We start from the raw sequence: 57,671 nt of genomic DNA, 5'->3' as shown, positions 1-57,671 counted from the left end.
CCGGTAGGCAAGGATATCCGAGGGCGCTTCGGCAATCCGGGCGTCACTGACGCGCAGCGTACCCTCCTGCCCGGACTCCAGAAGCGGCATTAACAGGGGCGCCCAGGTTTCCGGAGAGATGATGGTCCGGGAATCGGAATGGATAGCGAAGGCGTGGTGAAAAACTTCCTGGAAATAATCACCGGTCTGGAGAACGTCCAGTTGCCCATTGGAATCGCGAATCTGGTGTTCAAGGAAAGCGACTTCGTCTTCAAGCCGGGTTTCCACGAATTGCCGGGACATGCGGTCAAGGAGAAGTCCATGCACCAGCCATGCGAGGGCCATTAGAAGGATGCCGGCAGGCAGTAGCAGCGCCAGCAGGGTGCCCTTTACCGAGACCGGTTTCCTAAACGAGGTCATTAAACAGATACCCCTGGCCACGTCGTGTCGATATGGTGTCCGTGCCTACCAGCTTTCGGAGCCTGCGAATGTAGGCCTCAATGACGTTCTCGCTGGGGTTGTCGTTCAGGTTGTAGAGCTGCTCCATGAGTTGCTCTTTCGAGAACACGTGGCCTGGTCGACTCATCAGGCACCGCAATAAACGGAACTCGGTTCCCGTGAGACTGTGTTCAGTGCCATCGGCAAGTTTCAGGCTTTGGCGATTCTCATCCAGCTCGAGATTGCCGGCTTTCACCAGAGCGTGCACCCGCCCTTCGCTTCTTCGAATGATGGCGTTCAGCCGTGCAATCAGCTCTTCGGTCTGGAAGGGTTTGGCCAGGTAGTCATCGGCCCCGGCCTTCAGGCCGTTTACTTTGTCCTGCCAGTCACCACGGGCGGTCAGAATCAGGACAGGGAAGCTGGCCCTGTTCATTCGCCACTTGCGCAGAACGTCCAGCCCGTTGCCGTCAGGCAGGCCCAGATCCAGGACAACAGCCCGATAATCCTCCTGTTCTGCCAGCATCAAGGCTTCTTTGGCAGTAAACGTTGAATCCACACTGAAACCCGCCTTTTCAAGCTGACGGGCCAGACCGTCGGCCAGTAGTCGGTCATCTTCGACGAGCAGTAAACGCATAAGTCTGTCCTTCAGAAGTGAATCTCAGCGGCTCAGTATCCCTGTGTTAACTGAATCCAGCCTGAACGCTAAATAATTCGTCATTTTCAGAAAGGATTCAGGTTGGTGCGCGATGGTATTCATCGTTTCTGGATATTGCTCAAGTTTCGAAGCAACCCATGGGTCATTTGAGTCTCACTTTTGCACAGGAGTATACAAGATGAACGCATCTGCATTTCTGGTTGCCGCCACAGCCATGACCATATCAGCCACGGTCTCTGCCGCCGGCGCCCACAGTGGCGGCCACGGGGGAGGAAGCGGAGAGCCTGGTAAAGCCTCCGAGGTCAGCAGAACGATCAACGTTGAGATGCACGACAATTATTACGAGCCTGAGTCTATCGAGGTCAATCCCGGTGAAACGGTTCGTTTTGTTATCGAAAACAAGGGCAAGCTTGTTCACGAGTTCAACATTGGCACGCCCGACATGCATGAGGCCCATCAGGAAGAAATGATGATGATGGTTGAGCATGGCGTGATTCAGGGCGGAACGCTCAATCACGACATGATGGAAATGGAAATGGATATGGGCAATGGCCACTCCATGAAGCATGACGACCCCAACAGTGTTCTTCTCGAGCCCGGCAAGAGTAAAGAGATCGTCTGGAAATTCTCCGAGCAGGGCAATATCGAGTTTGCCTGCAACGTGCCCGGGCACTACCAGGCCGGTATGTACGGGGATGTGAATTTCAACTGATTTTCCAGCTTCAGGAGGCGGTCGGGCGCGGGGCAACCCCCGCGCCATCTGCCCGAACCATTCAGTAATCAAAGAGTAGGCAACCATGAGGACAACCTTTCTGGCAGGCCTTGCGGCCCTGTTGATACCGGCGCTCGGTCTGGCTGGTGAATACAACCTGACGGTGGATCGGGTCCAGATCGATACCGGCGACTTTGTCAAAGAGGGCATTGGCTATAACGGCGAATCACCGGGGCCAGTGCTGCGTTTCAAGCAGGGCGAAGAGGTGACCATCAATGTCACCAACAATCTGGATGAAATGACGTCCATCCATTGGCACGGGCTTATCCTGCCCTATCAACAGGATGGCGTGCCCGGTATCAGTTTCCCGGGTATCAAGCCGGGTGAAACCTTCACCTACCGTTTCCCCATCCAGCAGGCCGGCACCTACTGGTTTCACAGCCATTCCGGCTTCCAGGAACCGGACGGTGCCTACGGTGCCATTGTCATCGAACCGGAAGGCCGTGAACCGTTCCGTTATGACCGTGAGTACGTGGTTCAACTGACCGACAAGCACCCGCACTCCGGGGATCGCATCATGCGCAACCTGAAGATGATGCCTGACTACTACAATCGCCAGCAGCAGACCGTCGGTGAGTTCTTCTCCGATGCCGCCGAGCATGGCTTCATGAATACCTTGAAGGACCGCATGGCCTGGGGCGATATGCGGATGATGAAGGCGGATGTCGAGGATTTGCAGGGGTTTACCGCATTGATCAACGGCAAGGGCCCAGAGCAGAACTGGACGGGCATTTTTGAGCCAGGAGAGAGAATCCGGCTGCGCTTTATCAACTCGTCGGCGATGACCTACTTTGATATTCGCATTCCGGGCCTGAACATGACGGTGGTCCAGGCTGACGGGAACAATGTCCAACCCGTGAACGTGGATGAGTTCCGGATTGGCGTTGCCGAAACCTATGACGTTATTGTCCGTCCCCGGGATGAACAGGCGTACACCATTTTTGCCGAATCCATGGGGCGTTCAGGGTTTGCCAGGGCAACGCTGGCTCCGAAAGAGGGCATGGAGGGCGTGGTTCCCGAATTGCGCGAGCCGGCTCGGCTGACCATGGCCGATATGGCCGGCATGCACGGCATGGATCACGGAAGCATGGATATGAGCGGTTCCAGTGATATGGCAGGCATGGACCACTCCGGCACGGGAAGTATGGAACAGTCCGATATGGCCGGGATGGATCATTCGAATATGGTGGGCATGGATCACAGCGGCATGATGATGTCCAACACGGGGGCCAGCGATCCTTTCTACGCTAAGGGCAGTGGTATTGTTCCCGTCGCCGCCAACGGCGGAAAATTTCTCTCCTATGCCGACCTCAGGGCACAGGATCCCCTTTATGAGGATCGTGAACCGACCCGTGAGATCGAGCTGAAGCTTACTGGCAACATGGAACGTTATACCTGGAGCATCAACGGCGTGAAATACGAGGACGCCGATCCGATCCGCCTTCAATATGGCGAACGTGTCCGCTTCAAATTCGTGAACGAAACCATGATGACTCATCCCATGCACCTGCATGGCATGTGGTCCATTCTGGATGTGGGTGCCGACCAGTGGAACCCCATCAAACACACCGTCAGTGTTCAGCCGGGCACCACCGTTTATATGGAAACGGAGGTGGACGAGCCGGGGCAGTGGGCCTTCCATTGCCATCTGTCCTATCATGCCGCCGCGGGTATGTTCCGCAAGGTGATTGTTGAGGGTGGTCCCGACACGACTCAGGCCCAAACCGACGCTGTTGTCGACAATGGAGGTGACGCATGAGCCGTGTTCAATTCCTGACGCTGGGGCTGTTGGGCTCGCTGTTGGTGACAACGTCGGCGACGGCCCAGACCATGATCCAGGACACCACTGCCCGGAAGCAGCCCCTGGCCACCTGGGGCGTTCAGTTCGAGGAACTGGAGTATCGCTACAGCGATTCCGATGAAGAACTGGGAGTCTGGAAGTCTGACGCCTTTTACGGAACCGACGAGCTCAAGTTCCGCTGGCTCAGCAAGGGTGAGTATGCCATTGAGGAACAGGCCTATGAGGGCCTGGAAAATCAGTTGGTCTTGCAAACGCCCATCTCCAAGTTTTTCGATGCCAAGGCGGGCGTCCGGTTCGACACCCCCGAGGGGCCTGACCGAACCTACGCAGTGCTGGGTGTTACCGGTCTTGCGCCCCAGTGGTTCGAGGTGGACGCAAACCTTTACGTGAGCGATGAGGGCGACACGCTGGCGGAGTTTGATGCCGAGTATGAGTTATTGCTCACCAACCACTGGATCCTGTCCGCGGCCCTGGATGCCACCGTGGCATTCAGTGAGGACCGGGAGATTGGCCAGGGTAAGGGCCTCAACTCCACCGAGACTGGTCTTCGGCTGAGCTATGACCTGGTCGACCGGGCCGTGTCCCCGTACATTGGTGTGGTGCACGAACGCAAATACGGCGACACCGCCGACCTTGCCGAGGCCGAGGGCGGCAGTACCGAAGACTGGTTTGCCGTTGTTGGAGCACGAATCGCATTCTGAACGCCACTTCAAAAGGCCCGGGTCCTCGCCCCCGGGCTTTTTCTTTCAATTTTGATGCACCTCAAATCAATCTAAATCGGATGCCCGTTTTCAGCGGCAATTCAGGTAACGATGCTGTAATGGTCTTGAAGTCACCGACACTCGAGGTGAAATTCCATGGCCAAAGCACACAAAATGAGCAACCAGGAGGCCTTCCTTCAGCGCCGCACACTCCCCATAAGGGGCCTCGCGGAAAACCAGTGGGACGACCTGCTTGGGGACCTCAATCACCATCCCTGCGTTGATCTTGCCGAACGCAAACCGACCAACGCCCTGCGGATTGCCTACGATGCAAGCCACTGGTCTGTCGACGATCTGCTGGAAATGGTCACTGCCCGGGGCGGCCAGCTGAAAGGCGGTTGGTGGACTCAGCGAAAGCTGGCCTGGTACCGATTCACCGATGATAACGTTCGGGCTAACGCGCAACATCAGCCCCACTGCTGCTCCAAAATGCCACCAATGAAACGAAAATGATCGGAGGTTGAATGGCCGAAACGCAAGACAGGACGACCCGCTATCAGGAAGGCAGCCTGACGCTTCCAGGAACAGTCATGCTGGGTACCGGCGTCATGATTGGCGCCGGTATTTTTGCGCTTACCGGTCAGATGGCACAGATGACCGGTGTGCTATTCCCATTGGCGTTTCTGGCGGCGGCGGTCATTGTGGCCTTCAGCGCGTATTCCTACATCAAGATTTCCAATGCCTACCCCTCCGCCGGCGGTATTGGAATGTACTTGCACAAGGCCTACGGAAATCGGCTGCCAACAGCCTTCAACGCCCTCCTGATGTATTTCTCGATGGTGATTGCCCAGAGCTTCCTGGCCCGCACCTTTGGCTCCTACACAATGCAGCTTTTTGGTGGCGATGATAGCGGCAGGATGGTGTCTGTTCTTGGCGTGGCACTCATTCTGACTGCCTTTGTCATTAACCTCCTGGGGAATCGCCTGATTCAGGGGGTGGCCTCGTTCATTGGCATACTTAAAATCGGCGGCATCCTGATCTTCGGTCTGGTTGGGGTCTGGATTGCAGACTCGATATCGGTCGATTTTTCAGAGTCCGGAGAAGCCGGAACTCTGGGCAACTTCCTCGGCGCCACTGCATTGGGGATCCTGGCATTCAAGGGGTTCACTACCATAACCAACAGCGGATCGGAAGTGATCGATCCGAAGCGGAATGTGGGGCGTGCCATCGTTATTTCCATTGCTGCCTGCGTGGTGATTTACACGCTGGTCGGGTTTGCCGTTGCAAGCAATCTGTCTCTTGCAGAGATCATCGAAACGCAGGATTACTCGCTCGCTGCCGCCGCCCGCCCGGCATTGGGCGAGTATGGTGTCTGGTTTACCGTGGCGATCGCCATGATGGCCACCGCCGGCGGTATTCTGGCCAGCGTCTTTGCGGTGTCCCGTATGCTCGCCATGCTTACCGAGATGAAACTGGTACCGCACAGTCACTTCGGTATGCCGGGAAGCATCCAGAAGCACACGTTGGTCTATACCGTTGTTCTGGGTTTGATCCTCACTGCCTTCTTTGACCTGTCCCGTATTGCCGCGTTGGGTATCATTTTTTATCTGATTATGGACATAGCCATTCATTGGGGCGTGCTGCGTTATCTTCGGGAAGATATCAAGGCGAAAGCCTGGGTGCCGTCTCTTGCTATTATCCTGGACCTGCTTGCGCTTGGCGGCTTCCTCTGGGTCAAACTGAATACCGACCCCTTCGTTATTGGCGTCGCCCTCATAACCATGATTGTGATTGCGGTATCGGAACAGATCTTCCTCAAAAGGTCTCCTGAATCAGCGCAAGCGAATCAGGAAGACCATCACGCGCATCACCATTAACTGTAATTCGGCGGGAGGCCATTACCATGATGGACAACAACATGTTTGGGAATACGATGTGGGCGGGCCACTGGCTCTGGATGCTGGTGATTGCCATTGTGGTTGTTATACCGGCCTGGCGCATATGCCAACGCACGGGCTATCCGGGATGGATGGGCATTCTGATCCTCATTCCTGTCGCCAATCTGTTTTTGCTGTATTTCATTGCGTTTGCGGAGTGGCCGACAGAAACCAAGGGAGACCAAAATGGCTGAGCACCAACACGCCCACCACCATGACACCGCCGGTCACGATCACGCTGATGCAGGTGAGCATCAGGTCAAGGATCCGGTTTGCGGCATGAACGTGGATCCGCATACGGCGGAACATCGAAGTCAGCATGGTGGAAAAACCTGGTATTTCTGCTCGTCCCGCTGTCAATCAAAGTTCGAGGCGGACCCTGAGCAATATCTCGGCCAGGGGGATAAGCCGCAAGAGCCGGTAGCACCGGGCACCATGTATACCTGCCCCATGCACCCGGAGATTCGTCAGCAAGGGCCGGGGGACTGCCCCATCTGTGGAATGGCCCTGGAGCCCGAGCAAGTGAGTCTGGACGACGGGCCGTCGGAAGAACTCAAGGACATGACTCGCCGGTTCTGGATTGGCCTGGTACTGGCATTGCCGGTCCTGGTGCTGGAAATGGGCGGGCACTTGACCGGGCTTGATCACATTATTGCTCCTCAGATGTCCAACTGGATTCAGTTGGTGCTGGCGACACCGGTGGTGCTCTGGTGCGGTTGGCCTTTCTTCGTCCGGGGCTGGAAATCCGTGGTTAGCCGTAACCTGAACATGTTTACTCTTATCGCCATTGGTACGGGCGTGGCACTGATCTACAGCCTGGTAGCGACACTTGTGCCCCAGGTATTTCCGGGTGCATTCCGGCAGGAAGATGGTTCTGTAGCGGTATATTTCGAGGCGGCGGCGGTTATCGTGGTACTGGTGCTGCTGGGCCAGGTGCTGGAATTGCGGGCCCGGGAGAAAACCTCCGGCGCCATCAAAGCGTTGTTGGATCTGGCCCCCGCCACAGCCAGGAAGTTGGATGACGATGGCAGCGAATCCGATGTGTCGCTGGATCAGGTCAAGGTTGGTGACCGTCTGCGGGTGCGCCCCGGCGACAAGGTGCCGTTGGACGGCGAAGTGCTCGAAGGCAGTTCCAACGTGGATGAGTCCATGGTGACCGGGGAGCCTTTGGCCGTCAGCAAGAAATCCGGCGACCAGGTGATCGGCGGCAGTATTAACCAGCAGGGCAGTTTCATCATGCGCGCCGACAAGGTTGGACGCGATACGATGCTCTCGCAAATCGTTCAGATGGTGGCCAGCGCGCAACGCAGCCGGGCGCCGATTCAGGGTCTCGCAGACAAGGTTGCCGCTTACTTCGTGCCTGCAGTCATCGTGATTGCGATCATCGCTTTTATCACATGGTCTGTTTTGGGGCCCACGCCGCCCATGGCCTTCGGCCTGATTGCTGCCGTTAGCGTTCTGATCATTGCCTGCCCCTGTGCACTGGGCCTGGCAACACCCATGTCAATCATGGTTGGCGTTGGGCGCGGTGCCCAGAGTGGAGTGCTGATCCGGGATGCCGAAGCGCTGGAGCGCATGGAAAAGGTAGACACCGTGGTGGTGGATAAAACCGGCACATTGACAGAGGGCAAGCCGCAAGTCACCCGACTTGTCGCGGCAAACGGATTCAGTGACAACGATCTGATGCGCTATGCCGGCGGTCTGGAAAAGGGCAGCGAGCATCCATTGGCCCACGCCATTCTCGATAAAGCCAAGGGCATGGATCTGGAGCTGCCGGATGCAGAGGACTTTGATTCGCCTAACGGAAAAGGGGTCACCGGTCGAATCGATGGCAAGCGGGTGCTGCTCGGCAATCGCCTCCTGATGGAGTCCGAGAATGTCGACACCGCAAAATATGACGGCGAAGCCGACCAGCTCCGGAAAGACGGCGCTACCGTGATTTTTGCGGCCGTCGACGGTAACGTCGCAGGCTTGCTCGCGATAGCCGATCCGGTGAAGGAAACCACCGAAGCCGCCATCACCGCCCTGCAGAAGGACGGCATTCGGGTAGTCATGCTGACCGGCGATAACCGTACCTCGGCCGAGGCTGTTGCCCGTAAACTGCATATTGATGAAGTGGAGGCCGAAGTTCTGCCAGAAGATAAGGGCAAGATCGTACAGCGTCTGAAAGACGAGGGCCGTATTGTGGTTATGGCTGGCGATGGCGTGAACGATGCCCCTGCTTTGGCAACGGCGGATGTTGGTGTGGCCATGGGCACGGGCACGGATGTGGCCATCGAAAGCGCGGGTATTACCCTGCTGCGGGGCGATCTTCTGGGTATTGTGGAGGCGCGCCGGTTGTCCCTTGCAACCATGCGCAATATCCGGCAGAACCTGTTTTTTGCCTTCGTCTACAACTCTGCTGGCGTTCCGATCGCCGCCGGAGTTCTGTATCCGTTTTTCGGCATACTGTTGTCCCCGATCTTTGCTGCCGCAGCAATGTCGCTTTCTTCGGTCAGTGTGATAGTGAACGCTCTGCGTTTGCGAGTGATTAAACTTGAACCGAAGCAATAAACGTCTGAATGGTTGGAGGTAGCCATGTCATACACGATCAATCGAATCATCACGAATCAGGATTTTGAGAACGTGGACAAAAGGACGCGTCAGGCGCTGGCTGATCACGGCTTTGGAGTGCTGACAGAAATAGACGTCAAGGCCACTATGAAGAAAAAGCTGGATAAGGACATGTCGGCCTATCGGATTCTCGGAGCCTGTAATCCTGAAATGGCTTGGGAGGCCATTGGCCTGGAACCCCGGGTCGGTGCCATGCTGCCGTGCAACGTGATTCTCCGGGAAGTGTCGGACGGCGTGGAGGTCAGCGCAATTGATCCGGTGGCGTCCATGACAGCTGTTAACAATGACGAACTCAAGCAGGTTGCGGGCAAGGTCCGAGACATGATGTCTGAGGTTGTCCAGGCGATCTGAGTGATCGCCAGAACAAGTAATCTGTTAGCAAGTTGAAGCTTTCGAATCCTTCGGCCAATCCGGCTCGGAGGATCTCTCCCAGCTAGCCGTGCTCAACTCAGCCTGAAGCCTTTTGTCTTCAAAGTGTCCAACTTTGGCTTTTTTCCTCGGCAAAGAACCGTTTCATCGCTACTGGCAGAAGGTAGCCTTATGAAACACCGGTTGAGAAAATTGCCGTTGTCGAATATGACCGAGATTGATCGGGTTGGCAAAATTCTATTGATATATATCAAAACATATATTTATTTTATTTAATTCAGTTTGGTTTCAGTAAGGCGCATTAAGATTTCGGGCAAGCATGACTCAATGGAGATATAGCGTTGTCCGTTCTTCCTCGCCTTGTGAAACCAATTATTGTCTGTGCTCTGGTTGCTACCAGCCTGTCTGGCTGGGCCGAAACCAGGCTCGAACTGTCTGAGGCCATTGTCGCCGCCACCGGGAACGACCCCTGGATTCGCCAGAGTGCGCAGATTCAGGAGGCCCTTCTGGAAGAGTCGGTTGCCGATGGCGCCCTTCCGGATCCGAGAATGACCATCGGTGCCGCGAATCTCCCCACGGATACTTTCGACACCGGCCAGGAGGCTATGACTCAGGCCACCATCGGCCTTACCCAGCGAATTCCACGTGGCAACAGCCGTCAGCTGGCAAGCGCGAAGAAGGAGGAAATGGCCGGAGTTCAGCCGTTCCGGCGCGCGAATCGTCGGGCACAGGTTGAACAGACGGTTACGCAACTCTGGCTGGAGGTCTGGCGAACCGAGCGCAGTATCCGGTTGATCGAAAGCAACCGGGGGTTGTTTGAACAACTGGAAGATGTCGCTGCCGCCGGGTATACCTCCGCAACCATGGGCGCCCGGCAACAGGATGTGATCCGGGCATCCCTTGAGCTGACTCGGCTTGAGGACCGGCTCACAGCACTCAATCTGCAACAGGCGTCCGGTCGTGAAGCTCTGGCCGAGTGGATCGGCGAGGATCAGGCCGGGCTGCCAGTGACCGAGAATATTCCCCACGAACTGCTGCGGGCACTGCCGACTGCCTGGGCAGAAGTCTCCGCAGATTCTCTGTTGCGTCACCCCGCCGTGCGTGCCACCGATCAATTGATTGAGGTGCAGAGTGTGGAGGTTGATCTCGCAAGGCAGTCCTATAAGCCGGAGTGGTCGGTATCGGCCCAGTACGGCTATCGGGACCGGGCCCCGAACGGTCAGGACAGAGCCGATCTTTTTTCAGTGGGGATCGGGTTTGATCTGCCGATTTTCACCGGCAACCGGCAGGACCGGAAACTCAACGCGTCTGTTGCGCGACTGGAGGCCGCAAAAACCGGGCGCCTTCTGCAGATCCGGGAACTTCGTGCCAAAGCCAGGGCCGCCATCGCCAGGATTCAACGACTCGATGACCGCATAGCGCTCTACGAGCAGACTCTGCTGCCGCAAATGGAAGCGCAGGCAAGTGCGGCGTTGACTGCCTACAACCATGATGACGGCGACTTTGCCGAGGCAGTGCGAGGGCGCATTGACGAGCTCAATGCGCGGGTGGAACTGATACAGATGAAAGCCGAGCGGGCGAAAAATCTGGCGAGCTTCCGCTATCTGACGGCTGACACTTCCGAACCCTCTCTTTTTCAATAACCGTTACCAGGACTGACCCCCATGGCCAATTTTATTCGCCCCCTGGGCTTTGTAGTGCTCGGCGGTTTCGCCGGTGCAGCAGCCACCTACTGGCTGGGTGCTGATCCCCATACAGCTTCTTCTGCTGAAGTGGCCGGTTCCGACACGCAGGAGCCGCTGTATTGGGTGGCTCCCATGGACCCCAATTTCAAAAGTGACAAACCGGGAAAATCCCCCATGGGTATGGACCTGATTCCGGTGTATGACGAGGGAGGATCGGCCGAGGATCCGGCGGGCACGGTCCGGATTTCACCCACCGTTGTGAATAACCTGGGCGTGCGCACCGAACCCGTGATTCAGGGTCGCCTGCCGAACAACATCACGACGGTGGGCTATGTCCAGTACAACGAGGACCAGATGGCCCACGTGCATCCCCGGATTGAGGGCTGGATCGAAGCGCTGTTTGTCAAAGCCGAGGGCGAGCCCGTTGAGCAAGGCAAACCGCTATACACGCTTTATTCACCCACTCTGGTGAATGCCCAGGAGGAACTGCTGCTGGCAATGAACCGGGGCAACCAGAAACTGGTTGAGGCTGCGACCGAACGCCTGGCGGCGCTGAATGTCCCGGCGAGCCTGATCAAGCGGTTACGCCAGAGCGGTGACATCCAGAGAACCATGACAGTGTACGCCCCGAGCTCTGGCGTGATCGAGAACCTGAATGTGCGTCAGGGCATGTTCATCAAACCGGGTGACCGGGTTCTGTCGATCGCTGCGCTCGATGAAGTCTGGGTGATCGGTGAAGTCTTCGAAAGCCAGCTTTCCGCTGTTGAGGCGGGCAACCGTGTGCAGATGACCCTGGATTACATGCCAGGCCGCGAGTGGCGGGGCAAGGTCGATTACGTCTACCCGGAAGTGAACCCTCAAACCCGGACGGCGCAGGTGCGCATGCGCTTTGATAACGAGGAGGGTGTCTTGATGCCCGGCATGTTTGCCCGTCTGGACGTTCAGGGCGAGCGTGGAGAACGGCAGTTTCTGGTACCCCGGGAGTCGGTTATCCGCACCGGCAGCAGCGACCGCCTTGTTCTGGCGCTCGAAGAGGGGGCCTTCAAATCAGTGGAGGTGACCGTCGGGCGTGTTGGTGAGAGGTATGCGGAAATACTCGATGGCCTCACCCCTGGCGATACCGTGGTTACCTCTGCCCAGTTCCTGATCGATTCGGAATCCAGCAAAACCTCGGACTTTCAGCGAATGTCCGCGCCTCCGGCGATGGACAATAACACCATGGACCACAGCGGGATGAACCACGGCGGCATGAGCCACAACAGCATGGAGCACAGTGGCATGGATCAGAGCGGTATGGATCACAGCACCATGAACCATGGCGGAGGCGAGTGATGATTGCAGCCATTATTCGCTGGTCGGTTGGTAACCGCTTCCTGGTGTTGCTGGCCACGTTGCTGATCACGGGGCTAGGCCTGTATTCCCTGAAACAGACTCCGGTAGATGCCTTACCGGATCTGTCGGATGTCCAGGTTATTATCAAAACCAGCTTTCCGGGGCAGGCCCCGCAGGTGGTGGAAGATCAGGTGACGTATCCGATGACCACGGCCATGCTCTCGGTACCGGGTGCGAAAACGGTCAGGGGATACTCATTCTTCGGGGATTCCTACGTTTACGTGATCTTCGATGAAGACACCGACATGTATTGGGCCCGCTCGCGGGTGCTGGAGTATCTCTCCCAGGTGGCACCCAGCCTGCCGGACTCGGCCCGTCCCCAGCTCGGGCCCGATGCCACCGGCGTGGGCTGGGTGTACCTGTATGCCCTGGTGGATCGCACCGGAAATTACGATCTGAGCGAATTGCGCAGCCTGCAGGACTGGTTTCTGAAATACGAGCTGCAAACGGTGCCCGGCGTCTCGGAAGTGGCCGCCCTGGGCGGCATGGTGAAGCAGTATCAGGTCAAGGTCAGCCCGGAAAAACTCCGGGCGCTGGGAATTCCGCTGGCCCATATCCAGAACGCCATCAAACGGGGCAACCAGGAAGTGGGTGCGTCGGTGATCGAGATGGCCGAAGCGGAATACATGGTGCGCACCTCGGGTTATATCCAGTCCCGTAACGATCTGCTCTCGATTCCTCTCGGCCTGGATAACAATGGCACGCCCCTTCTGCTTAAAGACGTGGCCACCGTTGAGGTCGGCCCGCAGATGCGCCGCGGTGTTGCCGAGCTGAACGGCGAGGGCGAGACCGTTGGCGGTGTGGTGGTCATGCGCTTCGGTGAGAATGCCCAGGCGACCATCAATGGTGTTAAAGACAAACTGGAGGATCTGAAAGCCAGCCTGCCCGAGGGGGTCGAGGTGGTAACGGTCTATGATCGCTCCGGTCTGATCGAGCGGGCCGTCAACAACCTGGGCTTCAAGTTGCTGGAAGAGTTCCTGGTCGTAGGCCTGGTGTGCATTGTCTTCCTGTTCCACGTGCGGTCATCGCTGGTCGCGATTCTCAGCCTGCCGGTGGGCATTCTGGCGGCCTTTATTGTTATGCACTGGCAGGGCATCAACGCCAACATCATGTCGCTCGGCGGTATCGCCATTGCGATCGGGGCGATGATCGACGGCGCCATTGTCATGATCGAGAACATGCACAAACACATGGAGCGGACGCCGCTAACGCCCGAGAACCGGTGGGAAGTGGTGACCCGCTCCGCTTCCGAGGTGGGGCCAGCCCTGTTCTTCTCCCTGTTGATCATTACGGTCAGTTTCGTGCCTGTTTTTGCACTGGAAGCACAGGAAGGTCGGATGTTTGCGCCCCTGGCCTTCACCAAGACCTACGCCATGGCCGCCAGTGCCGCTCTGGCGGTGACCCTGGTGCCGGTGCTCATGGGCTACTTCATCCGGGGCAAAGTGCTGCCGGAGCACAAGAATCCGGTGAATCGCTTGCTGGTCGGTGCCTATATGCCGGTTCTGAAGCTGGTACTTCGCTTCCCGAAAACAACCGTTCTGGCGGCAGTTCTGACTTTGGTTGTTGGTGTCTGGCCTGCCACCAGAATCGGCAGTGAATTCATTCCGCCGCTGGATGAAGGCGATCTGATGTACATGCCCACCACCTATCCGGGCATCTCCATCGGTAAGGCGCGGGAGCTGCTGCAGCAGACGGACAAGCTGATTGCCACGGTTCCGGAAGTGGAAACTGTGTTCGGCAAGGTCGGCCGTGCGGATACCGCAACCGATCCGGCCCCATTAACGATGATCGAGACGTTTATCCAGCTCAAGCCACGGGACGAATGGCGGGAAGGCATGACTACGGAAAAACTGAAGCAGGAGCTTAACAACCTGATTCGGTTCCCCGGCGTGACCAATGCCTGGGTGATGCCGATCATCACCCGCATCGATATGCTGGCAACGGGAATCAAGACGCCGGTCGGCATCAAGGTGGCGGGGCCGGACCTGGCCACGATTCAGGGTATTGGCAAACGCCTTGAGGAAATCATGGTGGATATACCCGGAACAGCCTCGGTGTACTCTGAGCGGGTCGCCGGCGGTCGCTACATCAAGGTTGATATCGACCGCGAGCGCGCCGCGCGCTATGGACTGAATATTGCCGACGTTCAGCAGGTGGTGGCATCGGCAATTGGCGGTATCAATGTTTCCCGAACCATCGAAGGATTGGAGCGCTACCCGGTGAATCTCCGTTACCCCGAGGATTACCGGGATTCCCCGGAAAAGCTGGAGCAATTACCCATTGTGACTGCCTCGGGACAGCGGATTGCGCTGGCGGACGTGGCTGATATCCGCGTGGAGGACGGCCCGCCGGCGATCAAGAGTGAGAACGCCCGACTGAACGGCTGGACCTTTGTGGATATCGAGGGCGTTGATGTCGGTAGCTATGTGGAACAGGCCATGGCCACGGTGAATGCGGAACTTGATCTGCCTGCTGGCTATTCGGTGACCTGGTCCGGGCAGTACGAGTACATGTTGCGTGCCAAGGAAAAACTCACCTATGTGGTGCCGCTAACCCTGGCGATCATCGTGATACTGCTGTTCCTGAACTTCCGGCGCTTCGCGGAAGTCGGAATCATCATGGGCACGCTGCCCTTCGCCATGATCGGTGCCATCTGGCTGATGTATCTGCTGGGTTATAACTTCTCGGTGGCTGTGGGTGTCGGGTTCATTGCACTGGCGGGTGTCGCCGTGGAAATCGGCGTGATCATGCTGGTGTACCTGAACCAGTCCTATGCCGCCATGCTGGAAACCTGCGAGGAGAAGGGCCTGACCCCGAGGCGTGAAACCCTTCGCCATGCGGTGCTCCACGGTGCCGGTTTGCGGGTACGGCCGATCATGATGACAGCGGCAGCCATTATCGGGGGGCTGGTGCCCATCATGGTGGGTACCGGCACCGGCTCGGAAGTGATGGGGCGCATTGCGGCACCGATGGTGGGCGGCATGATCAGTGCGGTGATTCTGGCCCTGCTGGTCATCCCGGTACTGTTTTATCTCTGGAAACTGAGGAGTGTGAGGGACCATTAAAAATCCCGAAGCACGCCCGGGCTGTTCGTTGGGTGTCCGGATGACACAGATCAAGATGCGAGAACTTAAACGGATGTCAGCGTCTTTTTTCAGCCTCAATTCAGTTTCATGGTCTTTACTGGTAATGATGCATATTGTTGCAGCCCAGAAGGAGGATCTTATGAACAGATTAGGTCGTTTCGTTACGTGTTCCGTGTTGGTGGCTTTGCCTGCCTTTGCCTTTGCCCAGGGGAATTCCGGGCAAATGCCCCGTGGCGGCATGATGAATCAGGAACAGGTGCAACAGATGAATGAAAACATGGCCCGCATGCAGGAAATGATGCAGGAAATGCGGAATGCCAACTCCAGTGCTGAACGCCAGAGACTGAGGGAGCAGCACATGGAGTCCATGCAGGAGCACATGCAGATGATGCGTGGCGGCATGATGGGGCCCGGCATGATGGGCAATGGCCAGGGCATGATGAACAACCAGGGCATGATGAATAATCAGGGTCAGGGTAAGAAGCAGTCCGGGAATGCCCAGGGCAATCGCTCTGGTGGCCCGGGGATGGACAACGAGCAGCGTCTGCAGATGATGGAAAACCGGATGAACCAGATGCAGATGATGATGGAGCAAATGTTGGAGCATCAGCGGCAAATGAACCGCAACTGATGTATTTATGCAGTCTAGTCGAACAATGACAGTTGATCGGATTGTTGCTTCGAGGGCAGACTGGGGCGCTTCTGTACAGGGCCCTTTCGACTGCCGTGTTGGAGCAACACCCGGTCTGTTTCTGCCTGGCTGACGTGCTGCTTGCGAAAGTCACCAATGGCCTTCCGGGCAACCCGGGCGGCCTGCTCGTGATCGCAGATTGGCGGGATGTAGGTGTTGCCGCCATATCGTTCTCTCTGGGTTGGCGTCATAAGCCAGGGTGTGTGGATCATTTCGCCAGGCACCCCGGCTAGCTCGGGAATCCAGCGACGGATGAACTCACCATCCGGGTCCAGCTTTTGGCTTTGTAGCACCGGGTTGTAGATTCGGAGGGCGTTGATACCGGTCAGGCCAGACTGCATCTGGGCCTGGGAGTAGTGAATGCCGGGCTCGAAATCGGTAAACAACCGGGCCAGGTGCAGGGCCGGGTCACGCCAATGCAGCCACAGTTGATAGCTGGCAATGGCCATCAACATGGCGCGCATCCGGAAGTTGATCCACCCTGTGTGATTCAGAGCGCGCATACTGGCGTCCACCAGGGGCCAGCCGGTCTGGCCTTCCTGCCAACGTTGCAGCCGTTCGGAATCGTTTGGCCCGGTTTTCAGTACCTCCATTTCCCGGTGCATGGCCCTGAATTCCAGCTCTGGTTCATCCTCGAGTTTCTGGATGAAGTGACAGTGCCAGTGCAATCTGGAACGGAAGCTGGTCAGGCTTTTCTTTTTTCGGGGCAGGGTATTGCGGTGATTGCCGGTGGCCTTGGCCTCCTGGTAGATCTCCCGCAGGCTGACGGTACCGTAGGCAATATGCGGACTCAGGCGCGAGCAGGCCCTGACTGCGGTATTCGGGCTGGAAATGTTGTACTGGTAGCCCACGCAGCGGCGGTCCAGAAAAGAGGCGAGCAGCTTTTCACCCCTCGCGCTGCCGCCAATCTGGCGATCCGGGCACGGGTCCGGTAAGACAGGATCGCGGCTGCCGCCCCCGGTAAAGAGGGCCTGACCGGAATCCGATTTCGGCAGTGCTACGGGCTTATCCAGCACTGGTTGCCGCATCAGCTCGGTCCAGGCCCTGTCCCAGATATCCCGGTCGCGCAGGCGGCGAACCACGCCGAACTGGTTCCATTCCCGGAATTCCACCTGGTTCTCCGAGCACCAGCCAATCACCGCCTTGTCGCGCTCGAAGGTCCAGTGCCCGCCGGTCTCCTGATGGCAAAAGATCCGGTTGATGCCCTGGTGGGCCTGAATCTGCTTTAGCGTATCCACCACCGAACCTCGCACAACCAGAAGCTGGTTGCCTGCCTGTCGTAGCTGTCGGTCCAGATCGTTCAGAGAGTCCCTGATAAACGCCCATTGCCGACCGCTGGTGTCCGGCAACTGCCAGTATTCGTCTTCGATGACATACAGGGGGATAACCGGCTCGCCCAGGCTCGCCGCTGTCGCCAGGGGCGCATGATCGCGGGTGCGCAGGTCTCGCTTGAACCAGACCACCGAAGTCACGGCTGGGCACTCCTCTCGCGCCGGCAGCGCTCGCTGCAGTAGCGCACATTGTCCCAGTCTTTCGCCCACTTTTTCCGCCAGGCGAAGGGCCGCTGGCACACGGGGCAGACTTTTTCGGGTAGATGAGGTTTTTTGTGCATTGGCATTATATGGTTTTTACTGACAATGACCCGTATACGTTGCTCAAATTCCGAAGGATTGTTCATGGCCCGATTCTGTGACTCCATCTCCGCGCCCTCAGTTCTGATCTTCGACTGGCACGGCACCCTGGTAGACACCCACGATGCCATGTTCAGTGCCATGGAAGACATGCTGCCGCAGCTTGAGGATCTGGGGCTGGTGGAGCGGCTCCTGCCCGAGGACAAATGCCGAACATCGGACGATGCGCGCCTGGTACGCTACATCCGGATTTTCCGGCGCCTGCATCCGCGTATCCTGGCCGAGCGCCGGGTCTCAAGAACGGACATTTTCAACGCCATTTTTGGTGATGACAAAGAAGCCAAACTGATTGCCCATAAGGCCTATAACGAAGCTTACCGTCGATATTTCGGGCAGGTGAAACCTTTTCAACCCGGCGCGTATGAGTATCTCTGTGCCTTGAAATCCATGGGGATCCGGCTGGCGGTATCCACCAACCGCAACCGCGAGTTCCTGGACCGTGAGCTACAAACGGTGGATGAAGGCCGATGGCGGAACCTTTTCGATACCACGGTGTGTGCCGACGACGTAACCGAGTACAAGCCCGATCCCGAGGTGATTCTCAAAACTCTTGAAAAGCTTGATCTGCCAGCGGATGAAAAAGCCTGGTACGTGGGTGACAGCTACGTGGACATGCTCACCGCCAACAAGGCTGGCGTGTCAGGCGTTTTCTATAACGGGGCCTGCTGGGAATCCGGTCGGATCGACAGTTGGTTCTCGCACCGGGATGCCCCCGCGGCCATTCTGGACAGTTTTGAAGACCTGATGGACCTGCTGGCCCTGCTTGAGCGGAGCCAGCCGGAAGCCTTTGAACAGACACCTGCCGAGGTTCGCCCACGGCCTTTCCCGCCGCCTCAGCGGCCAGAGCCAAGAATCGAGCCGGACTGGCACCCGGCGGTGGTCAAGCTCATTCGCCCGGCGGTCATCCTTTTCGACTGGCACGCCACCCTGGTGGATACCCTTGATGCCATGTACCACGCAGTGGATGACATGCTCCCGGATTTCCACAAGCTCAAACTGATGGACCGCATGGTGGCCCCGGAAGACAGCAAGACCCCGGAAGACGTAAAGCTGGTTGCCTACGTGCGGGAGTTCGCGAAGCTGCACCCCAAGGTAAAGGCAGACCGCAAGATTTCCCGAACCGATATTTTTGAGGTGCTGTTCGGGGAAGATCAGGAAGCCAAACAGATCGCTCACCAGGCGTTCAACCATCACTACCGAAAACACTACGGAACCGTGAAGGCCTTCGAGCCGAAGGTTCGGGAAGTGCTGGAAGGTTTGAGGCGGCTGGGTATCCAGGTGGGTGTCATTACCAATCGGGACCGCGAATTTTTCGAGCATGAACTGGCGGCAGTGGAAGACACCGGCTGGACACACCTTTTTGATGTCGATGTCTGTGGTGACGACACGCCCCTGCGAAAGCCCCACCCCGATCAGCTGCTGCTGGCGGTTCAGAAGCTGGATTATCCACCCGACCCGAGTGTCTGGTACGTGGGTGACAGTACCACCGATGTGATTGCCGCCAAGCGTGCCGGCCTGACCTCGGTATTTTTCAACGGGGCCCAGTGGGACCTGCCCTGGCTGAACAAGATTTTCCCGGGCACCCACAAGCACCCGGACAAGCCGGATGTGGTGGTGAATGATTTCTCGGAGTTCTGGGCCCTGGTGCTGGCCTGCGAGGTAGGGCCACCTTGATGGAATTGCCGGTTGAAAGGCCCTCTACAGGTAATAGCGACCTTGAAACCGGGGGGATCGAGGCCAGAGTTGGTAGTAACAGGAGGATTTGATACCGATTGAATTTACCGGTCGACGGGGAGGCTCCATGCCAAACGACGTCCAGCGATCCAATCAACAGGATACTCGGGGGGATCAGGAAAGACGCCAGCAGGGCCCGAGTGATCCGATGTCAGAGCAGGGGCAGCAGCAGAATGAGCCGCCCCAGTGGCTTCGGGTGGTGAATTTCCTGCTTGTCGCTTTCCTGGTTTTCTACGCGATACAGATGTTCAGTCAGTCAAACCTTGAACAGCTGACGTTTACCGAATTCAAGGAGCGGGTGACCTCCGGGCAGGTTTCGGAGGTCACCATCGAGGGACATCAGGTGCGCGGTACCCTCAAGGCTGCCGAGGGCAGCGGCGACGGCTCCGGCGGAACGCCGTTCCAGAGCCAGGTTCCTGAGGTGGGCGAAACGCGGATCGTGGAGCTTCTGGAGCAGAACGGGGTGCCCATCACGGCCAGGGAATCCGGACCGGACCTGCTCTCGCGGATGCTGGTGAATTTTCTCCCCTGGCTGATCATCCTGGGCATTTTTATCTATTTCTGGCAGCGCATGGCCCGGCAGATGAGTGGCCAGCAGGGCGGTGGTCTGTTCAGCATGGGTAAATCCAAGGCCAAGCGCTTCCAGAGGGACGAGCCCGGTAAAACTTTTGAGGATATTGCAGGGTCGGACAGTGCCAAGAAGGACCTGACCGAAATCGTCGACTATCTCAAGAATCCGTCCTACTACCAGCGCCTGGGCGCCAAATTGCCCCGTGGTGTGCTGATGGTCGGGCCGCCCGGCACCGGTAAAACCCTGATGGCGAGGGCGGTGGCCGGCGAGGCCGATGTGCCGTTCTTTTCCATTTCCGGGTCCGAATTTATCGAGATGTTTGTGGGTGTCGGCGCTTCCCGGGTTCGCAACATGTTTGAAGAGGCCCGCAAGGAAGCGCCGGCGATCATTTTCATTGACGAGCTGGATGCCATTGGTCGTTCCCGGGGAGCCGGCGTTGGCGGTGGCCACGACGAGCGCGAGCAGACCCTGAACCAGATTCTGTCGGAAATGGACGGCTTTTCGCCCCATGAAGCGGTGGTCGTAATTGCTGCCACCAACCGTCCGGATGTGCTGGACCCCGCGCTAATGCGGCCGGGACGGTTTGACCGGAAGGTTACGATGGATAGTCCCCACAGGAAGGCGCGGGAGAGGATTCTCGAGATCCATACCAAGGCCATGCCCCTGGATGACGATGTGGATCTTACGGCAGTGGCCCGTCGAACCGTGGGGTTCTCCGGGGCAGACCTGGAAAACCTGGCGAACGAGGCAGCCCTGTTCGCCGGCCGGGATGACAGCCAACTCGTTGCCATGGCCCATTTCGATCTTGCCCGGGACAAGATCCTGATGGGGGCCGAACGCGAGCAGACCCTGAGCGATGAGGAGAAAAAGGTCATCGCCTTCCACGAATCCGGCCATGCGCTGACAGCCCTGCTGTTTCCGAAGGCGGATCCGCTGGAAAAAGTTACCATTATTCCCCGGGGCAGGGCTCTCGGCTTGACTGAACAGGCGCCGGACGAGGAACGTTTGAACATGACCGCCAGCTATGCCCGCGACCGAATTGCCGTGATGCTGGGCGGTCGCGTGTCCGAACGGCTGATATTCGGTGAGGTGAGCAGTGGCGCCGAGAATGATATTGAACAGGCCACCAAGCTCGCCCGAAGGATGGTTTCCCGCTGGGGGATGAGCGATGCGATCGGCCCCGTATCGGTCAGTTCGAGCCAGGAAGAAGTGTTTCTTGGTCACGAAATCTCCCGTGAACGGGATTTCAGCGAGGCTACCGCGGAGAAAATTGACGACGAAGTCAGAAAGCTGATCACCGGTATCGAGAAGGATGTGGCCAAACGTCTTGAGGACAACCGAGATCAACTCGAGCGGCTTGCCAACAGGCTGTTTGAAGAAGAGACGCTTGAGGCCCGGGAGATCGACTCGCTGCTGGGCGCTGGCGGTAATGAGCGGAACTGATGAGGTGCTTCAGAGTCGTTCCGCGTCGCTCAGAGCCTCTTCAATGCTGAGCCCGATCACGATAACTCCGTTCGCCCGGTCTCCATTGCCCGGTAAAACCGGTGTGCTCACAGTCACCTGAAAGCGGGCCGCTGACGTGTCATATCTTATAGGGGATACGTACAGCGGCCGGTTTGTACCTGGGTTCGCTGCCGTGTTCTCCATTACCCTCTGGAACTTGGGTTCGTCACCCTGCCAGTAGTCGGATGTGAGCTGGCTCATTGCGGCTAAAGTTCCCATGTCGTTGATCAGCATAACCTCGGTTACAAGGCCTTGGTGAGACTTCTGCCAGGCCAGAAGTGCCCTGGAGCCCGGAAGCGCGAGGATTCTTTCGGCCAGATCAGGCATCGTGACCGGCGCCAGCGCTTGCCACTGACTGTCAAGGGTCATTACGTCGGTAAAGCTTTCCTGCCTGGGGCCTGCATCAATGATCTGGCGGATGTCCAGAATGCTGTTCATTTCCTTGAACAGGCGGCTCGATAGTTCTGTGATGCGGCGTTCTTCCTCTTCGGACAGTGCAAGGTGACCGGCCATGCAGCTGTTCAGCGTTCGGTTGAAAGTGCCGAGAAAATCAGGATAGTTGGAAACGAAGGCTTCGTTCAGATACAGGTAGAGTGGCGCGTAACGGACAAAATGGGCACTGAGTTGTGTGCCCTCCGAATCGTTTTCGTAACGGAGACGGTTCATGACGCGCTCATCCATCATTGCCGTATCGATTCGTCCCCGTTTGAGTAGCGCGAGCAACTGCGACGGTGAAGACACGCTCAGGAATATGGAGTAGCCGTTGGCTTCCAGCCAGGCTTCTTCGTTGCTGCCGGCCACGACCCCGATTCGCATGTTGTCGGTAAACGCTTTATTGCCCCTGGTGAAAAAGTACCATTTCTCCAGAGCCACCGGATCGCTGCGTTTGGCTATGTTGTCGAGTTCTGCGGAGGGATCAATGGCAAAATACCCATCGATCATGTTGCGTTCCAGAGAGTGTATGGCGCGATTCTGGGGCGTGATCCGGATGCGTGTTGCCCAGCCGGCGCGGTTTGCGGCACAAACCACTGTGTCTGCCGTCTCGCCGGAAATTCGATTGGCTCCACCCTTTTCCTGGCTTGCCACCTGATAGGGTGGGCTTTCGAAGGTGTAGAGGTTCAGCGTCGGAGGCTGAGCCTGACACACGGTTGAATACAGTACTGTTGTCAGACTCAGAGCGAGTCGAAGGTTCATGGTGAAGTCAGCATCCGTGATGTTAACAATCCTTACGTCAGGCTAGCACCAATGTGGGGCTTTTGCTGCACAACGTTAGGACATATTCTGATAGGCATGAATAACAACAAAGACCAACCCATGAATGAACGAAAAGCATCGATACTCGTCGTGGATGACGACGCTGCCATCCGTGAGCTGCTGGAGGAGCACCTGAGCAGGGTGGGGTACGAGGTCCGGACCGCGGGGGATGGCGACGAAATGCGCTTGCAGCTGGACGCGGCGCATGTCGACCTGATTGTGCTGGATGTCATGTTGCCCGGCGACGACGGTTTCACCCTGTGCCGGCAGATTCGTGAGCACAGTCGGGTACCGATCATTATGCTCACGGCAAGCTCCGATGAAACCGACAGGGTCGTGGGGCTGGAACTCGGCGCCGATGATTACCTCGCCAAACCCTTCAGTGCGCGGGAGTTGCAGGCCAGAGTGAAGGCTCTCCTTCGCAGGGCGAGTTTCAGTCGATCCGACAACCCTCGCTACGTTGTCTTTGATCGTTGGCGGCTCGATACCCTGGCCCACGAACTGATCGACGAGAATCAGCAGGGCACGGCACTGTCCGGCGCAGACTTCGCTCTGCTCCAGCTGTTTCTCAGTCATCCCAATCAGGTGCTGGACCGTGACACGATTTCTGACGTTACCCGTGGTCGTGAATCCATGCCCCTGGACAGGGTGGTGGATGTGGCGGTGAGTCGATTACGGCAACGGTTGGGAGATCAGGGCCGTAACCCCAGACTGATCAAAACAGTGCGGGGCGCTGGCTACCTTCTGGCGGCAACGGTGACCCATGTTTCCGAATAATGCGGGTGAGGCGGGCAAGAAATCCTGGCGCTGGTTTCCCTCATCACTGCTTGGCAGGGTATTGCTGCTGACACTGCTGGCAATGGCAAGCGCCCAGATTATTTCCAGCGCCGCCTGGATAGCTACCTTCCGGGCCCAGCAGGTGGAAGGGCTGGTGGCCACCACCCGTAACCTGGCCCAGTCAGCGGCGGCCACGGCGCAATTCTTCAACTCGTTGCCCCTGGAGTACCGGCACATTGTACTGGACCAGCTCCGGGACATGGGCGGTACACGTTTTTTCGTCTCGCTCAATGACAAACGTATCGATATGGTGCCGTTACCGGACACTGAGCGGAAACGGCTGGTGACGGAAGAAGTTGAGTCGGTCTTGCGCAGACGGCTGGGCAACAGGATCAATCTTCATGTCGACTTCGTAGACCCATCCAGCCTGCGAATTCTCAACAGCGAGTTGCCGCTTGATGCGTTGCCCCGGTCCTGGGCTCACTATGCACTGACGCTCGAGCCTTTGAACCCGCCGGTGCTGGTTACCCAGGTCGAGGTGGCAGAGGGAGAGTGGCTGTACCTGGCGGCGGCTCTGCCGGCTCCGTACGTGTCCCTTGAGGATGAGGGGATACCAGGGCAACAGATCCTGTTTCTGGTGGTGATGATCGCCATACTGTTTCCTGTACTGGCGTGGCTGATCAGACAACAGACGCGGCCGCTGCGCAAACTGGCCAAGGCTGCCCGGGATCTGCCCCTCCAGGATAATCAGCCACCCCTGGTAGAGAAGGGGAGTGCAGAAATTCTGGCCGTAACCCGCAGCTTCAATACCATGCGTCGCCGATTACAGAGTTACATCAGCGACCGTAACCAGCTGTTCCGGGCCATTTCCCACGACCTCAAAACCCCGATCACACGGTTGCGTTTGCGGGTGGACCTGATTGACGACGAGGTCATGCGCGAGCGCCTGGAGGCGGACCTCCATGAGCTGGAATTGCTGGCGAAAAATGCCCTCCAGTCCATGAAAGACACCGATATACACGAGAATGCCGAACCTGTGGATGTGGAGCGTATGCTGAAGGGAATGGCGGAAGCCTACCAGGGCGAGGGACCGGACCGGGTGACCGTACAGGGCCATTGTCGGCCATACCGGGGCAAGCCACTGGCACTGAAACGGTGCCTTGGAAACCTGGTGGACAATGCCGTGAAATACGGCGATACAGCCCTGGTGCGAATTGAGGATGCCGAGGGCCAGTTGGTGATCCACGTAGAGGACGAGGGCCCGGGTGTGTCCGAGGACCAGTTGTCCCGCATCTTCGAGCCGTATTACCGGCTGGACAAAAACCAGCGCCAGGGTTTTGGCCTCGGCTTGGGAATTGCGCGGAACATTGCGCAAAGCCATGGCGGTGAGCTGGAAATCCGCAACCGGCCCACCGGTGGGCTGCATGTAGAGCTGACCTTGCCCCGCCACTGACGGCCCATGTAACAACCCTGTTACATGGGCATTTCCCTTTGATACGTAGAGTGTTCGTTTCTTGCCATAGACTCCGAATTGCCAATAAAACAAAAACAAGGAGTCAAGAATGCTCAATGTTACCAATGGCACCACCCCTGTAGAACCTGCAACAAGAACACCCAGCGTACGTCTGTTACCTGCGGCAGTCTGCCTGATATCGCTCGGGCTATTGACCGGACAGGCACAGGCCCAGGAACAGACTGTGGAAGAACGGCTTGCGGCTCTCGAGGCAAAGCTCGCCGAGGTTGAGCCGAAGGCTAATGGTCTGGAGGGATTTTCCTTCAACACCTATGCCCGTTCCGGGTTGCTTCTCAACGGCGACCTGCAAAGTGCCCCGGGCGGTCCCTACCTGACCCCCGCGGGTTCCGTTGGTGGCGCCGTGGGCCGCCTCGGCAATGAACCCGATACCTACCTTGAAGCGATCCTGAACTACAAGCAGGTGGCCGAGAACGGCACCAAATCCCACTACCGATTGATGATTGCTGACTCCACCACGTCCTCGAATGACTGGACAGCCGGTGACGGCGCCCTGAACGTACGTCAGGCGTACGTGGAATTCAGTAACCTGGCGAGCTTTTCCGGTATTTTCGAGGAGGCCGCGATCTGGGCCGGCAAGCGTTTTGACCGGGACCTGGACTTCGACATCCACTGGCTCGACAGCGATATCGTTTTCCTGGGTGGCCTGGGCGCCGGCGTCTATGACGTAACCTTTGCGGATGGTGTGAAATCCAACTTCTCCCTTTATGGCCGAAGCTTTCTGGAATTCCCTTCCGACATTCAGGACCAGGACATCACATCAGACACGGACAATCTGATCCTTACCGCCAATAACTACTTCGGTAACGTCCAGTTTCTGATCAATGGTATGAAGGCCCAGGAAAACGATCTCCGCGTGGTTGGTGGTGTCACGGAAGCCGCCGAAACCGGTCTGCACACCATGCTGGCCTACCACGGGGACAGTTTCTTTGGACTCGCGGACGGTAACTTCAAGGCAGCGATAATCCACGGCAGCGGCCTGGGTGCCGAAACCAAGAATATCGGTGCCGATGGCGACCTGCATGAGGATGCAGTCAGCACCCGTGTTGCTGTGTACGGCACCACCTACCTGAGCGAAAGCTGGCGGTTTGCGCCGGCCATCATGGCTGAAACCAGCAAGGATCGTTACATCAAGGGCGATGACTACCAGTGGCTGACGTTTAACGCTCGCCTCGCCCAGGAGCTTACAGCCAACTTTGAGATGCAGTATGAGGCTTCCTGGCAAACCATGGATCTCACCACCCTTGGTTACCAGGGCCGAAATGCCGTGGATGGCGATTACAGCCGATTTACGGTTGCGCCCACCTTCAAGCCCCAGGTCGGTGGCTTCTGGAACCGTCCGGAGATTCGCGTCTTCGCCAGCTACTCCACCTGGGATGACGAGCTTGAAACCTACACCGCTGGTGACGCCCTTGGGGCCGACAGCGATTTCGAAAGCGGTCAGTGGACCTTTGGTACCCAGATGGAAATCTGGTTCTGAACCTGATCAAGACAACAAAACAGGAAGGAATTGACCATGACTATGTTCAAAAAAACGCTTGCTGCCGCCGCCGTATCCGCGGCATTGCTTCCGGCCCAGGCCATTCAGGCCGGCGAAGTTGAAGTCCTGCACTGGTGGACCGCTGGCGGCGAAGCCCGCGCCGCCGCTGCACTGAAAGAAATGATGGAAGAGCAGGGCCACACCTGGAAGGATTTTGCCGTGGCCGGTGGCGGCGGCGAAGCCGCCATGACTGTGCTCAAGACCCGCGCTGTTTCTGGCAATCCCCCGGCTGCCGCCCAGATCAAGGGGCTGGACATCCGGGAGTGGGCAAAACTGGGCTTTCTCACCAGCCTGGATGATGTGGCTGAGGCGAATCAGTGGGATCAACTGATTCCGCCGGTGATCGCCGATGTCATGCAATACGAGGACAGCTACGTCGCCGTACCGGTGAACGTGCACCGGGTTAACTGGCTTTGGGCCAACCCGGAGGTACTTGAGAGCGCAGGGGTTGCTGTGCCCAAGACCCTGGAAGAATTCTACGCCGCGGCTGAGAAGCTGGAAGCTGACGGTGTTATCCCGCTGGCCCATGGAGGCCAGCCCTGGCAGGACGCAACGGTTTTCGAAGCTGTGGCGCTTGCGGTCATGGGCCCGGAAGATTTCGCCAGTGCCTTCGTTGAACACGACATGGACGTTATCAACAGCGCCCGGATGGAAGAGGTTTTCGCCGAATTTGCCAAGGTAATGAGCTACGTGGATGACGATGCCGCCGGACGGGATTGGAACACCGCCACCGGCATGGTCATTCGAGGCGAAGCTGCCATGCAGATCATGGGCGACTGGGCCAAGGGTGAATTCACCGCCGCCGGCCTGACCCCGGGCGAGGATTACATCTGTGCCCCGGCACCAGGTACTGGTGGGCAGTTCACCTTCAACGTGGACTCGTTCGCCATGTTCAGCCTCAGCGATGACGACAACACCAAAGCCCAGAAGGACCTGGCTCGCACGATCATGGAGCCGGAGTTCCAGACCGTGTTCAACAAGGCCAAGGGCTCTATCCCGGTCCGTACCGACATGGACATGTCCGGCTTTGACGCCTGTGCCCAGGCATCCATGGACACCTTCAAAAGCAGTGCTGACGACGGCGGCCTGGTGCCCAGCTTTGCCCATGGCCTGGCCACCACCAGCTACGTGCAGGGCCAGATCTTCGATGTGGTGACCAACTTCGTGAACTCCGATAACAAGGATCCGGCCCGGGCCACTGACCAGCTGGCAGCGGCTATCCAGGCGGCACTCTGATCCGGTAGGGGCTGCCCTTTCAGGGCGGCCCCTGATCCTCTCGGGAGACTCATCATGGAACACATTCAACGCCATCCAGCCCGGGTGGCCAGGGCGCCGTCACGCTTTCTTGACGCGTTGCAGCGCTGGCTGCCAAAGCTGGTTGTGGCGCCCACATTCGTCCTGATTGGTGTCGGCATATACGGCTACATGCTCTGGACCGGTGTGCTGTCGTTCACCAGCTCCAGCTTTCTGCCGGTGTATGACTTTGTCGGCTTCGAGCAGTACGCCAAGCTGATGGCCAATGACCGCTGGCTGACAGCCTCTGTCAATCTGGGCATCTTTGGCGGTCTGTTCATTCTCAGCTGTCTGGTGATTGGCGTGATCCTGGCGATTTTCCTGGATCAGCGAATTCGCCAGGAAGGTGCGATCCGTACCATCTATCTCTACCCCATGGCTCTGTCGATGATTGTCACCGGCACCGTCTGGAAATGGATCCTCAATCCCAGCCTCGGGCTGGAAAAGCTCATGCACGACTGGGGTTGGACGTCGTTCAGCTTCGACTGGCTGGTGAGCTCGGACATGGCTATCTATACCATCGTGATGGCCGCGGTCTGGCAGGCCTCCGGCTTCGTGATGGCTCTGTTCCTGGCCGGCCTTCGCGGTGTGGATTCCTCTATTATCCGGGCTGCCCGGGTCGATGGCGCCAGCCTGCCACTGATCTACTGGAAAATCATCCTGCCATCCCTGCGACCGGTGTTTTTCAGCGCCGTCATGGTGCTGGCTCACATCGCGATCAAGAGCTTCGACCTGGTGATGGCCATGACTGCCGGTGGTCCGGGCTACTCCACCGACCTGCCGGCGGTATTCATGTACGCCCACACCTTCACCCGAGGCCAGATGGGCCTGGGTTCCGCCAGTGCCATGCTGATGCTGGGCGCCATTCTGGCCCTGATCGTGCCTTACCTGTATTCGGAACTGAGGGAGAAACGCCATGACTGATGTGGTTCGCACCGGCTTTCGTCCCAGTCGCGTGGCCGTCTACGGGCTTTTGCTCCTGGCCGCCCTGGTTTACCTGATTCCGCTGTTTATCATGCTGGTAACCAGCTTCAAGACACCCATGGATATCCGGACCGGCAACCTGATGGCCCTGCCCACGGACTGGACCACCATTGGCTGGACCAAGGCCTGGTCCGAGGCCTGTACCGGGGTCCAGTGTGAAGGGATCAGCGGCTATTTCTGGAATTCGTTCAAGATGACCGTACCCGCGGTACTGATTTCCACCTTGCTGGGTGCCTTCAACGGCTATGTGCTGTCCAAGTGGAAGTTTAAGGGCTCCGACCTGTTCTTCGGCATGCTGCTTTTCGGCTGCTTTGTACCGTTCCAGGTGGTTCTGTTGCCGATGGCTGCCACCCTCGGGAAACTTGGCCTGGCCAATACCACCAGCGGCCTGGTGCTGGTGCACGTGATTTACGGGGTGGCGTTCACCACGTTGTTCTTCCGGAACTATTACGTAGCCATTCCGGATGCGCTAATCAAGGCGGCCCGGCTGGACGGTGCCGGCTTCTTCACCATTTTCTTTCGCATCCTGCTACCCATGTCCACGCCCATATTCATGGTGTCACTGATCTGGCAGTTCACCCAGATCTGGAACGACTTCCTGTTTGGCGTGGTGTTCGCCAGCGGCGACAGCCAGCCCATCACAGTGGCCCTGAATAATCTGGTGAACACCAGCACCGGTGTGAAGGAATACAACGTGGATATGGCGGCAGCCATGATTGCGGCGCTGCCCACACTGGTGGTCTACATCGTCGCCGGCAAATACTTCATCCGGGGCCTGACCGCTGGATCTGTCAAAGGTTGATCTGAGAGGATAACAACAATGTCTCAACTGGAACTGCGGAGCATCCGCAAAACCTATCCGGGCGTGGCCGAGGAAACCCTCAAGGGGATCGACATCGACATCGCCTCCGGTGAATTCATTATTCTTGTGGGCCCGTCCGGCTGTGGCAAGTCCACCCTGATGAACACCATCGCGGGTCTGGAAACGATCAGCGACGGTTCGATAGTGCTCGACGGCAAGGACATCTCCACCATGGAGCCCAAAGACCGGGACATCGCCATGGTGTTCCAGTCCTATGCCCTTTACCCGACCATGTCCGTGCGCGAGAACATCGCCTTCGGGTTGAAGATCCGCGGTCTGCCGAAGCATGAGATCGATCAGGAAGTGGAGCGCGTGGCCGATTTGCTGCAAATCTCCCAGCTGCTGAACAAGAAGCCTGCCAACCTGTCCGGCGGCCAGCAGCAGCGGGTCGCCATGGGGCGTGCCCTGGCCCGGCGGCCGCGCATTTACCTGTTTGATGAGCCGTTGTCCAATCTGGACGCCAAGCTGCGGGTGGAAATGCGTACCGAGATCAAGAAGCTGCACCAGCGCCTGAAAACCACCATTGTGTACGTAACCCACGATCAGATCGAGGCCATGACCCTGGCGGATCGGATTGCCGTACTCAAGGACGGCGAACTGCAGCAGCTGGGCACTCCAAAAGAGGTCTATAACACCCCTGCCAATCTGTTTGTGGCCGGTTTCATGGGGTCGCCGGCCATGAGCTTTGTGACGGTCACAGTGGCCCAGGGAGAACAGGGGCTGTACGCCGAGGTACGGGGAAACAATGGCGCCACCCTCAGGCTGCCGGTGCCGGATTACCTGGCCGATCGGGTTGGGAAAAAGGTGATTCTCGGTATCCGACCGGAGCACATCACCCAGCCCCAGGATCAGAAGAACGACCAGTCTCTGGTGGCAAAAGGTGAGTTCACAATCGAAGTCACCGAGCCAACCGGCCCGGATGTGATCGCTCTGATTCAGCTGAACGATACCAACGTTCATTGCCGGATCGACCCGGAACACCCGGTCACCTGGGGCGAGACTGCCGAGCTGATGTTCGATATGAAAAAGGTCGTGTTCTTCGATCCGGACACAGAAAAGCGAATCGCCCCGCACTGACTGGCTGTTGCGGCTTTAAAGTTGCTCCACGTTCGCCAGCAGGTATTCGGCGCGCTGGAGCAATGCTTCCTGTTTCTCGGGTTTCTGCTTGTCCCAGTTCCGGTACATCATGCCCATTCGCGGGTTGTTGGCGAAGTCGTCCCGATGGCGATCTATGAAATGCCAGTACAGGGCGTTGAACGGGCACGCGTCATCTTCGGTGGCCTTGTTCACCTTGTAATGGCAGTTCGAGCAATGGTCCGACATGCGCTGGATGTACTTGCCGCTGGCGGCGTAGGGCTTGGAGCCCAGGTAACCGCCATCGGCGTGCATCACCATGCCTAGCACGTTGGGTAGTTCCACCCAGTCGTAGGCGTCGGCGTAGACCGCCAGGTACCAGTCGCAGATTTCCTCCGGTTTGATGCCTGCCAACAGCGCGAAGTTGCCAGTGACCATCAGCCGCTGGATGTGATGGGCGTAGGCGTTGCGGCGAGTGGCGTCAATGGCTTTGTGCATGCAACGCATTTTCGTATCGCCGGTCCAGTAGAACCAGGGCAGGGCGCGGGTGTTACCCAGGCGATTCTCCTGGGCATACTCCGGCATGTTCATCCAGTAAATGCCCCGAACAAACTCCCGCCAACCCAGGATCTGCCGGATGAAGCCCTCTACCGCATTGATCGGCGCCCGTCCTGAATACCAGGCCTGGGCCGCCGCTTCGCACACTGCGAGCGGGTCCAAAAGCCCGCAGTTGATGTAGGGTGACAGAATCGAGTGGAACAGCCAGTCCTCGGTATCCGAGATGGCGTCCTGGTAATCGCCGAAACAGGGCAGGGCGTAATCGATAAAGTGCTCAAGCGCCGCCTCGGCATCCTCGGGGGTTATTGCAAAGTGGAAATCTTCGGTGGTGCCGAAATGATCGGCAAAATGCTCGTCCACCAGTGCAATCACCTCGCGGGTGATGGCATCCGGCTCTATGCGGAAGGGCGCCGGTGCCGGTGGTTTGCCGGTCCACTTCTTCCGGTTGTCGGCATCGAAATTCCACTGCCCGCCCTCGGGCTGGCCCTCGGAAGTCATCAGCAGGCCGGTCTTGCGCCGCATCTCCCGGTAGAAAAATTCCATCCGCAACTGCTTGCGCCCCTCTGCCCAGTCGGCAAACTCCTGTTTGGTGGCAATGAACCGTGTATCCGGTCGGATCTCCACCGGCACCCCAAGGCGTTCATGCCAGCCGCTGATCTGCTCATGCAGTCGCCATTCGCCGCACTCGGTGGTCACTACCTTCTCAGCGTTGACCCGCCTGGCCTGATCCTGAACGACGGCCTCAAGGCTTTGGTGGGGATTTTTCGGGTGGTACTTTTGATAGTGAACCTGCCAGCCTTCGTTTTGCAGCTGCTCGGCAAAGTGCCGCATCGCACTGAACAACAGCACGATCTTCTTCTTGTGGTGATTGGTGTAGCTGGCTTCGTCGTGAACTTCCGCCATGACCACCAGATCCCGATCCTTGTCGGCGTTCTCTAAAGCGCTGATGTCTCTAGTTAATTGGTCACCAAGAATCAGAATCAGGTTGGCCATCGTGAGAGAGTCTCCGTCCAGTAGGTTGCGGGCTTACACCGGGCGCCGAGGCAGCAAGTAATGCCCACAAAGGGGTAAACCAAGTACGCCAAGAGCCCAAGGGTGGTTCATAAGCCGCACTGGTAAACTGAAACAAACGCTCAGGTGACCCGCATCAAGAAGCGATGCAGGGGATTGCCCTAGAATGCCCGAATTTATCCAACCCCGAGTTTGCCATGACCCCCACATCCGCACTCAAAGCCCAAGACTCAACATTGCCGGAATTCATCTGGGATGATGCCCTGATCCACCGCTACGATCTCAGCGGCCCCAGGTACACCTCCTATCCCACGGCCGTCGAGTTCAACCAGAATTACCCGGTTGAAGAGATGGTCAAGGCAGCCGCCCGCAGTAAAGCCAGCAATCGTCCGCTGTCGCTTTACACCCATCTGCCGTTCTGCGCGCACCTTTGCTACTACTGTGCCTGCAACAAGGTCATCACGAAGAAACGTGACAAGGCCATGCCCTACGTGGAGCGGGTGCTGAAAGAGGCGGCCATCCAGTCCAGACTGTTCGGGGCCGACCGGCCGGTAACCCAGCTGCACTGGGGCGGCGGTACACCCACCTTTCTGCCCCGGGACGTCATGCAACACCTGATGGAAGGCTATGGTGAGCTGTTCAACCTGCAAACCGGGGCGGAGCGGGATTACAGTGTGGAAATTGATCCCCGGGAAGTGGACCAGGACACGCTGCCCACGCTCTGGGAGCTTGGCTTCAACCGGATCAGTCTCGGCGTTCAGGACGTCAACCCTGAGGTTCAGAAAGCCGTGAACCGCATCCAGCCGAGGGAAATGACCGAAGCCGTGCTCAACGAAGCGCGGCGCATCGGCTTCCGGTCCATCAACCTGGACCTGATCTACGGCCTGCCGTACCAGACGCCGGAAAGCTTTGCCGAGACACTGGAAGCGGTGATTGAAATGTCTCCGGACCGGCTGTCGGTGTTCAGCTATGCCCACCTGCCGGACCGTTTTTATCCGCAGACCCGGATTCAGGGCGACACCTTGCCCAGTCCGCAGCAGAAACTGACCATCCTGCATAACACCATCAACCGTCTGCTGGACGCCGGCTACGAATACATCGGCATGGACCACTTTGCCAAGCCCGACGACAGCCTGGCCGTCGCCCAACGGGAAGGCCGCCTGCACCGGAATTTCCAGGGCTACACCACCCATTCCGAATGCGACCTGGTGTCGCTTGGTGTTTCCGCCATCGGCCAGACCGACGATGCGTATTTCCAGAACAATCACGACCTGCCTTCCTGGGAGGCCGCCATTGATGCCGGTCAGTTGGCCATCACCAAGGGCGTGAATCTGACTCGCGACGACCGGATCCGCCGCTGGGTGATCGGCCAGCTGATCTGCCAGTTCCGGCTGGATCGTCAGCTGTTTGCAGATGTCTGGCAGGAAGACCTGAATCGCTATTTTGCCGATGAGCTTAGCCGCTTGAAGCCCATGATTCAGGACGAGTTGATTGCTGATGACGGTAATGCGCTTCAGGTGCAGCCCGCCGGTCGGCTGCTGATCCGGGCCATCTGCCAGATCTTTGATCTGTATCGCAAGGAAGGCGCCAGCCAGCGGTTCTCCCGGATTATCTGACTGCAGCGGCCAATTCGGGGTCAGAAGAACACTTTCTTCTGACCCCATCTTTATTTCCAGAGCCAAAAAAAGGGCTGCCCGTTACCGGACAGCCCCTTCACGTCAAACCGGGGTCAGATGAAAGCCTTCATCTGACCTCTTCCTTCAGCTATAAGCCGGCACCTTGAACTCATTGGCCAGGTCCTGAAGCACACGCGCCAGCCGCGCCTGCTCGCCGGTCACCTGGGTGATTTCCTGGGAGCCGGTGAGGGTCAGGATGGCGGCTTCGCTGACCGATTCCATGCTGCCTGCGAGTTCCCGGGTAACTGCCACCTGCTCCTCGGAGGCGGTAGCGATCTGGCTGGCCATATCGGAGATGCTGTTCACATCGGTCAGGATATCCGCGAAGGTCTGCTCCAGTTCTGACGCCTGCTCGCTGGTGGCATTCGCCAGTTTGTGGCTTTCCATAATCGAGCGGCTGGCATTATCAGTAATGCTCTGGAAGCCATTAATAATGTCCTCGATCTGGGTGGTGGACTCGTGGGTCTGTTGCGCGAGGGTCCGTACTTCGTCGGCAACCACCGCAAATCCTCGGCCGTGCTCGCCCGCGCGGGCGGCCTCAATCGCCGCGTTCAACGCCAGCAGGTTGGTCTGGTCCGCCACCTTCCGGATCACGTCCACCACATCGGCGATGGTTGAACTGCGGTTTTCCAATTCTTCGATTACTTCGTTAACTTTCTGTACCGAGTGCGCCAGAGTGCGGATGCTTTGCACACTGCCGTGCAATACCTGCTCACCGGTGCGGCTCTTCTCCATGGCGCTGCGTGCAGCATCGGCCACCTGCTGGGTGTTCCGGGAGATTTCCTCGGAAGTGGCAGACATCTCTTCGGTGGCCGCAGCCACTTGTTCGATCTGTTGCTGCTGGTTCTTCACCTGGCTGGCATTCTGGCCAGCGGTCGAGCTGGTCTCCTCGGTAGCGGTGGCCAACTGGACGCTGGATTTGTCGATGTGCAGCAGGGCGTTGCCGAAACGTCCGAACAGCTCGTTGATAGCCTTACCGATGGTGCCCACCTCATCCCGGCTGGAGATTTCAATCTCGCGGGTCAGGTCCTTGTTGTCCATGGCAAACCGAACGCCATCGAGCAGGCGGCCGACCTGGAGGTTAATGGCGCGGATAATGACAAACACCAGCACAAGAACGGCCAGTACCGCACCGCCAGAAAGCGCAGATGCCATGATCAGATCGTTCCTGGCCTCCGCTACCTCACGATTGGCGAGTGCCATCACGCCAGTTAGAAGGTCGGTGCGCGTGGCATTCAGGGAACCGATGCGATTTGTGGTGGTTGCAAACCATTCCGAGGCATCCAGGGCATACATGCCGGAAGGGCTGCTGAACAGGGTCTCACGTTGTGTCTCCAGGGCCCGACGCTCAGTGGAAGCGGATTGTGATTCCAGTAGGGCGCGTCTCGGGTCATCAGATGTCAAAAGCGTAACCGCGCTGTCCAGATGGGCATCCTGTTGTCCGGCCAGACTGGCGATCTGACGGAGTGTCGGCAGATCAAAATCGCCGCTACGGATGAGTGAGGCACCGATTGCACGTTCACGCCCGGCTCTTTCCGCAAGCTCCGCCAGGGCGTGGTAGGCCTTGACGTCCCGGGTCAGTTGCGGGTCGGTTGAACGGCGCACGATCATGCCAATCCGGTCGATCAGTGAAACGATGGTATCCGTGTAATAACGTGCGGATTCCGCCGGTGCAATCGACCGGCTGTCCACGGAGCGACGGACCGCAGCGAGGTTGTCGAGGCTGCGTTCAACGCTCGCAATATTGTCGCCAACGGCGCGGTCAAAATCGGTCTCGGCCGCAAGTGCCCGGATTTCCCGGTGATAGGTTGCAATCCGGTTATCGGTCTCGCGGCGCTGGTTGGCGAGTTCGTTTCCGGCACGGGCAGCTGCGTCTGTGCCTGCATCGCTGGCGAGCAGCACTGCAGAGCGGCCCCGCTCTTTCTGGAGTGCTTCCGTCAACGGATCACCCGTTCTGGCCAGATCAACCATGGTGCCAAGCTGTTGCATGTCGCTGAGCTTGCCGTAGTTCGTGGTAATGCTGTCCGCGGCGAAAAACACGATTACAAGCAGGGCGGGCACTACCAGAGTGGTCAGCTTGCCCCGCATGGAGAGGTTGTTTATGAGGTTCATTGCACTGACTCTGTTGATTAGAAGTTGCACGTATTATCAGTTAATGACAGGGCAGGCTCTATTCACGAGAAGGGGTAACGAGGAGGTAGTCCGAACTGTGTAAGTTGCTGTAATTGGTTGTTAATCAACTGTTTTTCAAGAGATTTTCAAGGAGTTGGTAATAGTACGTGGAGTATCTCCTCATGGGTATTCAGTTAACAGCCTGACATACGATGATATGGGTCAAGAACGCCTGTTTCTCCATCCGGTACTTTGCTGGCTGCTCCGACCAGGCAGGCAGATGCTAGTCTTATATTCATCCGGTCGATTCGGGAAGCGCCTTGCAATGAAACAGCGGCCATTGGACAGATACCTTTCACGTCTCATCTGGTTAGGCGTTACCCCCCTTATCCTCGTTGCGGCCGGGATGGCGACGCTCTCGGTAATGGAGCACCGGGAGGACATGAGAGAGCGGGCGGTTTTTCTGGTCAATGACGCCGTCGCAGACGTCGATAACTATCTGGATGCCAGGATAAAGGCGCTGGGAATTCTGGCTGACTCTTCCTTTGCCGATACGCCCGGGCAGTGGCATCTGCTTTACGACCTGGCCCGCGATTTCCACAATAACTTTGGTAGCCCGGTCCTGTTTGCGGATACGGGGAATCCGATGCGGATGCTGTTCAATACCCGTGTCCCGTTTGGCACCGCGTTGCCCCCGGTGCCAAGGCCGGCAGGTCACGCGGCCGCTCCAACAGCGCTGGAAACCCGGGCTCCGGCAGTCGGCGATACCTTTACCGGCCCGATTACGGGAACCACATTGGTTGCTATTGCAGTTCCCATGCTAAGGAACGGTGCAGTACGGCATCTGCTGATAAGCCCGATGGACGCCTCCGAATTCCAGGTTCGCATCGCGGATCTGGAGTTGCCTGGAGGCTGGTCGTTAAGCCTGATAGATGGAACAGGCCAGGTTATTGCGCAAAATCCGTCAAACAGTCCCGGCTCTGGTCTGCCAAATGGTTCCTGGGTGAGCGTCAGTGAGCCGATCGGCTTTGCGCCCTGGACCGCCAGAATTGACATCCCCGAGGCATCCTACAATGCGCTGTTCTGGCGGGAAGTCTTCGCACTGCTGATAATCATAGGGTTGGCGATACTGGTCGGGGTTATTCTGGGCTCGGCTGCGGGAAGGCCGGTGATTCGCCAGCTGCAGGCGCTTGCCCTTTCCACTCCCGGCGGCGCCCCTTCACCCATCAAAGAAATTTCACAGGTACAAGATCGGCTGGAAAAGGATTTCAGGCACATCCAGGAAAGTGAGCAGCGACATCGGGAATTGTTTGAGGCCAACCCTCACCCAATGTGGGTCTATGATCTCGAAACCCTGGAATTTCTCGAAGTGAACGACGCGGCTATCTATCAGTACGGGTTCAGCCGTGAGGAATTTCTGGAAATGACCATCAAGGACATTCGTCCGCCGGAAGACGTTGCGAGGCTTCTCCGGAACGTGGCAAAAGTGACAGAGGGCCTCAATGATACCGGCAGTGTCTGGCGCCACAGGACCAAGGGAGGAAGGCTACTGGACGTTGAGATTATGTCCCACTTTCTGCTCTTTAAAGGGCGGCGGGCCGAGTTGGTGTTGGCTCACGACGTAACCGAAGAGAAGCGCGCAAAACGATTACTCAAGGACCATGCCAGGCAGCAGTTGCTGGTTGCCAGGCTTGGTCAACTGGCGCTATCCGTTGACAGTGTTGATGAGGTTATTGAAAGCGCCTGCGAAGCGACGACTGAAGGCTTGGGCATTTCCTTCAGCAGGGTTGTGTTGTTTGATTTTCAGCGATCTGCGTTTGTCATGACGGCCGGGCAAGGATGGAGTGCTGGATTAGTGGGCCTGGACCTGGTGGACCGGGCTGAGATTGCCCGAGCGTTGGCTGTTTTTCGAACCTCTGAGCCTCTTGCGGCTGACGATGTCATGAGCGACTACCGGTTCGCCGAGTCGGATCTGATAAAAAGCCACAATATTATCAGTGGTGCGGACATCATGATTGGTCGGGCCGACAAGCCGCTGGGCGTTCTGGGCGCATACAGCGACTCGCCAAAGCGTTTCTCGGAGCAGGATATCCGGTTTCTGCAGGGTGTTGCCAATACTCTTGCGGCAGTAATCGAACGGCATCAGTCCCATGAGCAGCTGAACTACATGGCCGTCCATGATGCTGTCACCGATCTTCCAAACCGGCTGTTGATGACGGACCGTCTTGACGTTGCATTGCATCACGCAGAGCGCTCTGGATTGAAGGTGGCGCTGCTTCTTATCGATCTCTACCGTTTCAAAAATGTAAATGATGTGTTTGGTCACGTACTCGGAGACCATTTGCTGCACGAGGTGGGGCAGCGGCTCTCTCATTGCGTGCGAGCCGATGACACGGTGAGTCGGCAAAGTGGCGATGAGTTTATCGTTGTTCTTCCTGAAATAGAGGAAGAGCAGGACGCGGCAAGGATAGCCGAAAAGATCATTCGGGTTGTTACCCGGCCGTTCACTATCGATGGCCAGGAAATTCTGTTGGGCGTCAGCGTGGGTATCGTCTGTTTTCCGGACAACGGTGAGGATTCAGAGACACTGCTCAGGAATGCGGACGCTGCAATGCATGTGGCACAGGGTTTGGGCCGGAACCGGTATCAGTTTTACTCTCCGGAAATGAACGAACGGGCCCTGGAGCTGATCGGGCTGGAGGGAGATCTACGATTCGCAATTGAGAGAGATGAGCTTTTTCTCGTCTACCAACCCCAGATCAGCCTGGAAACAGGGGAAGTGATCGGGTTTGAGGCACTGGTGCGTTGGCAACATCCGGTTCGAGGTTTGATTTCGCCGGCCCATTTCATTCCTGTCGCGGAAGAGAGCGGCCTGATAGTGGACATTGGCAACTGGGTACTGAAGACGGCCTGTTGCCAGTACGTGGAGTGGATGGACGAGGGGTTGGTGTCAGGAACCATAGCGGTCAATGTCTCGGCCCATCAGTTTCGTCAGCCCGATTTCATAGATACCGTTGAGGAAGCGCTGATTCGCTGTGGACTTCGGCCTGAGCACCTCGAGCTCGAGCTTACCGAGAGCGTGGTTATGCATGGTATTGAAGACGTGCTCTGCAAGCTTGAGGAGTTGGATCAATTGGGCATCAAGTTGGCCATTGATGATTTTGGTACGGGTTATTCAAGCCTGAGTTACCTGAAGCAGTTTCCACTGTTCCGCTTGAAGATTGACCAGTCGTTCACGAGGGTATTGCCCGAAGATCTCGAGGGCGGTGCAATAGCCAAGGCGATCATCCAGATGGGGCACACGCTTGGTCTTGAAGTGATCGCAGAGGGAATCGAGACGCCTGAACAGAGACAGTTTTTACAGGCTTTGGCGTGTGACTCGGGGCAGGGCTATCTGTTTGCCAAACCACTCAGCGTTAAGGAGTGTCCCGGGTTTTTGCGGAATTTCCGCGAATCGTCCGTTAAAAGTTAAGCGTTTGATAACAAAGATCAAGGTACCGGGCAGGCTTGGAAGTTAGTCTTTTGTTCGTCGCACACGAGCGGAGAACAACATGGAACTTGTCTGTCCGGCCGGCAGCCTCCCGGCCCTGAAAACCGCCGTTGATAACGGCGCCAACGCCGTGTATTTCGGTTTTAAAGACAGCACCAACGCCCGCCAGTTTGCCGGCCTGAACTTCAACGATAAACGCGCTGCCGAGGGTATCGAGTACGCTCACCTCCGAGGCGCGAGAGTTTTCTGTGCCATCAACACCTACCCTCAGCCAGATGGCTGGGAGCAGTGGAAGGGGGCGGTAGACCGCGCCGCGAGTCTCGGCGTGGACGCCATTATCCTGGCCGACATGGGCCTGCTGGATTATGCCGCCAACCGGTACCCGCATATCCCCCGGCATCTGTCGGTTCAGGGATCTGCCACCAGCCACGAAGCGCTCTCCTTCTACAAGGACAATTTCGACATTCGCCGGGCCGTGCTGCCCCGGGTTTTGTCGCTGGACCAGGTGCGTGGCGTGGCCAAACACAGCCCGGTGGAGCTGGAAGTCTTTGCCTTCGGCAGCCTGTGCATCATGGCCGAGGGACGTTGCTATCTCTCCTCCTATCTGACCGACGAGTCGCCCAATACCCGCGGTGCCTGTTCACCGGCCAAGGCGGTGCGCTGGCAGGAAACATCCCAGGGGCTCGAATCCCGTCTCAACGATGTGCTGATTGACCGTTATGGCCCGGGTGAATCCGCCGGTTATCCCACGCTCTGCAAAGGCCGTTTCGAGGTGGAGGGTAACGTTTACCATGCCATTGAGGAGCCAGTCAGCCTGAACACCCTGGACCTGTTGCCGGAGCTGCAGGCGCTGGGTATCAGTGCCGTGAAGATTGAAGGGCGCCAGCGAAGCCCTGCCTACAACGCAGATGTAGCCAGGACCTGGCGCCATGCCCTGGATAATCTTGAGGACGGCACCGGAAGCTTTACTGTTGAACCGCAATGGCAACGAACGCTGGCGGGTCTTTCCGAAGGCGGCCTGACCACACTGGGCGCCTACCATCGCAAATGGAAATAAGGTTTCACCACCCATGCTGAAGTTATCCTTGGGGCCGATCCTGTGGTTCTGGTCCAGGCAGACGGTTTTCGATTTCTACGCCAATGCCGCCGAGTGGCCGGTGGACACCATTTATCTGGGCGAGGTGGTGTGCTCTCGCCGGCGGGAACTGAAACCGGATGACTGGCTGGATCTGGCCCGTGACCTGAAAGCCTGTGGCAAGAATGTAGTGCTCTCCACGCTCACACTGATTGAGTCGGAGGCCGATTTGCGTCGCCTGCGCCGATTCTGTGAGCAGGATGAATTCCTGGTGGAGGCCAACGATCAGAGCGCCTTGCAAGTGGCTATCCGGAACCGGATTCCGTTTATTACCGGCCCCTCGATGAACATCTACAACACGGCCACCCTGAAGATCCTCGCCAGGCAGGGCCTGAAAGCATGGAGCCTGCCGGTGGAGCTGGGCAGGGAAACCCTTGAGCAACTAATCAAGGAGCTGCAGCAGGAGGGACTGGATCTCCCCGCCGAGGTGTTTTCCTGGGGCTTCCTGCCCCTGGCCTGGTCCTCCCGTTGTTTTACCGCCCGCCATTACAATCTGCCCAAAGACAACTGCGAGTTCCGCTGCCTGCAGCATCCGGACGGCATGGAGTTGCGCTCCCGGGAAAGCCAGGAGCTGTTTCGCATCAACGGCATTTCTACCTTGTCCGGCTCCCGTTACGACCTGATGCGGGAGTTACCGGATATGGAGCGCATGGGCGTAAGCACCGTACGCCTGAGTCCGGAACATCAGGGCATGGAGGAAGTGGTCAGGCGTTTTGATCAGGTACGCCGGGGCGAAATGCCGACCACCGACCCGCTGCAGCTGGTGGAGGCACCGCCCTGCAATGGGTATTGGTATGGCAAACCGGGAATGGATCTGATCGGCTGAGGCCGATCAGTCTCTGACGGGTTTGACGCCAGGAAAACGGTCCGATACGTAGGTGCTGTGACACTGGATGCAGTTGCCCGTCATTTCACCAAACAACTGGTTTTGTTTCTCCGTGTCGTCATTCCTGCCGGCCTCGGCCAGCGACGCCGCCAGCTGATGAAACTCCTTGTCCAGCTTGATAAAGCCTTCTGGTACTGCCGACATCAGGTCTTTGCGATCCTGTTCGGTTAACGACTGCTGCAGGATGAAGGAGTCGTGGATGTTCTGGGCCTGTTTTGCAACCTTGTCGTGCTGACCCATAACGATGGCCGAATGAATCTGACCCATGGCTGACTGAATGGACCGCATCTCTTCGCGTAGCAGACGATCCAGCTTGTCGGTCAGCTTGGGAGTGACCGGTTCGGTTGCAGCGGCACTGAATGATACAGTGATGCTCAGGATGACGGTGCTCAGAAGCGCTCTGTTTGTTTTTATCATGAGGATGCCTCTCTATCGATGAATGTTGAGCATCATTCAGGCTATCACTCTTGGATGGTGTACCTGTTGAGATATGTTAATTGTTGAACACTGGCGTCTGATGATGTGTAGGCACAGGATTGTGAGCCGAACAACGTCCAGAAGTCCGCTGAAGAGGTGAGAACTCATGGATATCCGACTTAAGCGCGCTTATGCAGAACCCGCACGCTCAGATGGCCCACGGGTGCTTGTAGACCGTATCTGGCCACGCGGGGTGGCCAAGGAAAGTGCAGATATCACTCTCTGGCTGAAGGGGCTGGCACCGTCAACTGAACTGCGGAAGTGGTTCAGCCACGATCCTGACAAATGGCCGGAGTTCCGGTCGCGGTATCTTGAAGAGCTGACATCAGATGACGCCAGCGAGGATCTTGAGGCACTCAGGAAGCTGCTTGAACAACATGACCGCATAACGCTCGTGCTTGCCGCGAAGGATACCGAGCACAACAATGCTGTCGCGCTCCGGGATTATATTTTGAACGACCAACTCTGAATAGTCAGAGGATGGCGGCCTTCGCCTTCAGGGCCGCCCGGATTTCTGAAAGCGCTCGCACCTTCTTACCAGGTTGGTGATCCTTATTCCTTACTGAGCACTTCCTGCGCCCACTGCCAGGCCGCTACCGTTGCCGGAAAGCCGATTGAATTCATGCCCAGCACCAACGCGTGCTCGATTTCCTCGCGAGTAAAGCCCAGTTCCAGGCTGCGGCGAATGTGTGATTTCAGGGCGGATTCGCGACCAGCACCAACGCAAACGCCGAGTTTGACCAAAGCACGCGACTTTTCATCCAGAGGGCCGGCATCGGCGAGAGCTTTGCCTACCTGCTGGTGCGCCTCCTGAAGCTCAGGAAAGCGGTCACTGAAAGCAACAAAGGTTTTGGGGAGGTCAGTGCTTTCTCTCTTCATCAGATTATCCTCGATAAATGGGTTCAACTTGTGTGCGTGATACGCTTTTAAAAGACAGGTTCAATAGGGACGGCTAAAGGATAGCATGTGTGAGCTTGTACTCTCTTCAGAACACGTTGTTGTGAGCTACCCGGGCAGCTCCTTCTAATAATGCGCGATAAGACGCATTGGCGAGAATGGGCAAGGGTTCTCTAGTTGCCCGACTCCGCGGCCTCTACCCGGTCCCGACCATTGGTCTTGGCTCTGAATAAAGCCTTGTCTGCCCGAATCAATGCGTGATGGGGTAGCTCTTCCGGTGTGACTTCTGCAACGCCAAGGCTAATTGTCAGGTGCCCCACCAGAGGAAAGGATACTTCCTTGATTCTCTGGCGAAGGGCATTGGCCAGTAGCAGTGCCCCTTCCAATGAAGTTTGCGGAAGCAGTAATAAAAATTCCTCACCACCCCATCGTGCCAACCGGTCTGCCTGCCTCAGGCGCTGGCGCAGCTCGTCGGTCAGGATCTGTAAAGTTACATCCCCCGCGTCATGGCCGAACTGATCGTTGACCCTCTTGAAGTGGTCAATGTCGACAAGGACAAGGGAGTAGGGCTGGCTGTACCGGATTGCTTCTTCGTGGGTTTCCATTAGCGACTGCTCGAAACGGCGCCGATTCCATAGTCCGGTCAGGGGGTCGTGGAAGGCCTCGTGCTCAAGCCTGGCCATGGTCTTTTTACGGTCGGTTATATCCCAGTATTGCCAGAGGTGGCCAAGGTAAGTCTGCCCACTAAAGACAGGAATATAGGTACGCTCCAGGATCCGTCCATCGGACAGGTGCAACTCGTCTGTTTTGGTTTGGCGGGCAAGTAGTGCGGCTTCAATGCCTGCGATAAAAGCGTCAGGGTCGCGGAAGAGAGTCTTGCTCTGCTCTGCTGCGGCCGCACAATCCATTCCCTCCAGCGTTTCCGGTGGCACAGGAATACTGAAAATGTCACAAAAACTCTGGTTGGCAAGCAGCATTTTGCGGTTTTCATCTTCCACCACAATGCCTCCCCGGAGGTTCTGTAGCAGAGCAGCGAATCGTTCGCGGGCATTGACCAGGGCCGTTTCACTTGCCACCCGGGTGGTTATGTCCGTTTCGCTAGCCAGTACCACGCGCTCGCCTGTGGCAGGGTCGAGAGTCCGTCGCAAATCCACCCGGTGCCAACGTTCCCCGACGCTTGTCTTAACGGGTGCCTCCAGCGAGTAGCTTTCTGCCCCGCTTTCCGCCCAGAGGTGTACGTCTTTCCTGTCTGACTCGCGAGCAAAGCTGCTGGTTAAATCCGCGCCAGCCGGCAGAATACACGTAGCCGACGGATTACGGGTGAGCAAGTTGCCCTGGTTGTCAAAAGCGGACATGAGCGTTGGTGTATGGCGCAGAGCTTCCTGGGCGCGAAGAGCCTGGATGTCCGGCTCGGTAACAGGTTGCGCCTCTACCAGCATTCCCTGGCCATTGTGCAGGGGAAAGCCGGAGCAAACACAACGCATGGGCACTGGCTTACCGTTGGGGTAGAGGGTCCAGGTCTCGAGCACCGTTTCGCCGGCCTTGAAACGGGCCAGATAGTCGAGAAGGCGGGCTCGCGCGGACACCGAAATTTCAGTAGCGAAATCCCTTGAACGCAGTTCTTCCAGATCAGCGGCGCCCCATATCGTTAGGCCGGCAGGGTTGGCCCAGCACATAACGAGGTTTTCAATATCGAAAACCCAGACCGGGGTTTTTAGACGGTCAGCGACGGCAAACGGTTCTGCTGAAAAAGGGGGAGGGCTGTTCATGGAATCTGGCAGATTTACTGTGGAAAAGTCTTCGCAGGATTTTCGCCCATTGCTGCAGCGGGTGCCATACCTATGAAAGGCCTACCCCATGAGGAGTAGTTGCAGGTTTCACCTGGTGGTTATGCCATAATTTTGAACTGCTTACTGTTCACTTTGCGCTACTCTCTCATTTTCGCCCCGTCCCGATTTCAGAATAACCAACAGGTCTGAAACATCACCGCATCAGCAGATAACGAAGGTGGAAGCGCCACTCGACACTGTCCAATAGATTCTTTAGCGCCAACCCCAGCTCGGTGTCACCTTCGATAACGAGCTTGCGCTGGAAGAATAATTGATCCGGATCCAAGTTGCGTTCAGCCAGCTTTTTGAAGGCGGTCAGCGAGCCGCGGATGGTCGCCTCGCCGGGGCCGTCGATCACCCGGAGGCGGCCGGCCCAGAAGCCAATGGTGATGCCGGGTTGTCCGCCGTTCACTTCCAGGCGAATACGGCGGCCTTCGAGATCATCGAACTCTCCGTCAGCTATTGCCTCGGCAAACATGCGATTAAGTGGTGCTTCTGCAGCCAGCTGTTTCAGGGGCACCGGAATTCTGCGATCAATAGCGCCTAGCACGGGCACAGGGGAAGGTAGATACTCCCGAAGGACCGAGAGCGTTTGCCCCACGAGGGGAGATTTCAGGGGCGCGATGGAAGCCAGTGGAAATGCCATGCTTTACTCCGGGCGGTCAGTAACCGGCACAGAGTAAAGCAAAGTGCTATGGAACGATTTGATATAACTCAGCCCTTGTGAAGGCCTTCTTCCACCGCCCAAACGGCCACTTCCACTCTTGAGCGCAGGTTCAGTTTCTTCAGCAGGTGCTTTACGTGCACCTTGACGGTACCGTCACTGATATCCAGCTTGCGACCGATCATCTTGTTGGAGAGCCCCTCGGCGATATGGCGCAGAATATCCTTTTCCCGGGGTGTCAGGCTGTCGAAATCCGGGCGTGATGTTTGCTGGGGCTTGTTGGAGCGAAGCGCCTCGGCCAGCAATGTGGTCAGTCTTTCACTGATGACCATTTTACCGACTGCTGCCTGATGGAGCTGCTTGATCATGTCTTCCGGTTCCATGTCCTTTAGCAGGTAACCGTCTGCACCGGCCCGAAGTGCCGCGACAACATCGTCTTCCTGGTCCGATACGGTGAACATCACGATGCGCGAGCTGATGTTCTGTTCCCTCAGTTTTCTGAGCGCTTCGATACCGTCCATCTCAGGCATGTTCAGGTCCATGAGGATCAGGTCGGGCTCCAGTTCGGTAGCCTTTCGAATACCGTCGGCAGCATTGCTGGCCTCCCCGGCCACGACCATATCGTCTTCCATGTCGATCAGCTGTTTGATGCCCTGGCGAAGAAGCGGGTGATCGTCGATCAACAGAATACTTGCGGGTGACTCAGACATCGGGTTCTCTCTTGTTGTCAGGCGTTTGATGCTTCAGTAGGAATCAGATTTCTGCTTTTCGGAACAAAGCCCAGGGTGACTTCCACACCCCCTTCATCGCGGTTCTTTACCTCGACCTTGCCGCCCAGCGTTCGGGCACGGTCCTGCATGATAATCAGGCCGTAATGATTGACGGGCTGGTCACTGCCCGGCAGGCCCTTGCCGTTATCCCGGATACGGACCCGTACCTGTGGCGATTCGAACAGGACATCCACCGTTATATCTGTGGCATCTGCATGTTTGACGGCGTTGGCAAGGCCTTCTCTCACGATCTGCAGGGTATGGATCTCCTCATTCGGAGACAGGGTCTGGGGTGGCAGATTGTACTTCAGCTCAACCGGCTTACCCAGGCGCTCGGAAAATTCCTCAATGGTTTTCTGCAGGGCTGTAGCAAGATCCGGCGTATCCAGCTTCAAGCGGAAGGTGGCCAGTAGCTCCCGGAGCTGGCGATAGGCACTGTTCAGGCCTGTGCTCAGTTCGTCGAGAATCGCCTCGTGAGTTTTTTGTTGCTCACCGTCGATGTTAAGGCGCCGCAACCGGGCAACCTGCATTTTCAGGTATGAAAGTGACTGGGCCAAGGAGTCATGGAGTTCCCGGGCGATCACGGTGCGCTCTTCAGCAAGGGTTTGCTGTTGTTCCTCGGTAATCTGCCGTTCCAGGAAAATGGCGGTGGCCAGCTGGTCGCTGAGGGTTTCCAGAAGCCGGCGGGAGGTTTTCGACAGGCCTTCCTCGGCCGGGTACCAGACTTCCAGCGTGCCCAGCAGCTGCCCGGGTGTCCGGATCGGAAGAAGGAGCCGGCGGCCGTCGTTGGATTCTACGGGAAGCTCGTCATACGCCTCTGGCGTAACCAGGCAGGCATTGCAGTGATGATCCCGGCAATAAAAGGGCCGTTCGCGGGTAGCTGTTGTGATTGCCTCCACCGGCTCCGCGGATTGCTTGTCATGGAGGTAGAGGCGGATCGGGCCAATGCCCAGTAGCTGCTCGAGTTCCTGAAGCATGGGGATCGCCCCATTACAAAGATCGTGTTTGGCAAACAGGTCGCGGCTGGCGGAGTGCAATAACTGAAGGGCCGCATGGCTCTTTTCAAGTTCCTCGGTTTTCAGGCGGGCCCTTTCTTCAAGCTCGTAGTAGGTCAGGGCCAGCTCGCTGGTCATCTGGTCAAAGGCTTGGCCCAGTTGCGCCAGTTCGTCTGAGCCGCTCAGGTTAGCCTTGCGGGAAAAGTCCTGGTCGCCCACTGCGATGGCGATGCTGACCAGCTTGCGCAGTGGTCTCAAAATACGATTTTTCAGATCAATGAACAGTGCCACGATGATCAGGATGGAAAAAACCAGACTGATGATCTGGATCAGGTGCAGGAGGTCAATACGGGCTTCGGTCCGCTGTTCCAGCATGCTGACCAGTTGGTCTACGTTATCCACATAGCTCTGGGTTGAGGTCAGCATGGCCGTGGAAACGGGGGTTCCCTGAGCGTGCCCTTCCAGGGTAGGCCTGAGCATTGTCGCCCATGAGTCCAGGATGGCCTGGTACTGGACAGTGAGCGGATGATCACGGTTTTCCGGGATGGCGTCGGTGATGCTGGCGTCAGCCAACTTGGCCTCATAGCGGTTCAGCATCTGTTCGGTCGACTCATCCCCGGCTGCTGGAACGGCCGGGCCTGCACTTCGTGCCAATAACTGGAACGCCCCCATACGCAGGGCGCCGGCCAGGTTGATCGCCGTGGCATTGCCTTCAATGCTTTTCGAGACCGCAAGCGTGGTCGCCATGCTGACAAGGGCTGTCACCACCACGGCGCCAACGACGATGGCGATTCGGTTTACAAGCGGGCTTCTGTATTTCATTCAGTCTCTTGCGCATCAATGCGTGTGACGGGGCAGCGTGAATTATGCCCCGCACCAGGATTCCGTGATACCTCCTTGAGGATAGTCAATTACCCCAATGGTTGGTAACCCATCATAATCTTTGACCCTTTTATGATCAAAAGATGAAACTGAAAAACAGGTTTCCAGAAGAGCGACAGTAATGAAGTCCGAAACGGATCGTGCAGATGACCGGCTGGCGTCATTGGCAGTGGTACTGCCGTTGGCACTGGCGGGCTTCGTTGTCGCCGCCGGCTGCTGGACGTTGTTTGCGGTGGCTGGAGTTCATCTCCGCGCGGAACTGGATCTCAGCAATTTTCAGTTTGGGTTCCTTCTGGCGATGCCGATGGCGGTAGGCGCTGCGCTGGCTATTCCGGCGGGCCTGGCGGCGCAGAAATTCGGCGCCCGCCGGATCATGCTGTCCTGTCTGGTGGGGCTTGCGGTCTGCATGGTGATACTCCTGACCACCGATACCTTCCCCGGTTACCTGATCGCCGCCGGCGGGCTCGGGCTTGCGGGCGGCTTTTACAGTGCCGGATTGCAGTTCGTCACGGGACACTGTGAATCATCACGCCTCGGCCTGGTACTGGGGGTGTTCGGTGCCGGTGTGACCGGCGCAGGATTCAATTACTACCTGGTACCACTTTTCCATGAGGCCTTTTCCTGGCACGGGGTTCCGCTGGCCTATCTCATCGTGCTGGTCCTGGTTATTGCCTTGTTGATCATGCTGACCGATCGGGAAGACGCGGAGGCTGACCCGACTGCTGAAACATCCGTCACGGTATTGCTGCACCGAATGCAGACCCGGCGGGCCGGTCAGCTTTGTGGGTATTTTGGCGTTGTCGCTGGTAGTTTCTTTGCGCTGGCTTTGTGGCTGCCGGATTACCTGTCTTCCCAATTTGATCTTTCAGTGGACTCCGGAGCGCGTTTGGCGCAATGGTTTGTGATTCCCGGTGCCCTGGCCCAGATCCTGGGAGGCGGGCTTTCCGATCGTTTCGGCAGTGCAAGAGTTGTAAGCCGCGCACTGATTGTCTGCCTCGTGGCGCTGTTTGTCTTGTCCTACCCACCCATGACGCTGTTTATCCAGGGCGTTGACGCCACCATCCGCATTGAATTTGCCCTGCCCATGCAGGTAGAGGGTGTGTTTGTCGTTACCCTGGGGCTTGCCATGGGCTGCACCATGGGCAGCCTCCAGCGGCTGGTGATTATTGAAAATCGGCCGGTGGCGGCCTTCGTTGCCGGGCTGCTTCTGGTAAGCGCCTGTTCCGTAGCCTTTTTACTGCCAGTGATCTTCAGTAGCGTTAATCACTGGTTGGGCGTGCGCAGTGCGGTTTTCATGATTCTCTTCCTGCTGCTTGTTGGTTGCCTGTTCCTCTTCGCCCGGGAAAGCCGCAGGCACGAGCGTGAACACCTACTCCACCCGGGGATATAAGTCGCCTACCACCAGGGTGGTAGAAGTGGGTTATGAGGTAGTAACCACGCAGATTTCACGGTTTTTCTCACACACAATGGTCTCAAATCGGAGCAACGATCCGGCAGACGGAGAGAGAGACCATGAGTCATTTGATCGATAAACTGAATTACTTCAGGAAGAAGCGCGAGCCGTTCTCCAACGGCCATGGCGAAACCCATGAAGTCAGCCGCGAGTGGGAAGACAGCTACCGCCAGCGCTGGCAGCACGACAAGATCGTGCGTTCCACCCACGGCGTAAACTGCACCGGCTCCTGCAGCTGGAAGATTTATGTCAAGAACGGCCTGGTGACCTGGGAAACCCAGCAAACCGATTACCCCCGTACCCGTCCGGATCTGCCCAACCACGAGCCACGCGGCTGCCCACGTGGTGCCAGCTATTCCTGGTACATGTACAGTGCCAACCGCCTGAAATACCCGTTGATGCGCAAGCACCTGATGAAGCTCTGGCGCGCGGCAAAAGTGGAGCACAAGGATCCCGTCGACGCCTGGGCATCGATTGTTGAAGATCCCAAGAAAACGGCGGAATACAAGCCACGTCGCGGCATGGGCGGTTTTGTTCGCTCCAGCTGGGATGAAGTCAATGAGCTGATCGCGGCTTCCAACGTTTACACCGCCAAGAAGTATGGCCCGGATCGCATCATCGGCTTCTCGCCGATTCCCGCCATGTCCATGGTTTCCTACGCGGCCGGCAGCCGTTACCTGTCCATGATCGGTGGCGTGTGCATGAGCTTCTACGACTGGTACTGCGACTTGCCGCCGGCCTCCCCCCAGACCTGGGGTGAGCAGACCGATGTGCCCGAGTCCGCCGACTGGTACAACTCCGGCTACATCATCGCCTGGGGCTCCAACGTACCCCAGACCCGTACCCCGGACGCCCACTTCTTTACCGAAGTGCGCTACAAGGGCACCAAGACCGTCGCCATTACTCCGGATTACGCGGAAGTCTCCAAGCTGTCCGACGAGTGGATGAACCCCAAGCAGGGCACTGACGCCGCTCTGGGCATGGCCATGGGCCACGTGATCCTGAAAGAGTTCCACGTCGACAAGCCCAGTGAGTACTTCACCGATTACGTACGCCGCTACACCGATATGCCTTACCTGGTCATGCTGGAAGAAAAGGACGACGGCAGCTATGTGCCGGGCCGTTTCCTGCGCGCCAGCGATCTGGTGGATGGACTGGGTGAAGAGAACAACCCCGAGTGGAAAACCATCGCCATCGACGAGGCCTCCGGCGAACTGACCGCTCCCAATGGTTCCATTGGTTACCGCTGGGGCGAGAAGGGCAAGTGGAACCTGAAGCAAACCGCCAAAGACAAAGACGTCAATCTTCAGCTCTCTATGGTGGAGAAGCATGATGAAGTCGTGGATGTCGCCTTCCCGTACTTCGGTGGTATTGAGCACGACCACTTCAAGCATGTGGAAATCAAGGATGTGCTCAAGCACAAGTTGGGAACCCGCAAGGTCAAGCTGGCGGACGGCTCTGAAGGCCGCGTTGTTACCGTCTACGACCTGATGGTGGCCAACTACGGCATCAGCCGTGGCTTGGGCGATGATGACGGCGCCACTTCCTACGACGAAGTGAAGCCTTACACCCCGGCCTGGCAGGAAAAGATCACCGGCGTCCCCGCCGAGAAGGTGATCCGCATTGCCCGTGAGTTTGCCGACAACGCCGACAAGACCAAGGGTCGTTCCATGGTTATCGTGGGTGCCGGTATGAACCACTGGTACCACATGGACATGAACTACCGCGGCCTGATCAACATGCTGATCATGTGTGGCTGTATCGGCCAGAGCGGTGGTGGCTGGGCTCACTACGTTGGCCAGGAGAAACTGCGCCCGCAGACCGGCTGGCAGCCGTTGGCCTTTGGTCTGGACTGGCAGCGTCCGCCCCGGCACATGAACTCCACCTCCTTCTTCTACGCCCACTCAGGGCAGTGGCGCTACGAGAAGCTGGGTGTCGACGAGATTCTGTCTCCGCTGGCGGACAAATCCAAGTTCGGTGGCAGCCTGATCGACTACAACGTGCGCGCCGAGCGTATGGGCTGGCTGCCGTCTGCGCCGCAGCTGAACCGCAACCCGCTGACCATTGCCGCGGAAGCCGAAAAGGCCGGTATGGAAGTGGCAGATTACGTGGCCAAATCCATGAAGGACGGTTCCCTGGCCTTCGCCAGTGAGGATCCGGAAGCGCCCCAGAACTGCCCGCGCAACCTGTTTATCTGGCGCTCCAACCTGCTCGGTTCCTCCGGCAAGGGTCACGAGTACATGCTCAAGTATCTGCTGGGTACCAAGAGTGGCCTGCAGGGCAAGGATCTGGGCGTGGAAGGCGGTGCCAAGCCGCAGGAAGTGACCTGGCACGACGAGGCGCCGGAAGGCAAGCTCGACCTGCTGGTGACCCTGGACTTCCGCATGTCTACCACCTGTCTGTATTCGGACATCGTTCTGCCGACCGCGACCTGGTACGAGAAGAACGACCTGAACACCTCGGACATGCACCCGTTCATCCACCCGCTGACCGCCGCCACCGATCCGGCGTGGGAAGCCCGCAGTGACTGGGAAATCTACAAGGGCATCGCCAAATCCTTCTCCAGGGCGGCCGAAGGCCACCTGGGCGTCGAGAAAGACGTGGTGACCCTGCCGCTGCTGCACGACGCGCCGGCCGAGCTGGGCCAGCCGTTCGATGTGAAGGACTGGAAGAAAGGCGAGTGCGACCTGATTCCGGGCAAGACCGCGCCCAACTTCATCACTGTTGAGCGGGACTACCCGAATACCTATGCACGCTTTACCTCCCTGGGTCCGCTGATGGACAAGCTGGGTAACGGTGGCAAGGGCATCAACTGGAACACCGAGAAGGAAGTGAAGTTCCTGGGTGATCTGAACTACAAGCATGTGGAAGGCGCCAACGCCGGCCGTCCGAAGATTGAAAGTGCCATCGACGCCGCAGAAGTAATTCTGACCCTGGCGCCGGAAACCAACGGCCAGGTAGCGGTAAAAGCCTGGCAGGCATTGTCGGACATCACCGGTCTGGACCACACCCACCTGGCGACCAACAAGGAAGAGGAGAAAATCCGCTTCCGGGACATCGTGGCACAGCCGCGCAAGATCATCTCCAGCCCGACATGGTCTGGCCTGGAAGACGAGCATGTGTCCTACAACGCCGGTTACACCAACGTGCACGAGCTGATTCCGTGGCGCACCCTGACCGGTCGTCAGCAGTTCTACCAGGACCACGAGTGGATGCGCGCCTTTGGCGAAAGCCTGCTGGTGTATCGCCCGCCGATCAACACCAAGACCGTGAGCCACATGATCAACCAGCGCAGCAACGGTAACCCTGAGAAAGCGCTGAACTGGATCACGCCGCACCAGAAGTGGGGTATTCACAGCACCTACAGCGACAACCTGCTGATGCTGACCCTCTCCCGCGGTGGCCCAATCGTGTGGCTGAGTGAGGACGACGCCAAAGAAATGCAGATCGAGGACAACGACTGGATCGAGCTATTCAACGCCAACGGCGCCATTGCAGCCCGGGCGGTTGTGAGTCAGCGCGTGATGCCCGGCATGGTGATGATGTACCACGCCCAGGAGCGGATCGTGAATATTCCGGGCTCCGAGATTACCGGCACCCGTGGCGGTATCCACAACTCGGTAACCCGGGTGTGCCCGAAGCCGACCCACATGATTGGCGGCTACGCCCAGTATTCCTACGGCTTCAACTACTACGGCACCGTAGGTTCCAACCGCGACGAATTCGTGGTGGTTCGCAAGATGCACAACGTCGACTGGCTCGACGGTGAAGGCAATGACACTGTTCAGGAGGCTGTAAAATGAAAATCCGTTCCCAAGTCGGCATGGTGCTGAACCTGGACAAGTGCATTGGTTGCCACACCTGTTCAGTGACCTGCAAAAACGTATGGACCAGCCGTGAAGGCATGGAGTACGCATGGTTCAACAACGTCGAGACCAAGCCCGGTATCGGCTACCCGAAAGAGTGGGAGAACCAGGACAAGTGGAAGGGCGGCTGGATGCGTGACAGCTCCGGCAAGATCCGCCCGAAAATCGGTGGCCGTTTCCGGGTACTGGCGAACATCTTCGCCAATCCCGATCTGCCGCAGATCGACGACTACTACGAGCCGTTCGATTTCGACTACCAGCACCTGCACACCGCCGGCGACACCAAGCACCAGCCGGTTGCACGGCCGCGTTCGCTGATCTCCGGACAGCGCATGCAGAAAATCGAATGGGGTCCGAACTGGGAAGAGATTCTCGGTACCGAGTTTGCCAAGCGCCGCAAGGACAAGAACTTTGACCAGGTGCAGGCGGACATCTACGGCCAGTTCGAGAACACTTTCATGATGTACCTGCCGCGCCTGTGCGAGCACTGCCTGAACCCGGCGTGTGTTGCCAGCTGCCCGAGCGGTGCCATCTACAAGCGTGAGGAAGACGGCATCGTCCTGATCGACCAGGACAAGTGCCGTGGCTGGCGGATGTGTGTCTCCGGCTGCCCGTACAAGAAGATCTACTTCAACTGGAAGACCGGTAAGTCCGAGAAGTGCATCTTCTGCTACCCGCGTATCGAAGCCGGTATGCCCACCGTGTGCTCCGAGACCTGTGTCGGCCGGATCCGCTACCTGGGCGTGCTGCTCTACGACGCCGACCGCATTGAAGAAGTGGCCAGCGCCCCGGGCGAGCACGAGCTGTACGAGAAGCAGCTGGAGATCTTCCTGGATCCGTTCGACCCGAAAGTGATCGAGCAGGCCAAGAAAGACGGCATCCCGATGAATGTGATCGAAGCCGCCCAGCAGAGCCCGGTGTACAAGATGGCGGTGGACTGGAAACTGGCTCTGCCGCTGCATCCGGAATACCGCACTCTGCCCATGGTCTGGTACGTGCCGCCCCTGAGCCCGATCCAGTCCGCGGCGGAAGCCGGCAAGGTCGAGTTCGACGGCGTGCTGCCCAAGATCGAAAGCCTGCGGATCCCGGTGAAATACCTGGCCAACCTGCTCACAGCCGGAGACGAGAAGCCGATCGTGCTGGCTCTCAAGCGGATCATGGCCATGCGCCTGTACAAGCGCGCCGAAACCGTTGAAGGCAAGGAAGACCTGCGCGCCCTTGAGGAAGCCGGTCTGACCAAGGCCCAGGCGGACGAAATGTATCGCTACCTGGCCATCGCCAACTACGAGGATCGCTTCGTGATTCCCACCAGCCACCGCGAGCTGGCCAAGGAAGCTTTCCCGGATGCCACTGCCCACGGCGAGCGCAACGGTTGTGGTTTCAGCTTCGGTGAAGGCTGCAACGGCGACAGCAAGTTCAATATGTTCGGTGGCCGAAAGCAGACCACCAGCATGGTCCAGAAGCTGTCGACCGTGAAGCAGGTTGACCCGAAACAGCTGCAGGAATAAGGAGGCCGAGATGCAACTTTTGAAAGTACTGGCACGGGTACTTGAGTACCCGACCGAGGAACTCCAGGCCTCCAAAGACGCCTTGATTGCCGCTGTTCTGGAGGACACCCGGCTGCCCAGGAAGAACAAGGAGCAACTGCTGCGTTGTGTGGAGATGGTCTGTGATGGCGACCTCCTCGACCTGCAGGAGAACTACGTCGGCACCTTCGACAAGGGCCGGGCCACCTCCCTGCTGCTGTTCGAACACGTGCACGGGGAATCCCGGGACCGTGGCCAGGCCATGGTGGACCTTATGGAGGAGTACCGCACCAACGGTCTGGAGATCGATGCCAGGGAGCTGCCGGATTACCTGCCGCTGTTCCTGGAATACCTCTCCACCCGGCCCTGGGACGAGATCCGAAACTGGTTGGAGGACATCCACCACATCCTGGGCTTGCTGGGTGAGCGTCTGTACCAGCGGGAAAGTTTCTATCACGTGGTGATGGATTCGCTGCTAACCCTCTCCGGGCGCGCGGCAAACCGCCAGGAGCTGGCCCAGATCGTCGCTTCGGAAGAGCGTGACGACACCCCGGAGGCTCTGGACAAGGTCTGGGAAGAGGAAATGGTGAAGTTTGTTGATGATCAGGGCAGCTCCTGCAGTACCGGCAACGTTGTAGGCCAACGCCGCCGAGAACTGGAACAGACCCAGACCATTCACCTGAGTGATCAGCTGATGACGGATGCAACACCCCGTCAGGCAGGGCGCGCCTGAGGGCGCAGGAGGAAACGGAAATGATGTCCTATCTGAATACACTACTGTTCGGGGTTTATCCCTACATTGCTCTCGCGATTCTGGTGATTGGTACCTGGGCACGCTATGACCAGGGCCAGTTCACCTGGAAAGCCCATTCCAGCCAGATGCTGCGCAAGAAAAACATGGTGATGGCCAGCGTGCTGTTCCATGTGGGTGTGCTGGTGATCTTCTTCGGCCACCTGGTGGGCCTGCTGACTCCGCATGCCTTCTACGAGCCGTTCATGACCCCCGGGACCAAGCAGGTCATGGCAATTGTGGTGGGCGGTATTGCCGGCGTGATGGCGATCATAGGCGGCGGCATGCTTGCCTGGCGACGGCTGACTGACCCACGCGTCAAGGCCAGCAGCACCTTTGCTGACAACATGATCATTGTGATCCTCGTGGTCCAGCTGGCACTCGGCCTCCTGACCATCCTGCCCACCATGGGTCACCTGGATGGCAGCACCATGCTCAAGTTCTCGGCCTGGGCACAGGGCATTGTCACCCTGCAGGGCGGCGTGGCCGGCTACATCGCCGATGTGCACTGGATCTACAAGACCCACATCTTCTTGGGCCTGACCATCTTCGTGCTCTTCCCGTTCACCCGCCTGGTGCACATGCTCAGCGTGCCGGTGGAGTATTTCGGGCGGAAGTATCAGGTGGTTCGCAAGCGGGCGTGATGGGAGCTTGAACAGTGTCGGATTACGCGTGGCATTGACACGCTAATCCGACCTACGGTAGGTCGGATTAGACGAAGTCGTAATCCGACAATTCCCCGAGCCCGAGAGCAAAAACGTAGGTCGGATTAGGCGAAGCCGTAATCCGAAACATCCCAGAGACCGGAAGCACAAATGTAGGTCGGATTAGACAAAGTCGTAATCCGACAACCAGATCAAAAGGTAATCACCATGCAACTCATCCCCGTCGGCGACGCCGAAAAGCCCAGAAACCAGTTCCCGCCGGTCTACGTAGGTGAAACCCTCATCGGCGAAGACGACATCGCCCGGGAAATGCAGCACCACCCGGCCGAAGAAGTCGCGGAAGCCTGGCACGAAGCCGCCAGAAGCCTCGTCATTCGCGAGCTGCTCCTGCAACAGGCTGCGCTCCTGAAACTCGACGACATCCCCGACGAGGAAGACCGCATCGCACGCGTTCTGGAACTCGAGCTCAATGTCCCCGAGCCCACCGAACAGGACTGCGAACGCTTCTACAACGCCAACCCGGCCCGCTTCCGCAGCCCCACACTGATGGCCGTCAGCCACATCCTCCTCGCCGCCGCCCCGGACGACGTCCAGGAACGCATCCGCCAGGAAGAAGCCGGCCACCAGCTGCTGTCATCCCTCATCGACGGTCGCTCCCAGTTCGCCGAACTGGCCAAGCAGTACTCCGCCTGCGAATCCCGCCATCAGGGCGGTAGCCTCGGCCAGATCAGCAAAGGCCAGACCGTCGACGAATTCGAACGCCCGGTCCTCGCCCTCCAGGAAGGCCTGAACCCGGAACTGATCGAAACCCGCTACGGCTGGCACATCGTCCGCGTTGACCAGCGAATCGACGGCCAGCAGCTTCCTTATGAGCACGTCAAACCCCAGATCCGCCAGTACCTGAGCGAGAGCGTCACCAGGCGAGCATTCCGTCAGTACCTGCAGGTTCTAGCAGCGGAAACGGGTGTGGAAGGTGTCGATCTGGAACTTCCGGATTCGCCCCTTATGCAGTAAAAGGCGCGCGACCAATATCCGGAGACTGGCAGGGACCCCCTT

45 protein-coding genes (1 of these 45 running past the window's edge) are annotated in these 57,671 nt (G+C 57.8%); 32 read left to right on the top strand and 13 right to left on the bottom strand.

Going from position 1 to position 57,671, the window contains the following annotated elements; genetic code table 11:
• Both QZ534_RS07235 and QZ534_RS07230 read right to left on the bottom strand, forming a co-directional pair.
• Positions 1 to 399: the 5' end (the start) of a sensor histidine kinase gene (locus QZ534_RS07235; RefSeq protein ID WP_296933181.1), read on the bottom strand. 957 nt of this gene lie to the left of the window's left edge; 399 of the gene's 1,356 nt are visible here — the first part of the coding sequence; its start codon is at positions 397 to 399; its stop codon lies off the left edge, out of view.
• Positions 386 to 1,051 (bottom strand): response regulator transcription factor, encoded by a 666-nt coding sequence (locus tag QZ534_RS07230; protein WP_296933179.1) that lies wholly within the window; start codon positions 1,049 to 1,051, stop codon positions 386 to 388. Before QZ534_RS07230 ends, QZ534_RS07235 begins: the two co-directional genes overlap by 14 nt.
• A gap of 199 nt (positions 1,052 to 1,250) precedes the next feature.
• On the opposite strand from QZ534_RS07230, the gene QZ534_RS07225 reads away from it, so the two are divergent.
• From QZ534_RS07225 to QZ534_RS07170, 12 genes are all read left to right on the top strand, one after another.
• On the top strand, positions 1,251 to 1,784 hold the full coding sequence (locus QZ534_RS07225) for a cupredoxin family protein (protein ID WP_296933177.1): 534 nt from the start codon (positions 1,251 to 1,253) through the stop codon (positions 1,782 to 1,784).
• A gap of 85 nt (positions 1,785 to 1,869) precedes the next feature.
• The gene (locus QZ534_RS07220; protein WP_296933175.1) at positions 1,870 to 3,603 is read left to right on the top strand and encodes a copper resistance system multicopper oxidase; all 1,734 of its coding nucleotides are present in this window, start codon (positions 1,870 to 1,872) and stop codon (positions 3,601 to 3,603) included.
• A complete protein-coding gene (locus QZ534_RS07215) occupies positions 3,600 to 4,346 on the top strand; it encodes a copper resistance protein B (RefSeq protein WP_296933172.1) in 747 nt (248 codons plus the stop codon). The genes QZ534_RS07220 and QZ534_RS07215 overlap by 4 nt, the downstream gene beginning before the upstream one ends.
• 156 nt (positions 4,347 to 4,502) lie before the next feature.
• The gene (locus tag QZ534_RS07210; RefSeq protein ID WP_296933171.1) at positions 4,503 to 4,859 is read left to right on the top strand and encodes a hypothetical protein; all 357 of its coding nucleotides are present in this window, start codon (positions 4,503 to 4,505) and stop codon (positions 4,857 to 4,859) included.
• Positions 4,860 to 4,870: 11 nt separating this feature from the next.
• Entirely contained in the window at positions 4,871 to 6,223 is a 1,353-nt protein-coding gene (locus QZ534_RS07205) for an APC family permease (protein ID WP_296933169.1), read from the top strand.
• A gap of 26 nt (positions 6,224 to 6,249) precedes the next feature.
• A complete protein-coding gene (locus QZ534_RS07200; RefSeq protein WP_296933167.1) occupies positions 6,250 to 6,477 on the top strand; it encodes a hypothetical protein in 228 nt (75 codons plus the stop codon).
• Positions 6,470 to 8,836: a heavy metal translocating P-type ATPase gene (locus QZ534_RS07195; protein ID WP_296933166.1), complete on the top strand. Its 2,367-nt coding sequence runs from the start codon at positions 6,470 to 6,472 to the stop codon at positions 8,834 to 8,836. Before QZ534_RS07200 ends, QZ534_RS07195 begins: the two co-directional genes overlap by 8 nt.
• A gap of 24 nt (positions 8,837 to 8,860) precedes the next feature.
• Positions 8,861 to 9,247, top strand: coding sequence for a DUF302 domain-containing protein (locus tag QZ534_RS07190; protein ID WP_366935812.1), 387 nt, complete (start codon positions 8,861 to 8,863; stop codon positions 9,245 to 9,247).
• Positions 9,248 to 9,606: 359 nt separating this feature from the next.
• The gene (locus QZ534_RS07185) at positions 9,607 to 10,908 is read left to right on the top strand and encodes a TolC family protein (protein ID WP_296933162.1); all 1,302 of its coding nucleotides are present in this window, start codon (positions 9,607 to 9,609) and stop codon (positions 10,906 to 10,908) included.
• Positions 10,909 to 10,929: 21 nt separating this feature from the next.
• The gene (locus QZ534_RS07180; RefSeq protein ID WP_296933160.1) at positions 10,930 to 12,282 is read left to right on the top strand and encodes an efflux RND transporter periplasmic adaptor subunit; all 1,353 of its coding nucleotides are present in this window, start codon (positions 10,930 to 10,932) and stop codon (positions 12,280 to 12,282) included.
• A complete protein-coding gene (locus QZ534_RS07175; protein ID WP_296933158.1) occupies positions 12,282 to 15,407 on the top strand; it encodes an efflux RND transporter permease subunit in 3,126 nt (1,041 codons plus the stop codon). The genes QZ534_RS07180 and QZ534_RS07175 overlap by 1 nt, the downstream gene beginning before the upstream one ends.
• A 160-nt stretch (positions 15,408 to 15,567) precedes the next feature.
• The gene (locus QZ534_RS07170; protein WP_296933154.1) at positions 15,568 to 16,059 is read left to right on the top strand and encodes a hypothetical protein; all 492 of its coding nucleotides are present in this window, start codon (positions 15,568 to 15,570) and stop codon (positions 16,057 to 16,059) included.
• Between the two features lie 14 nt (positions 16,060 to 16,073).
• On the opposite strand, the gene QZ534_RS07165 is transcribed toward QZ534_RS07170, so the two are convergent.
• Positions 16,074 to 17,591 carry an FAD-binding domain-containing protein gene (locus QZ534_RS07165; protein ID WP_296933152.1) on the bottom strand — a complete coding sequence of 506 codons (1,518 nt, stop codon included), beginning with the start codon at positions 17,589 to 17,591 and terminating at the stop codon, positions 16,074 to 16,076.
• On the bottom strand, positions 17,588 to 17,731 hold the full coding sequence (locus QZ534_RS07160) for a DUF2256 domain-containing protein (protein WP_296933296.1): 144 nt from the start codon (positions 17,729 to 17,731) through the stop codon (positions 17,588 to 17,590). The genes QZ534_RS07165 and QZ534_RS07160 overlap by 4 nt, the downstream gene beginning before the upstream one ends.
• 64 nt (positions 17,732 to 17,795) lie before the next feature.
• Between QZ534_RS07160 and QZ534_RS07155 the strand changes: the two genes are divergently transcribed.
• Positions 17,796 to 19,484: an HAD-IA family hydrolase gene (locus tag QZ534_RS07155; protein ID WP_296933150.1), complete on the top strand. Its 1,689-nt coding sequence runs from the start codon at positions 17,796 to 17,798 to the stop codon at positions 19,482 to 19,484.
• Positions 19,485 to 19,611: 127 nt separating this feature from the next.
• Positions 19,612 to 21,558: an ATP-dependent zinc metalloprotease FtsH gene (gene ftsH, locus QZ534_RS07150; protein ID WP_296933149.1), complete on the top strand. Its 1,947-nt coding sequence runs from the start codon at positions 19,612 to 19,614 to the stop codon at positions 21,556 to 21,558.
• Between the two features lie 9 nt (positions 21,559 to 21,567).
• On the opposite strand, the gene QZ534_RS07145 is transcribed toward ftsH, so the two are convergent.
• A complete protein-coding gene (locus QZ534_RS07145) occupies positions 21,568 to 22,812 on the bottom strand; it encodes a transporter substrate-binding domain-containing protein (RefSeq protein WP_296933147.1) in 1,245 nt (414 codons plus the stop codon).
• 120 nt (positions 22,813 to 22,932) lie between these two features.
• On the opposite strand from QZ534_RS07145, the gene QZ534_RS07140 reads away from it, so the two are divergent.
• From QZ534_RS07140 to ugpC, 7 genes are all read left to right on the top strand, one after another.
• Entirely contained in the window at positions 22,933 to 23,649 is a 717-nt protein-coding gene (locus QZ534_RS07140; RefSeq protein WP_296933145.1) for a response regulator transcription factor, read from the top strand.
• Positions 23,636 to 25,102, top strand: a complete 1,467-nt coding sequence (locus QZ534_RS07135) for an ATP-binding protein (RefSeq protein WP_296933144.1) — start codon at positions 23,636 to 23,638, stop codon at positions 25,100 to 25,102. The genes QZ534_RS07140 and QZ534_RS07135 overlap by 14 nt, the downstream gene beginning before the upstream one ends.
• A gap of 109 nt (positions 25,103 to 25,211) precedes the next feature.
• Positions 25,212 to 26,660, top strand: a complete 1,449-nt coding sequence (locus QZ534_RS07130) for a carbohydrate porin (RefSeq protein ID WP_296933141.1) — start codon at positions 25,212 to 25,214, stop codon at positions 26,658 to 26,660.
• Between the two features lie 36 nt (positions 26,661 to 26,696).
• Complete coding sequence (locus QZ534_RS07125; RefSeq protein ID WP_296933139.1) at positions 26,697 to 27,956, top strand: ABC transporter substrate-binding protein; 1,260 nt, start codon at positions 26,697 to 26,699, stop codon at positions 27,954 to 27,956.
• Positions 27,957 to 28,010: 54 nt separating this feature from the next.
• The gene (locus QZ534_RS07120; RefSeq protein WP_296933136.1) at positions 28,011 to 28,937 is read left to right on the top strand and encodes a carbohydrate ABC transporter permease; all 927 of its coding nucleotides are present in this window, start codon (positions 28,011 to 28,013) and stop codon (positions 28,935 to 28,937) included.
• A complete protein-coding gene (locus QZ534_RS07115) occupies positions 28,930 to 29,799 on the top strand; it encodes a carbohydrate ABC transporter permease (RefSeq protein WP_296933133.1) in 870 nt (289 codons plus the stop codon). The genes QZ534_RS07120 and QZ534_RS07115 overlap by 8 nt, the downstream gene beginning before the upstream one ends.
• 18 nt (positions 29,800 to 29,817) lie before the next feature.
• Entirely contained in the window at positions 29,818 to 30,936 is a 1,119-nt protein-coding gene (gene ugpC / locus QZ534_RS07110; protein WP_296933131.1) for a sn-glycerol-3-phosphate ABC transporter ATP-binding protein UgpC, read from the top strand.
• A 15-nt stretch (positions 30,937 to 30,951) separates the two neighbouring features.
• On the opposite strand, the gene QZ534_RS07105 is transcribed toward ugpC, so the two are convergent.
• Positions 30,952 to 32,484, bottom strand: coding sequence for a cryptochrome/photolyase family protein (locus QZ534_RS07105; protein ID WP_296933129.1), 1,533 nt, complete (start codon positions 32,482 to 32,484; stop codon positions 30,952 to 30,954).
• 215 nt (positions 32,485 to 32,699) lie between these two features.
• On the opposite strand from QZ534_RS07105, the gene hemN reads away from it, so the two are divergent.
• Positions 32,700 to 34,118 carry an oxygen-independent coproporphyrinogen III oxidase gene (hemN, locus tag QZ534_RS07100; protein WP_296933127.1) on the top strand — a complete coding sequence of 473 codons (1,419 nt, stop codon included), beginning with the start codon at positions 32,700 to 32,702 and terminating at the stop codon, positions 34,116 to 34,118.
• A 144-nt stretch (positions 34,119 to 34,262) separates the two neighbouring features.
• Here the strand turns inward: hemN and QZ534_RS07095 are convergent, their stop codons facing one another.
• Entirely contained in the window at positions 34,263 to 36,290 is a 2,028-nt protein-coding gene (locus QZ534_RS07095) for a methyl-accepting chemotaxis protein (RefSeq protein ID WP_296933126.1), read from the bottom strand.
• 325 nt (positions 36,291 to 36,615) lie between these two features.
• Here QZ534_RS07095 and QZ534_RS07090 point away from each other — a divergent pair, with 325 nt between their 5' ends.
• The 3 genes from QZ534_RS07090 (at position 36,616) to QZ534_RS07080 (ending at position 41,741) form a co-directional block, all read left to right on the top strand.
• Entirely contained in the window at positions 36,616 to 39,762 is a 3,147-nt protein-coding gene (locus tag QZ534_RS07090; RefSeq protein ID WP_296933125.1) for an EAL domain-containing protein, read from the top strand.
• Between the two features lie 79 nt (positions 39,763 to 39,841).
• Positions 39,842 to 40,837 carry a peptidase U32 family protein gene (locus QZ534_RS07085; protein WP_296933123.1) on the top strand — a complete coding sequence of 332 codons (996 nt, stop codon included), beginning with the start codon at positions 39,842 to 39,844 and terminating at the stop codon, positions 40,835 to 40,837.
• Between the two features lie 13 nt (positions 40,838 to 40,850).
• Positions 40,851 to 41,741 (top strand): U32 family peptidase, encoded by an 891-nt coding sequence (locus tag QZ534_RS07080; protein ID WP_296933121.1) that lies wholly within the window; start codon positions 40,851 to 40,853, stop codon positions 41,739 to 41,741.
• A 6-nt stretch (positions 41,742 to 41,747) separates the two neighbouring features.
• On the opposite strand, the gene QZ534_RS07075 is transcribed toward QZ534_RS07080, so the two are convergent.
• Positions 41,748 to 42,218 carry a cytochrome c gene (locus QZ534_RS07075; RefSeq protein WP_296933119.1) on the bottom strand — a complete coding sequence of 157 codons (471 nt, stop codon included), beginning with the start codon at positions 42,216 to 42,218 and terminating at the stop codon, positions 41,748 to 41,750.
• A gap of 166 nt (positions 42,219 to 42,384) precedes the next feature.
• Here QZ534_RS07075 and QZ534_RS07070 point away from each other — a divergent pair, with 166 nt between their 5' ends.
• Positions 42,385 to 42,747: a DUF488 domain-containing protein gene (locus QZ534_RS07070; protein ID WP_296933117.1), complete on the top strand. Its 363-nt coding sequence runs from the start codon at positions 42,385 to 42,387 to the stop codon at positions 42,745 to 42,747.
• An 83-nt stretch (positions 42,748 to 42,830) separates the two neighbouring features.
• On the opposite strand, the gene QZ534_RS07065 is transcribed toward QZ534_RS07070, so the two are convergent.
• The 5 genes from QZ534_RS07065 to QZ534_RS07045 form a co-directional block, all read right to left on the bottom strand.
• Entirely contained in the window at positions 42,831 to 43,157 is a 327-nt protein-coding gene (locus tag QZ534_RS07065) for a carboxymuconolactone decarboxylase family protein (RefSeq protein WP_296933115.1), read from the bottom strand.
• A 191-nt stretch (positions 43,158 to 43,348) separates the two neighbouring features.
• Positions 43,349 to 44,944: a diguanylate cyclase gene (locus tag QZ534_RS07060; RefSeq protein WP_296933112.1), complete on the bottom strand. Its 1,596-nt coding sequence runs from the start codon at positions 44,942 to 44,944 to the stop codon at positions 43,349 to 43,351.
• Between the two features lie 214 nt (positions 44,945 to 45,158).
• On the bottom strand, positions 45,159 to 45,650 hold the full coding sequence (locus QZ534_RS07055; protein ID WP_296933111.1) for an SCP2 sterol-binding domain-containing protein: 492 nt from the start codon (positions 45,648 to 45,650) through the stop codon (positions 45,159 to 45,161).
• Between the two features lie 68 nt (positions 45,651 to 45,718).
• Positions 45,719 to 46,378: a two-component system response regulator NarL gene (gene narL / locus QZ534_RS07050; protein ID WP_296933109.1), complete on the bottom strand. Its 660-nt coding sequence runs from the start codon at positions 46,376 to 46,378 to the stop codon at positions 45,719 to 45,721.
• A 17-nt stretch (positions 46,379 to 46,395) separates the two neighbouring features.
• On the bottom strand, positions 46,396 to 48,255 hold the full coding sequence (locus QZ534_RS07045; protein WP_296933107.1) for a histidine kinase: 1,860 nt from the start codon (positions 48,253 to 48,255) through the stop codon (positions 46,396 to 46,398).
• A 181-nt stretch (positions 48,256 to 48,436) separates the two neighbouring features.
• Between QZ534_RS07045 and QZ534_RS07040 the strand changes: the two genes are divergently transcribed.
• The 6 genes from QZ534_RS07040 (at position 48,437) to QZ534_RS07015 (ending at position 57,629) form a co-directional block, all read left to right on the top strand.
• Positions 48,437 to 49,705, top strand: coding sequence for a nitrate/nitrite transporter (locus tag QZ534_RS07040; protein ID WP_296933105.1), 1,269 nt, complete (start codon positions 48,437 to 48,439; stop codon positions 49,703 to 49,705).
• Positions 49,706 to 49,827: 122 nt separating this feature from the next.
• Positions 49,828 to 53,571, top strand: coding sequence for a nitrate reductase subunit alpha (locus QZ534_RS07035; RefSeq protein WP_296933103.1), 3,744 nt, complete (start codon positions 49,828 to 49,830; stop codon positions 53,569 to 53,571).
• A complete protein-coding gene (gene narH, locus QZ534_RS07030) occupies positions 53,568 to 55,142 on the top strand; it encodes a nitrate reductase subunit beta (RefSeq protein WP_062781173.1) in 1,575 nt (524 codons plus the stop codon). The genes QZ534_RS07035 and narH overlap by 4 nt, the downstream gene beginning before the upstream one ends.
• A gap of 10 nt (positions 55,143 to 55,152) precedes the next feature.
• On the top strand, positions 55,153 to 55,893 hold the full coding sequence (narJ, locus tag QZ534_RS07025) for a nitrate reductase molybdenum cofactor assembly chaperone (protein WP_296933100.1): 741 nt from the start codon (positions 55,153 to 55,155) through the stop codon (positions 55,891 to 55,893).
• A gap of 23 nt (positions 55,894 to 55,916) precedes the next feature.
• The gene (narI, locus tag QZ534_RS07020) at positions 55,917 to 56,594 is read left to right on the top strand and encodes a respiratory nitrate reductase subunit gamma (RefSeq protein ID WP_069184500.1); all 678 of its coding nucleotides are present in this window, start codon (positions 55,917 to 55,919) and stop codon (positions 56,592 to 56,594) included.
• Between the two features lie 228 nt (positions 56,595 to 56,822).
• Complete coding sequence (locus tag QZ534_RS07015; protein ID WP_296933098.1) at positions 56,823 to 57,629, top strand: peptidylprolyl isomerase; 807 nt, start codon at positions 56,823 to 56,825, stop codon at positions 57,627 to 57,629.
• The last annotated feature ends 42 nt before the right edge of the window (positions 57,630 to 57,671 follow it).

It is taken from the genome of uncultured Marinobacter sp., assembly GCF_913055835.1.
Taxonomy (GTDB): domain Bacteria; phylum Pseudomonadota; class Gammaproteobacteria; order Pseudomonadales; family Oleiphilaceae; genus Marinobacter.
Note: the sequence above shows the minus strand (reverse complement) of the source record. Positions and strands in the feature narration are given on the sequence as shown.

Excerpts from the sequence above, each read along its gene's own strand:
- QZ534_RS07230 (WP_296933179.1), bottom strand. The coding sequence starts at position 1,051 with ATGCGTTTACTGCTCGTCGAAGATGACCGACTACTGGCCGACGGTCTG.
- QZ534_RS07225 (WP_296933177.1), top strand. The coding sequence starts at position 1,251 with ATGAACGCATCTGCATTTCTGGTTGCCGCCACAGCCATGACCATATCA.
- QZ534_RS07220 (WP_296933175.1), top strand. The coding sequence starts at position 1,870 with ATGAGGACAACCTTTCTGGCAGGCCTTGCGGCCCTGTTGATACCGGCG.
- QZ534_RS07215 (WP_296933172.1), top strand. The coding sequence starts at position 3,600 with ATGAGCCGTGTTCAATTCCTGACGCTGGGGCTGTTGGGCTCGCTGTTG.
- QZ534_RS07210 (WP_296933171.1), top strand. The coding sequence starts at position 4,503 with ATGGCCAAAGCACACAAAATGAGCAACCAGGAGGCCTTCCTTCAGCGC.
- QZ534_RS07205 (WP_296933169.1), top strand. The coding sequence starts at position 4,871 with ATGGCCGAAACGCAAGACAGGACGACCCGCTATCAGGAAGGCAGCCTG.
- QZ534_RS07200 (WP_296933167.1), top strand. The coding sequence starts at position 6,250 with ATGATGGACAACAACATGTTTGGGAATACGATGTGGGCGGGCCACTGG.
- QZ534_RS07195 (WP_296933166.1), top strand. The coding sequence starts at position 6,470 with ATGGCTGAGCACCAACACGCCCACCACCATGACACCGCCGGTCACGAT.
- QZ534_RS07190 (WP_366935812.1), top strand. The coding sequence starts at position 8,861 with ATGTCATACACGATCAATCGAATCATCACGAATCAGGATTTTGAGAAC.
- QZ534_RS07180 (WP_296933160.1), top strand. The coding sequence starts at position 10,930 with ATGGCCAATTTTATTCGCCCCCTGGGCTTTGTAGTGCTCGGCGGTTTC.
- QZ534_RS07175 (WP_296933158.1), top strand. The coding sequence starts at position 12,282 with ATGATTGCAGCCATTATTCGCTGGTCGGTTGGTAACCGCTTCCTGGTG.
- QZ534_RS07170 (WP_296933154.1), top strand. The coding sequence starts at position 15,568 with ATGAACAGATTAGGTCGTTTCGTTACGTGTTCCGTGTTGGTGGCTTTG.
- QZ534_RS07160 (WP_296933296.1), bottom strand. The coding sequence starts at position 17,731 with ATGCACAAAAAACCTCATCTACCCGAAAAAGTCTGCCCCGTGTGCCAG.
- QZ534_RS07155 (WP_296933150.1), top strand. The coding sequence starts at position 17,796 with ATGGCCCGATTCTGTGACTCCATCTCCGCGCCCTCAGTTCTGATCTTC.
- ftsH (WP_296933149.1), top strand. The coding sequence starts at position 19,612 with ATGCCAAACGACGTCCAGCGATCCAATCAACAGGATACTCGGGGGGAT.
- QZ534_RS07145 (WP_296933147.1), bottom strand. The coding sequence starts at position 22,812 with ATGAACCTTCGACTCGCTCTGAGTCTGACAACAGTACTGTATTCAACC.
- QZ534_RS07140 (WP_296933145.1), top strand. The coding sequence starts at position 22,933 with ATGAATGAACGAAAAGCATCGATACTCGTCGTGGATGACGACGCTGCC.
- QZ534_RS07135 (WP_296933144.1), top strand. The coding sequence starts at position 23,636 with ATGTTTCCGAATAATGCGGGTGAGGCGGGCAAGAAATCCTGGCGCTGG.
- QZ534_RS07130 (WP_296933141.1), top strand. The coding sequence starts at position 25,212 with ATGCTCAATGTTACCAATGGCACCACCCCTGTAGAACCTGCAACAAGA.
- QZ534_RS07125 (WP_296933139.1), top strand. The coding sequence starts at position 26,697 with ATGACTATGTTCAAAAAAACGCTTGCTGCCGCCGCCGTATCCGCGGCA.
- QZ534_RS07120 (WP_296933136.1), top strand. The coding sequence starts at position 28,011 with ATGGAACACATTCAACGCCATCCAGCCCGGGTGGCCAGGGCGCCGTCA.
- QZ534_RS07115 (WP_296933133.1), top strand. The coding sequence starts at position 28,930 with ATGACTGATGTGGTTCGCACCGGCTTTCGTCCCAGTCGCGTGGCCGTC.
- ugpC (WP_296933131.1), top strand. The coding sequence starts at position 29,818 with ATGTCTCAACTGGAACTGCGGAGCATCCGCAAAACCTATCCGGGCGTG.
- QZ534_RS07105 (WP_296933129.1), bottom strand. The coding sequence starts at position 32,484 with ATGGCCAACCTGATTCTGATTCTTGGTGACCAATTAACTAGAGACATC.
- hemN (WP_296933127.1), top strand. The coding sequence starts at position 32,700 with ATGACCCCCACATCCGCACTCAAAGCCCAAGACTCAACATTGCCGGAA.
- QZ534_RS07095 (WP_296933126.1), bottom strand. The coding sequence starts at position 36,290 with ATGAACCTCATAAACAACCTCTCCATGCGGGGCAAGCTGACCACTCTG.
- QZ534_RS07090 (WP_296933125.1), top strand. The coding sequence starts at position 36,616 with ATGAAACAGCGGCCATTGGACAGATACCTTTCACGTCTCATCTGGTTA.
- QZ534_RS07085 (WP_296933123.1), top strand. The coding sequence starts at position 39,842 with ATGGAACTTGTCTGTCCGGCCGGCAGCCTCCCGGCCCTGAAAACCGCC.
- QZ534_RS07080 (WP_296933121.1), top strand. The coding sequence starts at position 40,851 with ATGCTGAAGTTATCCTTGGGGCCGATCCTGTGGTTCTGGTCCAGGCAG.
- QZ534_RS07075 (WP_296933119.1), bottom strand. The coding sequence starts at position 42,218 with ATGATAAAAACAAACAGAGCGCTTCTGAGCACCGTCATCCTGAGCATC.
- QZ534_RS07070 (WP_296933117.1), top strand. The coding sequence starts at position 42,385 with ATGGATATCCGACTTAAGCGCGCTTATGCAGAACCCGCACGCTCAGAT.
- QZ534_RS07065 (WP_296933115.1), bottom strand. The coding sequence starts at position 43,157 with ATGAAGAGAGAAAGCACTGACCTCCCCAAAACCTTTGTTGCTTTCAGT.
- QZ534_RS07060 (WP_296933112.1), bottom strand. The coding sequence starts at position 44,944 with ATGAACAGCCCTCCCCCTTTTTCAGCAGAACCGTTTGCCGTCGCTGAC.
- QZ534_RS07055 (WP_296933111.1), bottom strand. The coding sequence starts at position 45,650 with ATGGCATTTCCACTGGCTTCCATCGCGCCCCTGAAATCTCCCCTCGTG.
- narL (WP_296933109.1), bottom strand. The coding sequence starts at position 46,378 with ATGTCTGAGTCACCCGCAAGTATTCTGTTGATCGACGATCACCCGCTT.
- QZ534_RS07045 (WP_296933107.1), bottom strand. The coding sequence starts at position 48,255 with ATGAAATACAGAAGCCCGCTTGTAAACCGAATCGCCATCGTCGTTGGC.
- QZ534_RS07040 (WP_296933105.1), top strand. The coding sequence starts at position 48,437 with ATGAAGTCCGAAACGGATCGTGCAGATGACCGGCTGGCGTCATTGGCA.
- QZ534_RS07035 (WP_296933103.1), top strand. The coding sequence starts at position 49,828 with ATGAGTCATTTGATCGATAAACTGAATTACTTCAGGAAGAAGCGCGAG.
- narH (WP_062781173.1), top strand. The coding sequence starts at position 53,568 with ATGAAAATCCGTTCCCAAGTCGGCATGGTGCTGAACCTGGACAAGTGC.
- narJ (WP_296933100.1), top strand. The coding sequence starts at position 55,153 with ATGCAACTTTTGAAAGTACTGGCACGGGTACTTGAGTACCCGACCGAG.
- narI (WP_069184500.1), top strand. The coding sequence starts at position 55,917 with ATGTCCTATCTGAATACACTACTGTTCGGGGTTTATCCCTACATTGCT.
- QZ534_RS07015 (WP_296933098.1), top strand. The coding sequence starts at position 56,823 with ATGCAACTCATCCCCGTCGGCGACGCCGAAAAGCCCAGAAACCAGTTC.